This is a genomic window from Nocardioides sp. NPDC006303 (assembly GCF_040613175.1).
Classification (GTDB): domain Bacteria; phylum Actinomycetota; class Actinomycetes; order Propionibacteriales; family Nocardioidaceae; genus Nocardioides.
Genome location: NZ_JBEXRR010000019.1, coordinates 1 through 57,671 on the forward strand (window position 1 = coordinate 1; position 57,671 = coordinate 57,671).

Annotated in this window: 42 protein-coding genes (1 of these 42 running past the window's edge); 29 read left to right on the forward strand and 13 right to left on the reverse strand. The window is 68.8% G+C overall.

Translation table 11 applies throughout. The features are described from left to right. Nucleotides 1–235 precede the first annotated feature (235 nt). The 6 genes from ABZY89_RS15900 (at nucleotide 236) to ABZY89_RS15925 (ending at nucleotide 5,979) form a co-directional block, all read left to right on the forward strand. Nucleotides 236–1,528: an ABC transporter substrate-binding protein gene (locus ABZY89_RS15900; protein WP_355018795.1), complete on the forward strand. Its 1,293-nt coding sequence runs from the start codon at nucleotides 236–238 to the stop codon at nucleotides 1,526–1,528. Continuing rightward, nucleotides 1,525–2,262 carry an ABC transporter ATP-binding protein gene (locus tag ABZY89_RS15905; protein WP_355228662.1) on the forward strand — a complete coding sequence of 246 codons (738 nt, stop codon included), beginning with the start codon at nucleotides 1,525–1,527 and terminating at the stop codon, nucleotides 2,260–2,262. Before ABZY89_RS15900 ends, ABZY89_RS15905 begins: the two co-directional genes overlap by 4 nt. Beyond that, nucleotides 2,259–2,978: an ABC transporter ATP-binding protein gene (locus tag ABZY89_RS15910; RefSeq protein ID WP_355228664.1), complete on the forward strand. Its 720-nt coding sequence runs from the start codon at nucleotides 2,259–2,261 to the stop codon at nucleotides 2,976–2,978. Before ABZY89_RS15905 ends, ABZY89_RS15910 begins: the two co-directional genes overlap by 4 nt. Beyond that, complete coding sequence (locus ABZY89_RS15915; protein WP_350662735.1) at nucleotides 2,978–3,844, forward strand: branched-chain amino acid ABC transporter permease; 867 nt, start codon at nucleotides 2,978–2,980, stop codon at nucleotides 3,842–3,844. The genes ABZY89_RS15910 and ABZY89_RS15915 overlap by 1 nt, the downstream gene beginning before the upstream one ends. After that, nucleotides 3,841–4,869, forward strand: coding sequence for a branched-chain amino acid ABC transporter permease (locus tag ABZY89_RS15920; protein ID WP_355228666.1), 1,029 nt, complete (start codon nucleotides 3,841–3,843; stop codon nucleotides 4,867–4,869). The genes ABZY89_RS15915 and ABZY89_RS15920 overlap by 4 nt, the downstream gene beginning before the upstream one ends. 258 nt (nucleotides 4,870–5,127) lie before the next feature. Beyond that, nucleotides 5,128–5,979 carry an alpha/beta fold hydrolase gene (locus ABZY89_RS15925; protein WP_355228668.1) on the forward strand — a complete coding sequence of 284 codons (852 nt, stop codon included), beginning with the start codon at nucleotides 5,128–5,130 and terminating at the stop codon, nucleotides 5,977–5,979. 38 nt (nucleotides 5,980–6,017) lie between these two features. Here ABZY89_RS15925 and ABZY89_RS15930 read toward each other — a convergent pair whose 3' ends face one another. Continuing rightward, nucleotides 6,018–6,275: a hypothetical protein gene (locus tag ABZY89_RS15930; protein WP_355228670.1), complete on the reverse strand. Its 258-nt coding sequence runs from the start codon at nucleotides 6,273–6,275 to the stop codon at nucleotides 6,018–6,020. Between the two features lie 182 nt (nucleotides 6,276–6,457). On the opposite strand from ABZY89_RS15930, the gene ABZY89_RS15935 reads away from it, so the two are divergent. The 4 genes from ABZY89_RS15935 to ABZY89_RS15950 all read left to right on the forward strand — a co-directional run bounded on the left by ABZY89_RS15935 (nucleotide 6,458) and on the right by ABZY89_RS15950 (nucleotide 13,833). Continuing rightward, complete coding sequence (locus ABZY89_RS15935) at nucleotides 6,458–9,952, forward strand: BTAD domain-containing putative transcriptional regulator (RefSeq protein WP_355228672.1); 3,495 nt, start codon at nucleotides 6,458–6,460, stop codon at nucleotides 9,950–9,952. A gap of 118 nt (nucleotides 9,953–10,070) precedes the next feature. Continuing rightward, nucleotides 10,071–11,861 (forward strand): FAD-dependent monooxygenase, encoded by a 1,791-nt coding sequence (locus ABZY89_RS15940; protein WP_355228674.1) that lies wholly within the window; start codon nucleotides 10,071–10,073, stop codon nucleotides 11,859–11,861. 26 nt (nucleotides 11,862–11,887) lie between these two features. Further along, nucleotides 11,888–12,940: a maleylacetate reductase gene (locus tag ABZY89_RS15945; RefSeq protein ID WP_355228677.1), complete on the forward strand. Its 1,053-nt coding sequence runs from the start codon at nucleotides 11,888–11,890 to the stop codon at nucleotides 12,938–12,940. Next, complete coding sequence (locus ABZY89_RS15950; RefSeq protein ID WP_355228678.1) at nucleotides 12,940–13,833, forward strand: dioxygenase; 894 nt, start codon at nucleotides 12,940–12,942, stop codon at nucleotides 13,831–13,833. The genes ABZY89_RS15945 and ABZY89_RS15950 overlap by 1 nt, the downstream gene beginning before the upstream one ends. A gap of 57 nt (nucleotides 13,834–13,890) precedes the next feature. Here the strand turns inward: ABZY89_RS15950 and ABZY89_RS15955 are convergent, their stop codons facing one another. From ABZY89_RS15955 to ABZY89_RS15970, 4 genes are all read right to left on the reverse strand, one after another. Further along, a complete protein-coding gene (locus ABZY89_RS15955; protein ID WP_355228679.1) occupies nucleotides 13,891–14,877 on the reverse strand; it encodes a hypothetical protein in 987 nt (328 codons plus the stop codon). An 84-nt stretch (nucleotides 14,878–14,961) separates the two neighbouring features. Beyond that, nucleotides 14,962–15,723 (reverse strand): Clp protease N-terminal domain-containing protein, encoded by a 762-nt coding sequence (locus ABZY89_RS15960; protein WP_355228680.1) that lies wholly within the window; start codon nucleotides 15,721–15,723, stop codon nucleotides 14,962–14,964. A gap of 124 nt (nucleotides 15,724–15,847) precedes the next feature. Then, complete coding sequence (locus ABZY89_RS15965) at nucleotides 15,848–17,197, reverse strand: FAD-dependent oxidoreductase (protein ID WP_355228682.1); 1,350 nt, start codon at nucleotides 17,195–17,197, stop codon at nucleotides 15,848–15,850. Nucleotides 17,198–18,043: 846 nt separating this feature from the next. Next, nucleotides 18,044–19,318, reverse strand: coding sequence for a DUF222 domain-containing protein (locus ABZY89_RS15970; protein WP_355228683.1), 1,275 nt, complete (start codon nucleotides 19,316–19,318; stop codon nucleotides 18,044–18,046). 437 nt (nucleotides 19,319–19,755) lie between these two features. On the opposite strand from ABZY89_RS15970, the gene ABZY89_RS15975 reads away from it, so the two are divergent. After that, nucleotides 19,756–21,756, forward strand: a complete 2,001-nt coding sequence (locus ABZY89_RS15975; protein WP_355228685.1) for a glycosyltransferase family 39 protein — start codon at nucleotides 19,756–19,758, stop codon at nucleotides 21,754–21,756. Beyond that, nucleotides 21,753–22,952, forward strand: coding sequence for a glycosyltransferase (locus ABZY89_RS15980; RefSeq protein ID WP_355228687.1), 1,200 nt, complete (start codon nucleotides 21,753–21,755; stop codon nucleotides 22,950–22,952). Before ABZY89_RS15975 ends, ABZY89_RS15980 begins: the two co-directional genes overlap by 4 nt. Here ABZY89_RS15980 and ABZY89_RS15985 read toward each other — a convergent pair. Continuing rightward, complete coding sequence (locus ABZY89_RS15985; protein WP_355228689.1) at nucleotides 22,924–23,778, reverse strand: helix-turn-helix transcriptional regulator; 855 nt, start codon at nucleotides 23,776–23,778, stop codon at nucleotides 22,924–22,926. The two genes, ABZY89_RS15980 and ABZY89_RS15985, sit on opposite strands and share 29 nt — an antisense overlap. A gap of 102 nt (nucleotides 23,779–23,880) precedes the next feature. On the opposite strand from ABZY89_RS15985, the gene ABZY89_RS15990 reads away from it, so the two are divergent. The 5 genes from ABZY89_RS15990 to ABZY89_RS16010 all read left to right on the forward strand — a co-directional run bounded on the left by ABZY89_RS15990 (nucleotide 23,881) and on the right by ABZY89_RS16010 (nucleotide 29,424). After that, nucleotides 23,881–24,882, forward strand: a complete 1,002-nt coding sequence (locus tag ABZY89_RS15990; protein ID WP_355228691.1) for an aldo/keto reductase — start codon at nucleotides 23,881–23,883, stop codon at nucleotides 24,880–24,882. 211 nt (nucleotides 24,883–25,093) lie between these two features. Continuing rightward, on the forward strand, nucleotides 25,094–26,623 hold the full coding sequence (locus ABZY89_RS15995; RefSeq protein ID WP_355228693.1) for a Re/Si-specific NAD(P)(+) transhydrogenase subunit alpha: 1,530 nt from the start codon (nucleotides 25,094–25,096) through the stop codon (nucleotides 26,621–26,623). 2 nt (nucleotides 26,624–26,625) lie between these two features. Continuing rightward, on the forward strand, nucleotides 26,626–28,026 hold the full coding sequence (gene pntB / locus ABZY89_RS16000; protein ID WP_355228695.1) for a Re/Si-specific NAD(P)(+) transhydrogenase subunit beta: 1,401 nt from the start codon (nucleotides 26,626–26,628) through the stop codon (nucleotides 28,024–28,026). 94 nt (nucleotides 28,027–28,120) lie between these two features. Continuing rightward, on the forward strand, nucleotides 28,121–28,756 hold the full coding sequence (locus ABZY89_RS16005) for a YitT family protein (RefSeq protein ID WP_355228696.1): 636 nt from the start codon (nucleotides 28,121–28,123) through the stop codon (nucleotides 28,754–28,756). Between the two features lie 53 nt (nucleotides 28,757–28,809). Continuing rightward, on the forward strand, nucleotides 28,810–29,424 hold the full coding sequence (locus ABZY89_RS16010) for a nitroreductase family protein (RefSeq protein ID WP_355228698.1): 615 nt from the start codon (nucleotides 28,810–28,812) through the stop codon (nucleotides 29,422–29,424). 2,169 nt (nucleotides 29,425–31,593) lie between these two features. Here the strand turns inward: ABZY89_RS16010 and ppgK are convergent. Beyond that, nucleotides 31,594–32,352: a polyphosphate--glucose phosphotransferase gene (gene ppgK / locus ABZY89_RS16015; RefSeq protein WP_355228700.1), complete on the reverse strand. Its 759-nt coding sequence runs from the start codon at nucleotides 32,350–32,352 to the stop codon at nucleotides 31,594–31,596. Between the two features lie 93 nt (nucleotides 32,353–32,445). Here ppgK and ABZY89_RS16020 point away from each other — a divergent pair, with 93 nt between their 5' ends. After that, nucleotides 32,446–33,864 carry a fatty acid desaturase gene (locus ABZY89_RS16020; protein WP_355228702.1) on the forward strand — a complete coding sequence of 473 codons (1,419 nt, stop codon included), beginning with the start codon at nucleotides 32,446–32,448 and terminating at the stop codon, nucleotides 33,862–33,864. Between the two features lie 66 nt (nucleotides 33,865–33,930). On the opposite strand, the gene ABZY89_RS16025 is transcribed toward ABZY89_RS16020, so the two are convergent. Together ABZY89_RS16025 and ABZY89_RS16030 are read right to left on the reverse strand one after the other, a co-directional pair. Further along, nucleotides 33,931–36,273: an MMPL family transporter gene (locus ABZY89_RS16025; RefSeq protein WP_355228703.1), complete on the reverse strand. Its 2,343-nt coding sequence runs from the start codon at nucleotides 36,271–36,273 to the stop codon at nucleotides 33,931–33,933. Between the two features lie 25 nt (nucleotides 36,274–36,298). Next, complete coding sequence (locus ABZY89_RS16030; protein ID WP_355228705.1) at nucleotides 36,299–36,862, reverse strand: TetR family transcriptional regulator; 564 nt, start codon at nucleotides 36,860–36,862, stop codon at nucleotides 36,299–36,301. Between the two features lie 101 nt (nucleotides 36,863–36,963). Here ABZY89_RS16030 and ABZY89_RS16035 point away from each other — a divergent pair, with 101 nt between their 5' ends. Together ABZY89_RS16035 and ABZY89_RS16040 are read left to right on the forward strand one after the other, a co-directional pair. Continuing rightward, entirely contained in the window at nucleotides 36,964–37,557 is a 594-nt protein-coding gene (locus ABZY89_RS16035) for a TetR family transcriptional regulator (RefSeq protein ID WP_355228707.1), read from the forward strand. A 61-nt stretch (nucleotides 37,558–37,618) separates the two neighbouring features. Further along, the gene (locus ABZY89_RS16040; RefSeq protein WP_355228708.1) at nucleotides 37,619–38,833 is read left to right on the forward strand and encodes a M15 family metallopeptidase; all 1,215 of its coding nucleotides are present in this window, start codon (nucleotides 37,619–37,621) and stop codon (nucleotides 38,831–38,833) included. Nucleotides 38,834–38,942: 109 nt separating this feature from the next. On the opposite strand, the gene ABZY89_RS16045 is transcribed toward ABZY89_RS16040, so the two are convergent. Beyond that, nucleotides 38,943–39,875 carry a DUF559 domain-containing protein gene (locus tag ABZY89_RS16045; protein WP_355228710.1) on the reverse strand — a complete coding sequence of 311 codons (933 nt, stop codon included), beginning with the start codon at nucleotides 39,873–39,875 and terminating at the stop codon, nucleotides 38,943–38,945. A 199-nt stretch (nucleotides 39,876–40,074) separates the two neighbouring features. Here ABZY89_RS16045 and ABZY89_RS16050 point away from each other — a divergent pair, with 199 nt between their 5' ends. From ABZY89_RS16050 to ABZY89_RS16070, 5 genes are all read left to right on the forward strand, one after another. Further along, nucleotides 40,075–42,027, forward strand: a complete 1,953-nt coding sequence (locus ABZY89_RS16050) for a M13-type metalloendopeptidase (RefSeq protein WP_355228712.1) — start codon at nucleotides 40,075–40,077, stop codon at nucleotides 42,025–42,027. A 162-nt stretch (nucleotides 42,028–42,189) separates the two neighbouring features. Further along, nucleotides 42,190–43,875 (forward strand): M4 family metallopeptidase, encoded by a 1,686-nt coding sequence (locus tag ABZY89_RS16055; protein WP_355228714.1) that lies wholly within the window; start codon nucleotides 42,190–42,192, stop codon nucleotides 43,873–43,875. A 403-nt stretch (nucleotides 43,876–44,278) separates the two neighbouring features. Continuing rightward, the gene (locus tag ABZY89_RS16060) at nucleotides 44,279–45,907 is read left to right on the forward strand and encodes an ABC-F family ATP-binding cassette domain-containing protein (protein WP_355228716.1); all 1,629 of its coding nucleotides are present in this window, start codon (nucleotides 44,279–44,281) and stop codon (nucleotides 45,905–45,907) included. 27 nt (nucleotides 45,908–45,934) lie between these two features. Further along, a complete protein-coding gene (locus ABZY89_RS16065; protein WP_355228718.1) occupies nucleotides 45,935–48,019 on the forward strand; it encodes a DEAD/DEAH box helicase in 2,085 nt (694 codons plus the stop codon). Between the two features lie 226 nt (nucleotides 48,020–48,245). Further along, nucleotides 48,246–51,605, forward strand: a complete 3,360-nt coding sequence (locus ABZY89_RS16070; RefSeq protein ID WP_355228721.1) for a carboxypeptidase regulatory-like domain-containing protein — start codon at nucleotides 48,246–48,248, stop codon at nucleotides 51,603–51,605. A 56-nt stretch (nucleotides 51,606–51,661) separates the two neighbouring features. Here ABZY89_RS16070 and ABZY89_RS16075 read toward each other — a convergent pair whose 3' ends face one another. Then, entirely contained in the window at nucleotides 51,662–52,339 is a 678-nt protein-coding gene (locus tag ABZY89_RS16075; RefSeq protein ID WP_355228723.1) for a response regulator transcription factor, read from the reverse strand. Next, nucleotides 52,336–53,538 (reverse strand): histidine kinase, encoded by a 1,203-nt coding sequence (locus ABZY89_RS16080; RefSeq protein WP_355228725.1) that lies wholly within the window; start codon nucleotides 53,536–53,538, stop codon nucleotides 52,336–52,338. Before ABZY89_RS16080 ends, ABZY89_RS16075 begins: the two co-directional genes overlap by 4 nt. Before the next feature lie 164 nt (nucleotides 53,539–53,702). Here ABZY89_RS16080 and ABZY89_RS16085 point away from each other — a divergent pair, with 164 nt between their 5' ends. The 3 genes from ABZY89_RS16085 (at nucleotide 53,703) to ABZY89_RS16095 (ending at nucleotide 55,733) form a co-directional block, all read left to right on the forward strand. Next, nucleotides 53,703–54,008 (forward strand): hypothetical protein, encoded by a 306-nt coding sequence (locus ABZY89_RS16085; RefSeq protein WP_355228727.1) that lies wholly within the window; start codon nucleotides 53,703–53,705, stop codon nucleotides 54,006–54,008. Then, on the forward strand, nucleotides 53,995–55,284 hold the full coding sequence (locus ABZY89_RS16090; protein ID WP_355228729.1) for a cytochrome P450: 1,290 nt from the start codon (nucleotides 53,995–53,997) through the stop codon (nucleotides 55,282–55,284). The genes ABZY89_RS16085 and ABZY89_RS16090 overlap by 14 nt, the downstream gene beginning before the upstream one ends. 68 nt (nucleotides 55,285–55,352) lie before the next feature. Next, nucleotides 55,353–55,733, forward strand: coding sequence for a hypothetical protein (locus tag ABZY89_RS16095; protein ID WP_355228730.1), 381 nt, complete (start codon nucleotides 55,353–55,355; stop codon nucleotides 55,731–55,733). A gap of 16 nt (nucleotides 55,734–55,749) precedes the next feature. Here the strand turns inward: ABZY89_RS16095 and ABZY89_RS16100 are convergent, their stop codons facing one another. After that, nucleotides 55,750–56,364, reverse strand: coding sequence for a hypothetical protein (locus ABZY89_RS16100; RefSeq protein WP_355228732.1), 615 nt, complete (start codon nucleotides 56,362–56,364; stop codon nucleotides 55,750–55,752). 632 nt (nucleotides 56,365–56,996) lie between these two features. Here ABZY89_RS16100 and ABZY89_RS16105 point away from each other — a divergent pair. After that, a protein-coding gene (locus ABZY89_RS16105; RefSeq protein ID WP_355228734.1) for a hypothetical protein crosses the window boundary here: on the forward strand, nucleotides 56,997–57,671 show its 5' portion. The gene runs 144 nt beyond the window's last position; only the first 675 of its 819 coding nucleotides appear in the window; its start codon is at nucleotides 56,997–56,999; its stop codon lies off the right edge, out of view.

The window sequence follows — 57,671 nt, forward strand, 5'->3', positions numbered from 1 at the left end:
AACAAGCCCGCCGAGCACGAGTTCGTCTACTCCGACGCAGAGCGCGACGCCCTCATGCGTGACGGCGTGGAGCAGGGCAAGAAGCTGCCCAAGGCTCGGCGCGAAAGGGTGACAAGTCCACCAAAGTCCGATAGGTCTTCCATGCGATTTTCCGCCAACCAGACCCTGCTTCCCACCTGTAGGGGCGGTGGCGGACGACACTCTCGAACACCCCACACTCTCTAAGGAGACGTACGTGCGCAACGGACTCACCACCGGACGCGGCCTGAGCTTGGCCGCCGCCGGTGTCGCAGCGATGGCGCTGACCTTGACGGCCTGCGGGTCGGGCGGCATCGACGACGAAGGCGGTGGCGGGGAGGACACGCTTACCATCGGGTTCGTCTCGACCGAGACGGGCTCCTCGGCGCCGTTCGGCGAGGCGAACAGCTTCGTCGTCGACGAGCTGGAGACCTACTTCAAGGACCACCCGGTCAAGGCAGGTGACAAGGAGCTCGATGTCGAGATCGTGGTGCGCGACGCGCAGAGCGACACGACGAAGGCCGGGGCGGTGGCCGGCGACCTGATCAACAAGGACGGCGCCGACATCATCGTCGCCTCCTCGACGCCCGACATCGTCAACCCGGTCTCGGAGCAGTGCGAGGCCAACTCGATCCCGTGCATCACCACGGTCGCCCCGTGGCAGCCGTTCGCGATCCGCAGCGGCGACAAGCCGGCCGAGCTGAAGTACAGCTACCACTTCTTCTGGGGTCTCGAGGACGTCTCGACGGTCTACGCCGACATCTGGGGCAAGGTTCCGAACAACAAGAAGGCCGGCGGCCTGTTCCCGAAGGACCCCGACGGTGAGGCATGGGGCGCCAACTTCCCGGCGCTGACCGAGGCGTCGGGCGTCAAGATCGACAACCCGGGCAACTACCCCAACGGCACCAAGGACTTCTCCGCCCAGATCAGCGCCTACAAGGGCCACGACGTCCTGGTCGGCGTCCCGATCCCGCCGGACTTCACCACGTTCTGGCAGCAGGCGAAGCAGCAGGGCTACAACCCGAAGGTCGCCACCATCGGCAAGGCGCTCCTCTTCCCGAGCAGCGTCGAGGCGTTGGGCCCGATCGCCCACAACCTCTCGACCGAGGTGTGGTGGACCCCGACCGCTCCCTACGAGTCCTCGCTGACCGGCCAGTCCGCGCAGGAGCTGGCGGACGCGTACGAGGAGAAGACCGGCAAGCAGTGGACCCAGCCGCTGGGCTTCGCGCACGCGCTCTTCGAGGTCGCGACCGCGGCGGTGACCGAGGCCGGCTCGACCGACGCCGACGCGATCACCAAGGCGCTGGCCGGGCTCGAGGTCTCCACGGTCGTCGGTGACGTCGCCTGGGGCAAGGACGCGAACGTCCCGCCGTACGTCGCCAAGACCTCGCTCGCGGGTGGTCAGTGGCGCCAGGTCGAGGGCGGGGAGCACCCGTTCGAGCTGGTCGTCGTGCAGAACTCGCTGGCTCCCGACGTACCTCTCGGGGGCGAGCCCGAGGCGCTCAAGTGACCTTGCTCCACGTTGACGACCTGGCCAAGTCCTTTGGCCAGGTCGTCACGGCCCGCTCGGTCTCCTTCCATGTCGCCGCCGGCGAGGCGCTCGGCATCGTCGGGCCCAACGGCGCCGGCAAGTCCACGCTGCTCAACCTGGTGACCGGCACGCTCCCGGCCGACGCGGGCACCATCCGCTTCGACGACACCGACGTCACCCGGATGCCGGCGGCGCGCCGTACGGCCCTCGGGATCGGGCGTACGTTCCAGGTCCCCCGCCCCTTCGAGGGGCTCACCGTCTTCGAGAACGTGCTGGTCGGATCCACCTTCGGCGCGGGCACGCGCCGGAAGGAGGCCAATGCGCTGGCCTGGCAGGCGCTGGAGACCGCCGACCTGATGCACCTGGCCAACACCCCCGCCGGCTCGCTGCGGCTGCTCGACCGCAAGCGGCTCGAGCTCGCCCGCGCGCTGGCCACCCAGCCGCGGCTGCTGCTGCTCGACGAGATCGCCGGCGGCCTCACCGAGCACGAGCTGCCCGCGCTGATCGAGACCATCTCCGCGATCCGCGATGGCGGCACCGGCGTCGTCTGGATCGAGCACATCGTGCATGCGTTGCTGCAGGTCGTGGACCGGTTGATGTGCCTGGCCCAGGGCGACGTCGTCGCCACCGGCGACCCGCGCGAGGTGATGGCCTCCGACGCCGTCGCCGCCGTCTATCTCGGCTCCCCCGACCTGGAAGGCGACACCCCATGACCAGCCTGCTCGAGGTCGACGCGATCGACGTCGCCTACGGCGACTTCCGCGCCTTGCACGGCATCACGGTCCGGGTCGCCGAGGGCGAGACGCTGGCCGTGATCGGCGCCAACGGCGCCGGCAAGTCGACGCTGCTGAAGACGATCTCCGGCCTGCTCCGCCCGACCGCCGGCCAGATCCGCTTCAACGGCCACAACGTCTCCCACACCCCCGCCCATCGGCGGGTCCGCGAGGGCATCGCGCTCACGCCGGAGGGACGCCGGATCTTCGCCTCCCTCACCGTCGAGGAGAACCTCAAGGTCGGCGCGCACGGACGTCGGCCCGGACCCTGGAACCTCCAGACCGTCTACGACGCGTTCCCGCTGCTCGCGGAGAAGAGAACACGCCGCGGAGCGCACCTGTCCGGTGGTGAGCAGCAGGCCACCGCCATCGGCCGGGCGCTGATGTCCAACCCGAAGCTGCTCCTGCTCGACGAGGTCTCGCTCGGCCTCGCCCCGGTCGTGATCGCCGATATCTACAAGGCGCTCCCCACGATCGCGGCGAAGGGGACGACCGTGCTCGTGGTCGAGCAGGACCTCACCCAGGCACTCACCGTCGCCGACCGGGTGCAGTGCCTCCTCGAAGGCCGCACCGTCCTCGAGGGCGCGGCCGCCGACGTCACCCGAGAGCAGGTCCAGGCGGCGTACTTCGGGATCGACGAGCAGGAGGTCGGCTGATGGACTGGATCAACGCGGTCCTCCAGGGAGTCCTGCTCGGCGGGCAGTACGCACTCCTCGCCTGCGGCCTGAGCCTCATCTTCGGCGTGATGCGCATCGTCAACCTCGCCCACGGCGTCCTCGCCGTCGCCTCGGCCTACCTCGCCTACTGGCTCGTCCAGCAGACCGGGATGCCGGCGTTCCTCACCATCGTCATCGTGATCCCGGTGCTCGCCGCGGTCGGCTACGCGATCCAGCGCGGTCTCTTCAACCCGGCGCTGCGCCACGGCGAGCTGTCACCGCTGCTGGTCTCGTTCGGCTTGGCCGTCATCGGCGCCAACCTGCTCCAGGAGATCTTCACCGCCGATTCCCGCAAGATCTCGATCGGCACCCTGTCGACCGCGTCCGTCGAGCTCGGCGGCCTGCGACTCGGTGTCTTCTCGCTGATCACGCTCGTGGTGGCGGTCGGCGTCATCGTCGGCCTGCAGCTCTACCTCTCCCACACCCGCATCGGCCGCGCGATGCGCGCGACCAAGGACGACCCCGAGGCGGCCACGCTCATGGGGATCGACGAGCGGCACATGTACGCCCTGGCCACCGCGATCGCGATCGGCACCGTCGCTCTGGCCGGTGTCTTCCTCGGCATGTCGACGCAGTTCAGCCCGACGTACGGGGATCTCGTCCTCATCTTCGCCTTCGAGGCGGTCATCATCGGCGGCCTCGGCTCGCTCTGGGGCACCCTCCTCGGCGGTCTCGTGCTCGGCGTCGCGCAGACCGTCGGCGCACAGATCGACCCGGCCTACGGCGTCCTCGCCGGTCACCTGGTCTTCCTGGTCGTACTCCTGTTCCGGCCCCAGGGCCTGCTCCCGAAGGCGGTCGTCGCATGAGCCCAACGACAACGCTCGCCAGCCGAGACCTCGCCAGCAGAGACCTGAAGGTCGTACGCGGCGGCTGGCCCTCGCTCGCCGGCGGCGGCGTCCTCGCCGCGATCGTGGTGTTCCTGGCCGCGGCGCCGTGGTTCGTGTTCAGCCCGGGCGACGTGACCAACCTGGTCACGCTCTTCGCGCTGATCATCCTCGGCACGACCTGGAACCTGATGGCCGGCTACGGCGGGCTCGTCTCGATCGGGCAGCAGGCCTACATCGGTGCCGGCGGCTACGGCGTGATCAAGCTCGCCGACGTCGTCGGGCTGCCGATCCCGGTGGCCGTGGTGGCGGCCGGGGTGGTCTGCGCCGCCCTGGCGATCCCCACCTCGTTCCTGCTGTTCCGGCTGGTCGGAGGCTACTTCGCGATCGGCACCTGGGTCGTGGCCGAGGTCTTCAAGCTGGTCACCCAGGAGCTCCCGGGCTTCGGCGGCGGCTCCGGCCTCTCGCTCACCGCCTTCCAGGGCGTCGACCGGGTGACCCGGATCGCGACGGTCTACTACCTGGCGCTCGTGCTGGCCGTGCTCGTCGTGCTCGCGACGTACGTCCTGATGCGCTCGCGCGTCGGCCTCGGCCTGACCGCGATCCGTGACGACTCGGTGGCGGCGGCGTCGCTCGGGGTCGCGGTGCGGCGCTCGCAGCGTCTCGTCTACGTCGCCGCCTCCGGCGGCGCCGGCCTGGCGGGCGCGCTGATCGCGGTCAACGGGCTGCGGGTCTCGCCGGACTCGATGTTCTCGGTCCAGTACACCGCCTTCATGATCTTCATCGTGGTCATCGGCGGGCTGGGGACGATCGAGGGCCCGATCCTGGGCGCGGTGATCTTCTTCGCGCTCCAGCAGCTGCTGGACTCCTACGGCACCTGGTATCTCGTCGCGCTCGGAGCGGTAGCGATCGCCGTCGTCCTGCTGGCGCCGCGCGGTTTGTGGGGCCTGATGGCGCGTGGTCGCTACGAGATCTTCCCGGTCGGCCACACGGTCCTCAACCGATAGCGGGGATCAAACGGTCGCTCTACTTGCGAGTAACCGACCGATTGATCCCCGACTATCCACCGCTCTCCAGAGTTATCCACAGGGTTGTGCACAGGCGGGGGATTGTTGTGGATCCCTGGATGCGGGATTCGTACGTCTGGCTGATGCTGTCGTCGTGACTGCCCGATCTCCACACTTCCGACCGCCGGAATACTCCGCTGCGCGGCCTTCTGTGGTGCGGCCGACCGAACATTGCTACTCGCAAGTAACATTGGTCGGATGACCGACACTTCCACCCCCACGACCGCCCCCGACGCGTACGGAATCGAGCGTGCCGAGGGCACCAGCTTCACGCTGACCGTGGTTCGTGCGGCGGACCCCGAGGCGCCGACGGTTCTGGTCGTGCCCGCGATGGGCATGCCGGCCGGCTACTACGACAAGCTGATCGTCGCCTTCGCGGAGGCGGGGATCAACGTCGGCCGGATGGAGCAGCGTGGCCACGAGGAGCTCGGCGGGCGGGTCGCCGGCTGGTCCTACGACTTCGGCTACGCCGACCTTGTCGACGACATCGCCGCCGCTGTCGACCGCCTCGGTGAGCTGATCCCGGCCTCGGCCGGTGCGGCGTACGTCCTCGGGCACAGCCTCGGCGGCCAGGCCGCCAGCGCCTATGCCGCGCTGCACCCCGACCGGGTCGCCGGCCTGGTCTACGTCGCCTCGCAGACGCCCTACTGGCGCAACTACGGCCCGGCCTTCCTGGTCGCCAGCCAGGCGATGGGCCTCGTCGGCCGCGTCGTCGGCCACTTTCCCGGCAAGCAGCTCAAGTTCGCTGGGCGCGAGGCCCGCACCCTGATGAAGGAATGGGCGAGGTACGCCCGCACCGGCCGGCTCCGCTTCGGCAGCCCGGCCCGCGACGTCACCGCGGAGATGCGGGCGCTGAAGAAGCCCGCGCTGATCGTCTCCATCGAGGGCGACTGGCTGGCCCCGAGCGCGACGGTCGACGAGATCCAGCGCCGGATGCCCGGGCTCGACGTCGCGCGGGTCCACCTGGCCGAGCCCGGCATCGACCACTTCAAGTGGGCGCGTAGGCCGGGCTCGACGATCACGGCGGTCCTCGACTGGCTCTCGCGCTAGTCGCGCGTCTCGGGGTCGAGTACCACGTGCCCCGCCGCTCAGCGGACGAGGCTCGGGTGGTCGATCAGGTACCTCGCCCTCTGCACCTTCAAGATCGTGACGATCTGGTCGATGTCCATGGACGCGATGCTGGATCCAACGCTTTCGGCGCAACGCGTGGTCGGGTCGGGGATGGGGGCGGCAGGGTGCGCGCCGGCGGTCGTGGGCGCAACTGCGGACATGATGGTAAGCGCGCCCGCGACGGCGGCGGTAGCGGCGAGATTCGTCACGGCGCGGCGGGTGTTGCTGGTGTTCATGGCGTTCCCTTGGTCGTGGGCTGGTGGCCCGGTGTGGATCTCCTTTGTGACATCAGCGGGTACCGCGGCGGTCGGGGCTCGGTATCGCGCCGGTATCGACCGCGTCGACGGCGTCCCCCGGCCACTCGCAGCCGAACCGAACCGGCTTGACGCCCGCTCTGGCGCGGGTCGACAGTGGTGAGGTGGAGATCGCGGTTCTCGGTCCCCTGAGCGTGCACGGCGATCCGCGTCGAGTCGGTGGCCGTGACCGGATGGTTCTGGCCGCGCTGACCACCGCACCCGGTGAGGCCTTCAGCGTGGACCGCCTTGCCGACGTTCTCTGGGGGGATCGGCCGCCTGCTTCGTCTGCCAAGAACATCCAGGGTTGCGTCTCGCGCCTGCGTAGCCTGCTGGGAGCGGATGCGATCGGGACCGTGCCCAACGGGTATCGACTGACGGTGCCGGCAGGGACCCTGGACTCCCAGCGGTTCGAGGAGCTGCTGCAGGAGGCTCGGGAGCTCGTCGATGACGACTGGGCTGCGGCGCGCGACCTGCTCGAGTCAGCGTTGGGCCTGTGGCGGGGGCCTGCCTATCCCGAGCTCGAGGACTGGGATCGGGGCCGGCAGGAGGCAGCGCGCCTCGAGGAGCTGCGACACGACGTCGAAGAGCTGCTGATCGAAGGCGAGCTTCGCGTCGGCCGCCATCGCGAGATCGTCCCCCGCGCACGAGCGATGGTTGATGCTGACCCGATGCGCGAGCACCGATGGGCGCAGCTGGCCCTCGCCCTGTACCGCAGCGATCGGCAGGCGGAGGCCCTGGAGGCGCTGCGTGGCCTGCGCGCTCTCCTGTCCGATCAGCTCGGGCTGGATCCGGGTGAGGAGGTGGTGCGGCTCGAAGCCGCCATCCTCAACCACGACGAGGACCTCGAGGCTGCTGCCGTCAGCGCGACACCGCGGCCACGGGCGCCGCGGACCGCTCCACACATTCCTGGGGCGCCTTCGGGTCGTCGGCTGGCTGGAAGGGTGGAGGAGCTACAGGTACTGGGAGAGCTGCTGGGACGAGGGATCGACGGTTCCCCGGGCGCCGTGATCGTCCATGGCGAGGCCGGTGTCGGGAAGACACGGTTGGTCACGGAGGCAGCCGGCACGGCGCGGGATCTCGGGTACGACGTGCTGTGGGGGCGGTGCACGCGCTTCGGTGCTGCCTCGTCGCCGTACTCCCCGTTCGCGATGGCCCTGGAAGCCTGGCTGGCGAATGCATCGACGACAGCCCGGGCCGACCTCCTGGCCGTCGCACCACGGCTGGACTCGATCCTCCCTTCGCTCGTTGGGGCGGCGGACGCGGAGCCCCAACGCCTCCTTCCGGAGATTGCGCGGGGCCTGGCCTGGCTGGCGACCCACGGCCCCGCTCTGCTCGTGATCGACGATCTGCAGTGGGCCGACGACTCGTCGCTGGACCTGTTGGGGTACCTGATCGCGGGCTTCGATGCCCAGGACCTCGTCGTCATGGCGACGGTCCGCGACGAGGAGCTCGATCCGGGCCACCGACTGCACGGGTGGCTGGCCGACGTTCGCAGATTCCCCGGAGTCCGGGAGCTGCGGCTCCGCCGCCTGGGGGTCGAGGAGACGGAGCAGCAGCTGAAGGCGCTGCTCGGCGCCAGGCCGAGCCTGAAACTGCTGGACGCGGTCTACGGCCGGTCCTTGGGCAATGCGTACTTCACCGAGCTGCTGGCGCGGGACCTCGACATGGGAAGTGAAGCCCTTGCGGCGGCCCTCCCCGACGTCCTGGCGGACGCACTGCTGGTCGCGTGGCGCCGGCTCGGTCTGGACGCCCAGGAGGTCGCGCGACTGCTCTCGGTCGCCGGCCGACCGCTGACGTTCGACGAGTACGCCGTCATGGCCGGCCTGATCGCACTCGACAGCCAGGCCCTGTCCCGGTGCCTGGTGCAGGCGACCGCCGTGGGAGTGGTCACGGTCGGCCGCGATGACCGCTACTGGTTCCGTCATCCGCTGCTGGCCGAAGTCCTCTACGACACCTTCCTCCCCGGGCAGGCCGTTCCGTTGCATGCGGCGATCGCCGACACCTTGACCACGCCCAGCGGCTCGCCGGCCGGGGAGATGCGCCGCTGGGGAGATCTCGCCCTGCACCACGAACGGGCGGGTGCCGTCGATGAGGCGGTCCGTTGCTCGCTGACGGCGGCCGGGCTGGCGGAGGACTTGCGCGTCTTCCCCGAGCAGCTGACCCACCTGAGGCGCGTCATCGAGCTCCTGCCGAGGGCCGGTGAACCGACCCGGCGTGCTGTCGGCGACCACGTCCTCCTGCTCACCCGTGCGGCGGAGGTGGCCGCGCTCACGGGCGACTTCGATGCGGAGTACGACTGGCTCGACCGCGCCCGCATGCTGGTCGATCGAGCCACGCACCCCCGCCTGGCCTCGAAGATCCTGTGCCTGTGGTGTGACGCGGTGTTCAACTCCGGACACACCTCGGAACGGCCCATGGTCGAAGTCCACGAGGCGGTCGACCTGGCGTCGACATTCCCCGACAGCGTGGAATACGTGCGGGCTCTGAGCCTCCTGTCCGAGACCGAATTTTGGGGAGGACTGCCAGCCGCCGCTGAGCATGCCGAGCAGGCACTCGAGGCCGCCAACCGGTGCGGTACGGACCTCGCGCGAGCCGTCGCTCTCCGAGCCCAGGCGTATGCAGTGTTCGGCAGCGGTCGCGCGATCATCCACGAGTCACAGCGGGGTGACGCCGAGCGGGCGCACGAACTGGCGCTGTCCATCGGCGACCCCGACTTGATCGGCCGGACCGGATGGGCGCTGGCGATCTTCACGCAATGGCCGGGGGAGACTCGACGCGTCGCATGGTCGGCCTTTGGTGATGTCGCCGCCCACGGGTCACCAATCCCCGGGGCCTGCCTCGCCATCATCGCTGCAGAGGCCGCCCTGTGCGAAGGGGACCTGGCCGGAGTGCGCGACTCGCTCCGCGAGATTCTGCCCGCTCGGCTCGCCAAGAGCGCCGGTGTGGCCGCCAGGCTGACGATGTGTGAACTCGCCTGCCGGCTGGGGAGACTCGACGAAGCGGACCAGCACCTGCACCGCGCCGAGGAACTGCTCCCGGACTTCCTGTCCATGGTCGGCCTGGCCGGCGCAAGATCCTGCGCGGTGCACTTGATCAGCCACGGCAGACCCGAGCAGGCAGGACAGATGGTCCTCGACTATGTCCAGCTCGACCCCACCGATCCGGACACAGCCGCCGACCTGCTGCGGTTGGGCGCGTGGGCCGCTGCGGACCTGGCGGCGATCGACTCCTCGGGAACCGGGTCGACAGGTCGTGGGCAACCCTTGCTCGACAACCTGCTCGAGGAAGCAGAGCGGCTTCCCTGGGATCCCTTCGCAGCCCAACCCGAACTGCGGTCGCTGTTCGAGGCAGAATCAGCTCGCTGTCGACGAAGCGACGACGAGGTCGATCTCTGGCACACCGCCATCGACCGCTGCATCAGCGCCAGTTGGGGTTGGGAAGAGGCTGTCGCTTCGTGGCGCTGCGCCGAGGCGACCGCGAGAACGGGGCAGTCCAGCCAGACAAACGCCATGCTCGAGCAGGCCCTTCGACTGGCCCGGGAGATGGGCGCCAAGCCCATCGAGCGAGCGGTGGTGGCCCTGACCGCGCCCGACGCGGATCAGCCGGCGATGCCCTAGTCGCGTACGCATTTCCGCCAACCCGCGACCCCACCTTTGATGCGGCCCGAGCGGGCCGCAAGACTCGCCCTGAGGCTGTGATCCCACACCCCGCCGCGGCCTCGGAAAGGTGAGGAACATGCCAGTCTTCGACGACGGCCAGCAAGAGACCGAGGTCCCCGAGACCGAGGATGTCGTGACCACCGACGTCCTCGTCGTGGGATCCGGCCCGGCCGGCGCCTCCGCCGCGCTCTTCCTGAGCGAGCTCGGTGTCGACAACATCATGATCACGAAGTACCGCTGGACCGCGAACACCCCGCGGGCACACATCACCAACCAGCGCGCGATGGAGATCTTCCGCGACCTGGGCATCGAGGAGCAGGTGCTGGCCGACGCGACGCCGCACGAGCTCGTCGGTGACACCGTCTTCTGCACCAGCATCGCCGGCGAGGAGATCGGCCGCATCCGCACCTGGGGCACCCGCCCCGACCGCGAGGCCGACTACCAGCTCGCCTCGCCGTGCCTGACGGTCGACATCCCGCAGACGTACCTCGAGCCGATCCTGGTCCGAAACGCGACCGAGCGCGGCACCCAGACGCGGTTCTCCACCGAGTACCTCAGCCACACCCAGGACGACGAGGGCGTCACCACGATCGCCCGCGACCGGCTGACCGGCCACGAGTACAAGATCCGCTCGAAGTTCCTCATCGGCGCCGACGGCGCCCGCACCCAGGTCGGCGCCGACATCGACCTGCCGCTCGAGGGCGCGATGGACATCGCCGGGTCGATGAACATCACCTTCAAGGCCGACCTCTCCGAGCTCGTCGACCACCGCCCGTCGGTCCTCTACTGGGTCATCCAGCCGGGCTCGAACGTGGGCGGCATCGGCACCGGCCTGGTGCGCATGGTCCGCCCCTGGGACGAGTGGCTGATCGTGTGGGGCTACGACATCAACCAGCCGCCGCCGGAGCTGACCGAGGAGTACGCGGTCAAGGTCATCCGCGACCTGCTCGGGATGCCCGACCTGGAGCCGGATGTGACCGGCTACTCGCTGTGGGGCGTGAACGAGATGTACGCGACCCACGCCCAGAAGGGCCGCGTCTTCTGCGCGGGCGACGCCATCCACCGGCACCCGCCGTCGAACGGCCTCGGCTCCAACACCTCGATCCAGGACTCCTACAACCTGGCCTGGAAGCTCGCCGCGGTGCTGCAGGGCTATGCGGAGACCTCGCTGCTGGACTCCTACTCCGCCGAGCGTGCCCCGGTCGCCAAGCGCATCGTCACCCGCGCCAACCAGTCCGCGCGCGAGTTCGGTGAGCTCTTCGAGGCGCTCGGCGTCGTCGGCCTCGAGGGCGAGGAGATGGCCAAGGCCATCGAGGAGCGCAAGGCCAACACCCCTGAGGGCGCCGCCAAGCGTGCCGCGTTGGTCACCGCGATGGAGCGCAAGAACTACGAGTTCAACGCCCACGGCGTCGAGCTCGGCCAGTTCTACGAGTCCACCGCGATCGTCTCCGACGGCACCCGGCCCGCGCCGACCGACGACGAGGACCTCTACCACCGGATGTCGACCTCGCCGGGTGCGCACCTGCCGCACGCCTGGGTCGGCGACAACGTCGAGAAGCATGCGATGCTCGACCTCGCCCCCTACACGCAGTGGACGCTGATCACCGGCGTCGCCGGCGAGGCGTGGGAGGACGCGGCGGAGGCGGCCCGGACGAAGTTCGGGATCCCGCTCCAGACCGTCGTCATCGGCCCGGGCCGAGCGGTCACCGACCTCTACTTCGACTGGGCCAAGCTCCGCGAGGTCGAGGAGTCGGGCGCGATCCTGGTACGTCCCGACAAGCACATCGCCTGGCGCTCCATGTCGCTTCCCGACGACCCCGGCGCCGCGCTGGGCGAGGCGGTCGCGACGCTGCTGGGCAAGGCCTGATCGTTCCGGTCGAGCGGGGGGATTCGATGAAGTTCACGCATGAGTCGCTGCCGCAGCGGGTCCGCTTCGCCACCGGCGAGGCGCCCGCTGCGGTGGCAGCCGAGATCGACGAGCTCGGCGCGCGGCGGGTGATGGTCATCGCCGGCGCGCGCGAGGCCGAGCTCGCCGCCCGGGTGACGGCCGGCGTACCGGTCGCGCTGCGCCACGACGAGGTCGTGATGCATGTGCCGGTCGAGGTGGCCGAGCGGGCTCGTGAGCGGGCGGCCGAGTCCGCCGTCGACGCGCTGGTGTGCGTCGGCGGTGGCTCGACCACCGGCCTGGCCAAGGCCGTCGCGCTCACCACGGGGCTGCCGATCGTGGCGGTCCCGACGACGTACGCCGGGTCCGAGGCGACCAACGTCTGGGGCCTGACGACGGGCGAGACCAAGACGACCGGTATCGACGCCCGCGTCCTGCCGCGGTCGGTCGTCTACGACGCCTCGTTGCTGACCACGCTGCCCGGCGAGATGACCGTCGCCAGCGGGCTCAACGCGCTGGCGCACTGCGTCGACGCGATGTGGGGTCCGCGGGTGGACCCCATCGACCAGGTCAACGCCGCCGAGGGGATCCGCGGGCTCGCCGCCGGACTCCCCCTCGTCAAGGCCGACTCGGAGAGCATCGAGGGGATCGAGCAGACGCTCTACGGCGCCTACCTGGCTGCGGTCTCGTTCACGTCTGCCGGATCCGGCATGCACCACAAGATCTGCCACGTGCTCGGCGGCATGTTCAACCTGCCGCACGCCCAGACCCACGCCGTCGTGCTCCCGCACGTGCTCGCCTTCAACGCGCCGTCCGCCCCCGAGGCGGAGGCGCGGATCGCGGCGGCCTTCGGGGCGCCGAGCGCCGTGGCGGGGCTGGCGGAGCTGCGTACGACGCTCTCGGCGCCGAAGGCGCTCAAGGACTACGGCATGCCCGAGGACGGCATCGCCAAGGCGGTCGCGCCGATCATGGCCGCCATCCCCGACAACAACCCGACCCCGGTCACCGAGGAGAACCTGACCGCGCTGCTGACCGCGGCGTGGTCGGGAGAGGAGAGCTGATGAGCGACGTAGCTGGCGTATCGCCGGAGCAGCAGGCGGTCGAGCAGACCCTGGTCGACACCGTCGTCGCGTCCTTCGACGCCTGCGAGGACCCGCGCCTGAAGGAGGTCATGGTGTCGCTGACGCGTTACCTGCACGCCTTCATCCGCGACGTACGCCTCACCGAGGACGAGTGGGCCGCCGCCATCGAGTTCCTGACCAAGGCCGGCCACATCACCGATGACGTGCGTCAGGAGTTCATCCTCCTCTCCGACACCCTCGGCGCCTCGATGCAGACGATCAACATCAATAACCAGGCGTACGCCGACGCGACCGAGGCCACGGTCTTCGGACCGTTCTTCGTGGAGGACTCCCCGGCGATCGAGCTGGGCGGAGACATGGCCTTCGGTGCCCCGGGAGAGCCGTGCTGGGTCACCGGCACGGTCACCGGCACGGACGGGAAACCGCTGGTCGGAGCCAAGATCGAGGTCTGGGAGGCGGACGAGGACGGGCTCTACGACGTCCAGCGCGATGCCGGTGCGCGGGCGGCTCGGGCGCACCTGTTCACCGACGCCGAGGGCGGCTACCGGTTCTGGGGGCTGACGCCCACGCCGTACCCGATCCCGGACGACGGCCCCGTCGGAAAGATGCTGGCCGCGGTCGGGCGCTCGCCGCTGCGGGCCTCGCACCTGCACTTCATGGTCACCCACGAGGGCTGCCGCACGCTGGTCACCCACATCTTCCCCGAGGGCGACCCGATCGGCTGGAAGGACACCGTCTTCGGGGTCAAGGAGTCGCTGATCAAGAGGTTCGAGCGGCAGGCCGCCGGGACGCCGACCCCGGACGGTCGGGACGTCGACGGCACTTGGTCGAAGGTGCGGTTCGACATCGTCCTCGCGCCCGCCGGCGCCTGATTCGTCCCTGGCGTGCTTCGGGCACAGGGGTGTTGCCCCGGCACGCCAGGGACCCCCTCACGGTGCCGGATGGACGATGTAGGTGAAGTCCTCGTCGAACAGGACGTTGCCCGCGGAGTCGGTGATCGTGAGGTGGTCGGTCACGCGGGAGTCGGGCGGATACGAGTCGAGATAGATCGGCACGTCGGTCCAGGTCCGGCCCTCGGGAACCACGGAACCCTTGATGTCGAGCCCACCCGGCGGCGCCGGATGGTCCAGCGTGATCCGGAGGGTTCCCCGCACCCAGCCGTCCGACCCCTCGGGCGTCAGGACCGGCTCGTTGACGGTGAACTGATCGCCTTTCCGGAAGGACCGGATCTCCGGCCGGACCTGCATCACCCGGGCGGCGCTCTTCCGGTTCCGGGTCGCCCTGATCGTCACGTTGAACGCGGGCAGGGTCCCTACGTCCGGCGCCTTCGTGACCGCCGTGAACGACGCCGTACGCCGCCCGGCCTGAACGGTGAGGGTGCCCGGGACGGTGACCCAGGACGAGCTCGACGTGAGGCTCACCGCCAGGGACGTCTTGGCGACGCAGTCGAGCGTGACCGTCCCGGTGGCTCTCTGGCCGGCGTGGACGTAGGAGGGCAACGCCACCGCGGTGGGCACCGGCGTCGGGTAGCACGGGGTCACCGTGCGGACGAGTGTCGCGCGGCGTACCACCTGCCGGTAGACCGCCTTGACCCTGCCGCTGCTGCGAACGGTCGTCGGTGAGGTCCGGACGGTGACGACGCGCGTGCTCCGGCCGCCGGCGACATAGACGTACGCCGGGACCCGGATGCCGGTGCTGGCCCACAGCTGCACCTTCGCGCGCCTGGGGGTCCGGCAGGTCAGCCTGACCGTCGCGGTCGTCGACGTGCCTCCGGCCACCGTGCTCCTGGCGAGCGTCAAGGACTTGAGCGCCGGCCGACAGGCCGCCTCCGCCGACGGAGCCGTCACCGCGGCGGGCACGTTGAGGACCGCGACGGCCAGGACGATGCCGAGGACGAGTCGGGCGAAGCGGGACATCCTCGGAACGTATCGGGACCGCCGCTACGTGCAGCTCGCACGGACCGGCGGTCCCTCAGATCAGGTAGCCCCTCCTGGCCCGGGCTATTCCTGGGCGGCGCTGTCGGCCGCGGCGAAGTCGACCTGCAGCGATTCCAGGATCGAGGCGATGGTCTGCTCGGTCGGCGCCTTCTCGATCCCGGCCTCGTGGAGGATCCCGGCGCCGTCCTCGTACTCGAGGAGGGCGAGCAGGATGTGCTCGGTGCCGACGTAGGAGTGCTCGAGCCGCAGGGCCTCGCGGAAGGTCAGCTCGAGCACCTTCTTGGCGTCGGCGGTGAACGGGATCATCTCGCCGACCTCCCCGTAGGGCTCAGGGGTGGCAGCGGTCGCCGCGGCGCGCACGGCGTCGAGGGTGACGTCCTGGGCCCTGATCGCGTGGCCCGCGACGCCCTCCGGCTCGGCGAGAAGACCGAGCACCAGGTGAGGTACGCCGGTCTCCGCGTTCGCGGCCTTCCGTGCCTCCCCTTGGGCGGCGACGACGACGGTGCGAGCACGCGGGGTGAACTTCGCGAACCCGGCGTTCGGGTCGAGCGCCGTCTCGCCGGCCTTGGGGACGTACTTCTTCTGCGCCGCCTGCTTCGTCACCCCCATCCGGGTCCCGATCTCGGTCCAGGAGGCGCCGGAGCGACGGGCCTGGTCCACGAAGTGCCCGATCAGATGGTCGGCCACCTCGCCGAGGTGCTCGCCGACCACCATGGCGTCGGCCAGCTGGTCCAGGGGCTCGGTCCGAGCCTGCTTGATCGAGTCGATCAGGGTGTCGAGGCGTACGGCCTTGAGGGCAGGGTCTGCATCGCGGGGAGTCGTCATGCGTCAACTCTAGGTTGACGATGTGCTGGCGTCAACCTTTGGTTGACGGTGCGGTCGGCTGTGGCGGAAATGCCAGCGGGCCGGTCATCCGTGTGGATGGCCGGCCCGCTTCGTACCTCGTGCGTCAGTGGCAGTGGTTGGAGATCTGGATCATCTCGTCACGGGGAACGACCTTGATCCGCTCGCGGCCCTGGGCCTCGCCGAGGGACCGCTCGTGGTTGTCGAGCTTCTCCCAGCCCTCGATGGTGGTGAACTCGACACCCTTGCCGGACAGGTGCTCGAGAACGGCGGCGGTCGAGCCGAGCTCGGCGGGCTTGAGCTTGTCGAGGTCCTGGAGGAGGTTGTCGATGGTCTCCTTGGCGTCGGACTTGGTGTGGCCGATGAGGCCGACCGGTCCGCGCTTGACCCACCCGGTGACGTACGTCCCGTTGAGGTGCTCGCCGTTGAGGTCGAGCACCCGGCCGCCGGCGTTGGGGATGACGCCGTTCTCGCTGTCGAAGGGCACGTCGGGAAGGGCTTCGGAGAGGTAGCCGACGGCGCGGTAGACGGCCTGGACCGGGGTGTCGGTGAACTCGCCGGTGCCAGTGACGGTGCCGTCGCCGTTGTACTCGGTCTTCTCGCTGCGCAGCGCGACCACCTGACCGTCCTCGCCGAGGATCTCGACGGGGTTCTGCATCATGTGGATGACGATCTTGTGGGGCTTGTCGCCGGCGGGCGCCTCCATGTACTTCAGGAGGATGTCGGCCACCAGCTTGGTCGCCTTGTGGCTCTGGATCGCCTTCTCGCCGGCCTCGTCGATCTCGAAGCCCTCCTCCTCGACGACGACGTCGACCGACGGGGAGTGGGAGAGCTCGCGCAGCTCCATCGGGCTGAACTTGATGTGCGCCGGGCCGCGGCGGGCGTAGACGTGGACCGTCTTGGCAGGGTTCTTCTTCAGGCCCTGGTAGACGTTGTCGGAGATCTCGGTGACCAGCTGCTCTTCGGCGGGCTTGGCCAGCATGCGGGCGACGTCGAGCGCGACGTTACCGGCGCCCAGGACGGCAACCTCCTCGGCGTCGAGGGGCCACTCGCGGGAGACGTCGGGGTGCCCGGCGTACCAGCTGACGAAGTCGGCCGCGCCGTAGGACTGGGGCAGGTCGATCCCCGGGATGTCGAGCTCACGGTCGGCCATCGCGCCGGTGGCGAAGATGACGGCGTCGTAGAACCGGTGCAGGTCGTCGAGCTTGAGGTCGGTGCCGAAGTCGACGTTGCCGATGAAGCGGATGCTGTCCTGGTTCAGGACGCGCTTCAGAGCCTTGATGATCTCCTTGATTCGCGGGTGGTCAGGAGCCACGCCGTAGCGAACCAGGCCGTAGGGAGCAGGCAGGCGCTCGATGACGTCGACGCGCGCACCAGGGTGCTCCTTCGTGAGGATGTCGGCAGCGTAGATGCCGGCCGGGCCGGCACCGACGATCGCAACGCGGATGTCACGCATAAGGGAGTTCAACCTTCCGTGGATGTACTAAGGCAAGCCTAAAGGGGGTCGTGTAACCCTCCGAATCCGTTCCACCAGGTGGTTACGAGGTCCTGCGTGGGTTTCACGCTCAATCCTAGAACGTGTTCTTGTTTTAGGTGTGTCTGGGAACGTGATCTCGGACACGTACGGCGCGTCGGACCTTGCTGTTCCGGGTGTTGGCTTTCGGTGGTCGAGCTCTGTTGAGTCCTGGTTTGGTCTGTGTTCGCCGCGCTGGAGGGGTCGTGGCTTCGTCGCAGTGTTTCGCCGCCGACCCTTGGTTTGATTGTTTCTCGATCGCGCGCCGCGTCAAGGACGGGCTTCGCCCGCCGGCTTCGCCGGTCGCCTGCGGCGATCCTTGACCCGGCGCGCGATCGAGAAAGATTTGGCCTGTATCGGGTCGGCGGCGAGGGTGTGGCGCAGCGGATTCAGTCTGGGTGCGGGCTTGGGGCTGTGGGTTGGTCGTGCGCGGGTGGCTTGGTGCCTCGTGGGTGCCTATGGCAGTGGGCGTGACCTTGTGAATCGTTCACAAGTGGGCCGTCGCTTTGGCCGGGGCGGGTTCGGTGCCGGCAGGGTCATCAGTTCCCCACTGACCCGGAGAGTTCCCCACGGGCGCGGAGGTTCCCCATCCTCCGGAGCGTGGGGAACATTCACTGCCGTGGGGGAATGTCCCCGCCAAGGGGAAAACGGCCAGTGTGGAGTCGAGGGATCGGCCGGAACGCTCGTGGGGCACCGGGACGGACGGCTTCAGCGAGAGCTGAGAACGATCGACGATTGGAATCGTCAGGTCTGGCGGGTCCTGGTGGCGTGGATTCCTCACCCGGCCGGTTAGGGGCGGCGGGTGAACCGGATCGTGCCATCCGGCAACCGCTCATGAACGTACGCCGGGTTGTGCGCGAGGCGGTGATGATGCGGGCACAACAGCGCCCCGTCTTTCAGGTCCGTCTTTCCGCCGGCGGCCCAGGGGTCGAGGTGGTGGGCGTCGCACCATTCGGGTGGCATGTCGCAGCCTTCGGCTTGGCAGCATTTCTGCTGCAGCCGGAGTGCTTTGCGTTGGATGGGCTGGAAGAACCGGCTGCCCCGACCTGCATCGAGGACCTCGCTGTCGCCGCCCAACACCCAGGGGATGATGGTCGCGTTGCACGCCATCCGCCGGGCCTCGGCCGCGGTGATCGTGGTGCCGTTGGTCTCGTCGTAGCCCAGGGTGGCGATGCCGAGGTCTTTGCGGAGCTCGTCGAGGGAGATGACCACGTTGATGGTGGTCGCATCGCCACCGTGCCGGGGCAGCGCCGCCGGGTCTACGGTCTCCAACAACCGGGCGAAGCCCTGGCCCATCAGCCGCTCCCACGGAGGCAGCGGCGCGCCCTTGCCAACGAGCTGTTGCTTGCGGGGTTGGGCGTAGGCCTCGACCAGCCGCTTGAACCGCATCCCGATCGAGGTCGGCAGCACACCCTCGAACCCGACGGTGCCGTCGTGGTTGTCCCACACCCGCAACGCGGTCTTCTGGTGGGCGCGTTCTTCCTCAGCAAGGAGGGCCTTGGCTTCGGCGTCCTCGAACCGGGCCGGGTCGACCTCGGCCAAGATCCGTTTGCCGACGATGCGGAGCTCGTTCGCGGTCAACCCGGTGGCGTAGTCGACCAGCAGCTTCTCCGCCAGGGCCAGGTCTTCAGCACTCGCGATCGGGTTGGTCTCGATCTTGTCGAGCGCCTTGGTGATCACCCTGGCCTTGTCGTGGGACACGACACCTTCTGCGAGGCCGGCGGCGACGAGGTCGTACTTCGCGACGCTGGCGGCGAGTTTGATCTGGGAGCGGGCGGCGGCCTTGTCGACCAAGAGCTCGGCGCGCATCCATCCGGATGCGTCCTTGGCACCGGTCTCTTCGGCGATGTCGCCCGCGGACGCGAGCACTCGGAGTTTCAGCGCGGCTTGCTGGGCCTGGAGTTTCTCCAACCGCTCCAGCAGGTCCTTCTTCTGCCCGGTCCGCCAATAGGCGGGGTCGGTGGCCAGCAGGTCTTGGAGGGCGGTCTCGATGGCCTTCAAAGCAGCGTCGATCGCATCACCGGGGTTGGTGCCCCAGTGGTCGATCGAGCGGCCGAGACTCATCGCCATCCTCCCCTTTCAGAGGTGTGCTGTGATGGGTCTGATTCTACGCCGTCCGCCCTGCTCTGCCCATCTATTTTCCCAGGTCAAAGACAGTTTTCGCGGTGAGCGAACGGCCTAGCGTCTGTGGATGGTAAGTGGCCCGAAGGGCCACCCTCACGCCCCTCGACCCCGACCTCTCGAGCAACGATCCGCTGCGCCACACCCGGGCCGCCGCCCCGATAGCCAGCCAAATCTTTTCTCGACGGGGCCCGGTGTCCAGGACCGCGAAGCGGCCGGCGAAGCCGGCGGCCGCAGGCCGTCCTTGACTCCGGGGTTCGTCGAGAAGACCCTCCAAGAACGGGTCGGCGGCCCACCCCAACCAGAAGTAACAGCAGCCCATAGCCCTCTCACAGCCGCCCAAAACCACGATCACAGCCCCACCCCCAAGCGTGGTCGCCATGACCCAACTCCTCGACCCACCAACGGCAACATCGCCGACGAAGACAAGAAGCTGGCGCCCAACCCCCGACCGCACGGCGCTCATCATTCTGCTGACCCTGACAGCAGCCGCGTACCTCTGGACGCTCTCGGAGTCCGGATACGCCAATCAGTACTACTCCGCCGCCGCACAAGCCGGCGGCGAGAGCTGGAAGGCGTGGTTCTTCGGGGCGCTCGACGCGAGCAGTTCGATCACGGTCGACAAGCCGCCGGCGTCGCTGTGGGTGATGGGCCTGTCCGTACGCCTCTTCGGGCTGTCGTCGTGGAGCATCCTGGTGCCGCAGGCACTGATGGGTGTCGGGACGGTCGGGCTCGTCTTCGCCATGGTGAAGAAGGTCGCGCCGTGGCAGGCGGGGATCGCGGCGGGGGCGTTGACCGCGCTGACCCCGGCGGCGGCGCTGATGTTCCGGTTCAACAACCCGGACGCGCTGCTGCTCCTGCTGCTGGTCGGTGCCGGGTTCTCGACGCTCAAGGCGATCGAGACCGGCAAGGGCAGGTGGATGGTGTTGGCCGGGGCGCTGCTCGGCTTCGGCTTCCTGACCAAGATGCTGCAGGCGTTCCTGATCATCCCGGCGATCGCGGTGGTCTACCTGATCGCGGGCAAGGGATCGTTCGGCAGGAGGATGGCTCACGGCATCGCCTGCTTCGTCGCCATGGTCGTCAGCGCCGGGTGGTACATCGCGATCGTCGAGCTCATCCCCGAGTCCTGGCGCCCCTACATCGACGGCTCGACCAGCAACTCGCTCCTCGAGCTGACGCTCGGCTACAACGGCGTCGGGCGGCTCAACGGCGGCGACTACGGCGGCCTCGGCAATGCGGGCTTCTCCAGCTCGGCCGGGATCCTGCGCCTCTTTCAGGGCGTCTCGGGCGGGATGGTCTCGTGGCTGCTCCCGGCGGCTCTGCTCCTCCTCGTCACCGGGCTCGTCGCGCTGCGCAGGTCGCCGCGTACCGACCTGACTCGTGCCGCGCTGATGCTCAGTGGTGCCACGATGCTCGTCACCGGCCTGGTCTTCTCTTTCATGGAGGGCATCTACCACGACTACTACGTGGTCGCGCTGGCCCCGTGGATCGCGATCACCGCTGTCGTCGGAGCCGTGATCGTGTGGCGTGACCGCGACAACCTCGTCGCCCGGATCACCCTCGCGGTCGCGATGGCCGGCAGCGCCGTGTGGGGCTGGGTGCTCCTCGGGCAGCCGAACGAGCAGCCGTACGACGCACTGCGCTGGACCGTACTGATCATCGGCCTCGGGGCCGCTGCCGCGTTCGTCTTCGCGGACAGGCTCACCCGCCGGGCAGCCGCGGCGGTCCTCGCGACGGCGGCCGTGACCGTGGGCCTCGGGCCCGCGGCGTACGCGATCCAGACGATCGGCACCGCACACACCGGCTCGATCGTGACCGCTGGGCCGTACGAGGGCGGCGGCATGGGCGGGATGGGTGGTGGTCGCCCCGGTGGTGCCGGCGGCGGCCCCAGTCCTCAGACCCAGAACGGCACCCCGCCGACCGGCCAGATGCCGCAGATGCCCGGCGGCGGAATGCCCGACGGTATGCCCGGCGGGATGCGCGGAGGCGGAATGATGGGCGGCGGTGCGGTCGATGAGGAGCTCGCCGAGGCGGTGAGCACCAACGCCGGTAACTACACCTGGGCGGCCGCGACGATCGGCTCCCAGACCGCGGCCGGGCTCCAGCTCGAGACCGGCGAGGCCGTGATGGCGATCGGTGGCTTCAACGGCACCTCGAACAGCATCACGCTCGAACAGTTCCAGGAGTACGTCGCCAACGGCGAGATCCACTACTTCATCGCCGGCGGCGGTATGGGCGGCATGGGCGGGATGGGCGCCAGAGGAGGCAGCAGCGACGAGACCTCCAGCGCCTCCGAGATCAGCGCCTGGGTGGAGGAGAACTTCACCCAGACCACGATCGGCAGCTCCACGGTCTACGACCTGACCGAGGGGGCCGCATGACCGCGGACACGGCACTCTCGCGCGGCCCGCGGGTCGTCGACGAGAAGCGAGTGCTGACGACGATCGACCTGGTGATCCCGGTCCACAACGAGGAGAAGGGACTGGAGGAGTCCGTACGCCACCTCGACGGCTACCTGCGCACCCTGCCCTACTCTACGACGATCACGATCGCCGACAACGCCAGCACCGACGGCACCTGGAAGATCGCGGAGCGGCTCGCGACCGAGATCACCCGGGTCCGCGCGATCCACCTCGACGAGAAGGGCCGGGGCAGAGCGCTCAAGGCGGCCTGGTCCACGTCACGCGCGGAGGTGGTCGGCTACATGGACGTCGACCTCTCCACCGATCTGCGGGCCCTGCCGCCCCTGCTCGCACCGCTCCTCTCGGGCCACTCCGACGTCGCGATCGGGTCGAGGCTGGCCCGCGGCAGCCGGATCGAGCGTGGCCCGAAGCGGGACTTCCTGTCCAAGGGCTACAACCTGCTGCTGCGCGGGGTCCTGTCCGCGGAGTTCACCGACGCCCAGTGCGGCTTCAAGGCGCTCCGCCGCGACGTCGCCGAGAAACTGCTCCCGCTGATCGAGGACGACAGCTGGTTCTTCGACACCGAGCTGCTCGTCCTCGCCTCCGAGGCGGGGCTGCGCGTGCACGAGGTGCCGGTCGACTGGGTCGACGACCCCGACTCGCGCGTCGACATCGTCACGACGATCAAGGAGGACCTCGTTGGCATCCGCCGGCTGCTGTTCGGGCTGGTCAGCGGTCGGATCGACCTGAGTGGCGTACGTCCTCCCGGGCCCGTGCGGAGCCCGAGCCTGGCGGCTCAAGTGATCCGGTTCGGCGCCATCGGGGTGATGAGCACACTGGCGTACCTGCTCCTCTACGTCCTCCTCCGCACAGCCGTCGGAGCGCAGGCGGCGAACCTCATCGCGCTCCTGGTGACCGCGGTCGCCAACACCGCGGCCAACCGCCGGCTGACCTTCGGGATCACCGCGCGGCAGGGGGCGGTGAAGCATCACGTCGCCGGGCTGGCCGCCTTCGGTGTCGGGCTGACCCTGACCTCGGGATCGCTCGCACTCCTCCACCTGGCCGCGCCGACACCCGCGCGAGCCATCGAGATCGTCGTGCTCGTGGCCGCCAACGCTGCGGCCACGCTGATCCGCTTCATCGCCCTCAGGTGGGTGATGAGTCCGCGCTCGTGAGCCGCTGGGTGCCGATGACGCGGAGCAGCTCCAGCTTCTCCGCGGCATCGGTGCCCTCGGCCGGGAAGTAGGCGAGCAGCTTCACGTCGGCCTCCTCGGTGAGCAGGACCTCGCAGCGTACGGCGACCGGGCCGACCTCCGGATGGATGAACGTCTTCAGATCGGCACGCCGCACGCCGACCTGGTGGCGCTCCCACAGCTCGCGGAACTCCTCGCTCGCGGCGAGGAGGTCGTGCACCAGCGAGGTGATGTCGGAGTCACCGGCCCGCCGGGCGTACGTCGCCCGCAGGTCCATCACGTGGCTCGCCGACATCCGGTCCCAGTCCTCCCGCGGCGCCGGCCGGCGGTCGGGCTCGATGAACCAGCGCCACATCATGTTGCGGCCCCGGCCGGGCCCCTCGGGCAGCGGCGGCAGCAGCGTGGTGGCGAGCGGGTTGAGCCAGGCGATCTCGCCGGTGTCGGTGCAGATCACGACGGGGACGTCGGTCAGCCGCCGGGCGAGGGCGATCAGACCGGGACGTACGTAATTGCCCGCCCGCCGCGGAGGCGGCGTCATCCCGGCGAGGTAGAAGAGGTGGTCGCGCTCATCGAGATCGCACTGCAGCGCCCGCGCGATCGCGGAGAGCACCGACTCCGACGGCGCCGACCCACGCGCCTGCTCCAGCCGCGTGTAGTGGTCGGTCGAGACCCCGGCCAGCGAGGCGACCTCCTCCCGCCGAAGTCCAGGCGTACGCCGCCGCAACCCGTCCGGGAGACCCACATCGGAGGGCCGGAGCAGCTCCCGGCGACGGCGAAGGAAGTCGGCGAGCTCGCGGCGGTCGGTCACGCTCCCCATCCTCCGTCGGTGGCGTCCGGTTATCCAGGGACGGCTCGTCCCTGGATGTGCCGTGCCTCCCGAGGGTCCGTCGAGCGCCGCACGCTGGACGTCATGACGACCCACAACATCAAGTTCAGCAGCCGACAGCTCGGCAAGAACGGCCCCACGGTCACCTCCCCTGCGCTGGGCGGGATGAGCCTCTCCGGCGTCTACGGCGCGGTCGACGACGAGGAAGGCGTACGCGTCATCCACGCCTACCTCGACGCCGGCGGCACCCTGATCGACACCGGCGACTTCTACGGCGCCGGCCACAACGAGATGCTGATCGCCCGGGCGCTGCGCGAGCGCGACCGCGACGACGTGGTGCTCTCGGTGAAGTTCGGCGCACTGCTCACCCCGGTCGGGATGCCGGCCGGCTTCGACGCCCGCCCCGAGGCGGTCAGGTCCTCCCTGACCTACTCCCTCCAGCGACTCGGCACCGACCACATCGACATCTACCGCCCCGCCCGGCTCGACCCGCAGGTGCCGATCGAGGAGACCGTGGGCGCGGTCCAGGAGCTGGTGGAGGCCGGATACGTACGCCACATCGGGCTGAGCGAGGTCAGCGCCGATACGATCCGGCGGGCCGCCGCGGTGGCCCCGATCAGCGACCTGCAGATCGAGTACTCCCTGCTCAGCAGGGGGATCGAGACCAACGGCATCCTCGACACCTGTCGCGAGCTGGGCATCGGGATCACCGCGTACAGCGTCCTCGGCCGCGGCCTGATCGGCGGCAGCGGCGCCCTCGGCGGCTCGCTCGCCCACATGCCGCGCTTCCAGGGCGACAACCTCGACCACAACCGCGCGCTGCTCACCACCCTGGAGGAGATCGCCTCGGCCAAGGGCGTCACCCTGGCCCAGCTCGCGATCGCCTGGGTCGCCGCGCGCGGCGAGCACATCGTCCCCGTCATCGGCTCCCGCCGGGTCAGCCAGGTCGAGTCGATGGCAGGTGCGAACGAGGTCACCCTCGACGACGGGGATCTCGCTCGCATCGCCGCCGCCGTGCCCGTCGGCGCCGCCCGCGGCGACCGCTACCCGACCCAGTTCATGGCGCAGCTCGACAGCGAGCTGTGAGGACGTGAGGAAGACCACAGGTATTGGACCGATACAACCGGACAAACCTGGTGTCCACCTGCTGATCTGCCCTACCGTTACCGGCCAGTAACCAGCACGGTGGGGTTCCGGACCCCGCCGGTCATTCATCGGTCACGCGCTGATCGGCTGACCGGGATCCCACCATGCTGGAGACTGAAGACACTGCGCAGCTAGACCCAAGGAGTCGAGGATGCTCATCGGAGTGACCCGAGAGACGAAGCCCGGGGAGACCCGGGTAGCGGCCACCCCCGCGACCGTCAAACAACTGACCGGTCTGGGCTATGACGTCGTCATCGAGGGTGGAGCCGGAGAGGCGTCCAGCTTCAAGGACGAGGCGTACGCCGAGGCCGGCGCCCGCATCGGCACGGCCGCCGACGCGTGGGGTGCCGACCTGGTCTTCCGGGTCAACGCGCCTTCCGTCGGCGAGGTCGAGCTGCTGAAGAGCGGCGCCACCCTGGTCGCCCCGCTGGCGCCGGCGCAGAGCGCCGAGCTGCTCGACGCCCTGGCCGCCCGCAAGGTCGACGCCTTCGCGATGGACGCGGTGCCGCGTATCTCGCGTGCGCAGTCGATGGACATCCTCTCCAGCCAGGCCAACATCGCGGGCTACCGCGCCGTGGTCGAGGCGGCCCACCACTTCGGCCGGTTCTTCACCGGCCAGGTGACCGCGGCGGGCAAGGTGCCGCCGGCGAAGGTGCTCGTGGCCGGAGCCGGTGTGGCCGGTCTGGCCGCGATCGGTGCGGCGAGCTCGCTGGGCGCGATCGTGCGCGCGACCGACCCTCGTCCGGAGGTCGCCGACCAGGTCAAGTCGCTCGGCGGTGAATACCTGAAGGTGGAGGTCGAGGTCGAGAAGTCGACCGACGGCTACGCGAAGGCGACCTCGGAGGCGTACGACCAGCGTGCCGCGGAGATCTACTCCGAGCAGGCCGAGGACGTCGACATCATCGTGACGACCGCGCTGATCCCGGGGCGTCCGGCGCCGAAGCTGATCACGGCGGCCGACGTGGCGAGCATGAAGTCCGGCTCGGTCATCGTCGACATGGCGGCCGCGATGGGCGGCAACGTCGAGGGCACGGTGAAGGACGAGGTCGTCACCACGCCCAACGGCGTCACGATCATCGGCTACACCGACCTGCCCGCGCGTCTTCCCGCGCAGTCCAGCCAGCTCTACGGCACCAACCTCGTGAACCTGATGAAGCTGGTGACACCGGAGAAGGACGGCGTACTCGCCCTCGATCTCGAGGACCAGGTCCAGCGCGGCCTGACCGTCGTGCACGACGGCGGCGTGCTCTGGCCGCCCCCGCCAGTCCAGGTCTCTGCGGCTCCGGCCGTGGCCGCTCCGGCCGAGGTGGCGGTGAAGGAGACTCAGAAGCCGCTCTCCGCCTCCGCCAAGCTCGCCCTGGTCGGCACCGGTGCGCTCGCTCTCTTCCTGCTCAACGCGGTCGCTCCGGCCGAGATCACCCGGCACTTCACGGTGCTGACGCTGTCGGTGGTGATCGGGTTCTACGTGATCGGTCATGTGCACCATGCGCTGCACACTCCGCTGATGTCGGTGACCAACGCGATCTCCGGCATCGTCGTCGTGGGCGCCCTGCTGCAGCTCACCGTCGCTGACAACGTGGTGCTCGTGCTCGCGGGCATCGCCACGCTGCTGGCGAGCATCAACATCTTCGGTGGCTTCGCCGTGACCCGCCGCATGCTCTCGATGTTCCGGAAGGCCTGATCATGGATATCTTCTCGATCGCTGGTGCGGCCTACCTCGTCGCCGCCCTCCTCTTCATCCTGTCGCTGGCAGGGCTGTCCAAGCACGAGACCGCCTCGCAGGGCTGGCTCTACGGCGTCGCCGGCATGACGCTGGCGCTGGTCGCGACCATCATCCAGGTCGTCGACGGCGGCACCACCACCGCGGTGATCGTCCTGGTCGTCGCGGTCGCCATCGGCGCGGTCATCGGCCTGTGGCGTGCCAAGGTCGTCGAGATGACCGGAATGCCCGAGCTGATCGCGCTGCTGCACTCCTTCGTGGGTCTGGCGGCCGTCCTGATCGGCTGGAACGGCCACCTCGAGGCCGCTGCCGGCCACGTCCACGGTGGTGCCATCCACTCGGCAGAGGTCTTCATCGGCGTCTTCATCGGTGCGGTCACCTTCACCGGCTCGATCGTGGCCTTCCTCAAACTCTCCGCGCGGATGAAGTCGGCGCCGCTGATGCTGCCCGGCAAGAACGTCATCAACATCGGCGCCCTGGTCGTCTTCGTGATCCTGACGGTCGTCTACGTCATCAACCCGACGCTCCCGCTGCTGATCGCGGTCACCGTCGTGGCGCTGGCGCTCGGCTGGCACCTGGTCGCCTCCATCGGCGGCGGTGACATGCCGGTCGTGGTCTCGATGCTCAACAGCTACTCCGGCTGGGCCGCGGCCGCCTCCGGCTTCCTCCTCGGCAACGACCTGCTGATCGTCACCGGTGCCCTGGTCGGCTCCTCCGGTGCGTACCTCTCCTACATCATGTGCAAGGCGATGAACCGCTCGTTCATCTCGGTCATCGCCGGTGGCTTCGGCATCGAGGCCGGGCCTGCCGGTGACGTCGACTACGGCGAGCACCGCGAGATCAACGCCGAGGACACCGCCGAGCTCCTCGCCGGCGCCTCCTCCGTCGTGATCACCCCCGGCTACGGCATGGCTGTCGCCCAGGCGCAGTACCCGGTCGCCGAGCTCACCCGCATCCTGCGGGACAAGGGCGTGGACGTACGTTTCGGCATCCACCCGGTCGCCGGCCGTCTCCCCGGCCACATGAACGTGCTGCTGGCCGAGGCCAAGGTGCCCTACGACATCGTCCTGGAGATGGACGAGGTCAACGACGACCTGGCCGAGACCGACGTCGTCCTGGTCATCGGTGCCAACGACACCGTGAACCCGGCCGCCGCCGAGGACCCCACCAGCCCGATCGCGGGCATGCCCGTCCTGCGGGTCTGGGAGGCCAAGAACGTGGTCGTCTTCAAGCGGTCGATGGCTGCGGGCTATGCCGGTGTGCAGAACCCGCTCTTCTTCCGGGAGAACTCGCAGATGCTCTTCGGCGACGCCAAGGCGAAGGTCGACGAGATCGTCAACGCCCTCGCCCGGGTGCCTGCCTGACCGGCATAAGCACGACAAACAACACCTGACCAGCGGAAACGTGACGCAAGTCTCGCCCTGGTGAATTCTGCACGGCTCGGGCACGACACCCAGAATGAGTGTCGTGTCCGAGCTGTTTACAGACTCCCTCGAGTCGATCCGCGTCCCTCATACGTTGCTGGAGGACGCGCTCGGCTACGTGACCAGCATCGTGGTGACCTCGCTGGGGCTCTACCTGATCCAGTCGGTCGGCGCGGTCACCGGCGGCACCGCGGGCCTGAGCCTGCTGGTGAGCTACTGGACCGGGCTGCCGTTCGAGGTGCTGTTCGTCCTGGTCAACCTGCCCTTCTTCGGGCTCGCGCTCTCCAAGAAGGGCATCGGGTTCACCCTCCGGTCGCTGGGCTGCGTCATCGCGGTCTCGGCGATGACCCGGGTCCACGCCGACCTGCTTCCGCTCGACGGCCTCGACACTGTCTACGGGGTTGTCGCCGGCAACCTGCTCGTCGGCCTCGGGCTCCTGGTGATCTTCCGCCACGGTGCCTCGCTGGGCGGGTTCAACGTACTCGCCCTGCTCCTGCAGGAGCGGCTCAACCTCCGGGCCGGGTACGTCCAGATGGGCCTCGACATCAGCGTCATCCTGCTCGCGCTCTTCGTCGTCTCGCCCGCGACCGTCCTCCTCTCCGCTCTCGGCGCGGTCGTCCTCAACATCATCCTGGCCTTCAACCACCGGCCCGGCCGCTACCTCGCCTGACGTCACCTTGAGACGTTTGTCTTCCAAGTCGGTAGACATTGCAGAATAGAGGCATGACTGCCGCGAAGCGGGCGCCCCAGGCCGGCGCCGAGGACCTGACCGAGCACCTGCGTGACCGCTGGTCGGTGAGTGTCTTCGACCCGGCCCACGAGCTCTCCGACGTCGAGATCAGGCTGCTCCTCGAGGCGGCCCGGTGGGCGCCGAGTGCGGGCAACAGCCAGCCGTGGTCGTTCCTGGTGCTGCCCCGCGGATCGGCCGGGCACGCGACGTTCGTGAGCCACCTCTCGCGCGGGAACTCCGGCTGGGTGCCGCGGGCATCGGCCGTGTTCGTCGCTGTGTCCCAGGTCGGGGTGGGCCCGGACGGCAACGGTCCGAAGTGGTCGGACTACTCCCACTACGACCTCGGTCAGGCGGCGGCGCATCTCACCGTGCAGGCCGCGTCTCTCGGCCTCTCCTCCCACCAGTTCGCCGGGTTCGACCACGATGCCGTGGCAGCGGCCTTCGGCGTACCGGACTGGTGGAAGGTGATGACCGGGATCGCGGTCGGCCTCCACGGCGACCCCGCGCAGGTCGACCCACGCGACGCGGAGCGCGAGGAGCGCGAGCGCGTCCGGCGGCCGCTCGAGGAGATCGCCTTCGCCGACAAATGGGGCACGCCCTGGGCCTGATGCCCCGGGCCGGGCGTCCCAGAAGGCTTTAAAAAGGACGTACCCATCGGGGCATCGGTCTAAGGTTCCTGGGTGGAGAACGGTCAGGGAGCAGGTCGACTCCGGCGCGTCGTGGCAGGTGTGTTCGTGCTGGGGGTGCTGGGTGCTGGGCTGGTGACGACCGCGCCAGCAGCCGTCGCGGCGCCCAACGACGGAGTCGGCGAGTCCTCGCGCACCCGCTATGTGCTCGATGAGAAGGCCAAGATCGTCAAGGTGAAGGCCGAGGTCACGGTCACCAACCAGCAGCCGAGCACGGCCACGACCTACTACTTCCTGACCGGCCACGCGATCCCGATCCCGGCTGGGGCGACGAAGGTCAGGGCGACCAGCAACGGCGCGAAGCTGCCGGTGAGCACCGAGAAGATCAAGGGCACCGGTCTCGCGGTGGTGACGGTGTCCTTCCCGAACCTCTACTACGGCAAGTCGCGCACGATCACCTGGACGTACGAGCTGAAGGGCGCCCCGATCCGGGCGAAGAAGAACCACACCCGGATCGGCGAGGGCTACGCCGTCTTCCCCGTCATCGGCCTCGGTGACGACGGGCAGGTGACCGTCGACGTCGTGCTGCCGAAGTCGATGACGTTCACCGCCTCATCGGGCGACTTCAGCAAACGCACCAAGGGCAAGACGACGACCTGGCACTCCGAGGGCGACTTCGTCGACGCCGGCGTCTCCGCCCGCGACCCGAAGGCCTTCGACGAGAAGAAGATCAAGGTCGGCGACACGAAGCTGTCGCTGCAGAGCTTTCCCAAGGACAAGGAGTGGATCGACTTCGCCGAGAAGCGGGTCACCGAGGGCATGCCGGTGCTGGAGGAGCTGACCGGCAACGAGTGGCCCGGTGGGCTGGAGACGATTCGTGAGGACGGCTCGGCGGAGGCGGTCGGCTACGCCTGGTTCGACTCCGACGCCGACGAGATCGTCGTCTCCGAGGACCTGGACACGGCGATCCTCTACCACGAGATGACCCACGCCTGGATCAACCCCGACATCGTCGAGGGCCGCTGGCTGAGCGAGGGCCTTACCGAGCTCGTCGCCCAGCACGCGACGGAGAAGGTCGGCGCCAAGGGGCAGAAGTACGGCAAGGTGAAGCGTCGCGGCAAGGCCGCGTTCCCCCTCCTGACCTGGGATGCCGCCGGCTGGAGCCAGGAGAAGGACGCGTACGGCTACCCGGCCGCCTACACAGCAGTCTCGGCCATGCTCGCGGACCTCTCCGACGAGGAGCTGACCCATGTGGTCGACGACGTCTACGACGGCCGCACCGGTTATGACGCCGCCGATGACGAGATCACCAGCGGCCCGGTCGACTGGCGCCTCTTCCTCGACATCGTGCAGAGGTACGACACCGATGCCTCCCCGGAGAAGCCGCTCAAGAACTGGGTGCTCACCCGCGCCGAGGCCAAGCAGCTCGAGCCGAGGGCCGAGGCCCGCAAGACGTACGCCGAGATCGACCGTGTCAACGGCGAGTGGCTGCCGCCGCTGGGACTCCGCGACGTCATGGCCGCGTGGACCTTCGAGGACGTGGACGGTGTCGTCGGCCTGATCGGTGAGGCGAACGCCGATGCCGCTGCGGTCCAGGAGGCGGCCGAGAAGGCCGATCTGCCGGTGCCGGCCGCGGCGAAGGAGGCCTACGAGGGCGCCAACGAGGAGGACCGGTATCGCGAGCTCGCCACCACGCTGCCCCGCACCGCCGAGGTGATCACCGAGGTCGGTGACGCGACCGCCGACGTCGAGGGCATGCAGAACCCGCTGACCGAGCTCGGTGAGCTCGTGCTGTTCCTCGACGTGGGCGCGGCCAGTGCGCGAGCCGACCTGAACAACGGCTATCTCGAGGACGCCTCGGCCACTGCGGCCGGGGTGCGCGCCCGGGCCGACTGGGCACTGGTCGTCGGACTGGTCGCGCTGCTGGTGCTCGCATGCGCGGCGTACGCGGCGTACCGGGTGTTCTGGAACCCGTCGGCGCGACGCCGGCGGGCCGAGCGCAAGGCCTTCCTCGTGCAGGCGAAGAAGACGAGGAAGGCGGGAGCTCCGTGGGACTCTCGGCCTGCCTGGCCGCCGATGCCGCCCGTGCCGCCGACGCAGCCGCCGGGACCCCCGTGGCCTCCTGGACCGCAAGGGCCGCACGGACCACCGTCAGTCGGTGGCGAGCTCTTCGGCGTACAGCGCGGCCCCGACGGCCCCCGCGGTGTTGAGCAGCTTCGCCGGGATGATCTCGGTGTCCAGGTCGAGCAGCGGCAGGAATTCCGCCGCCTCCTTCGAGACCCCTCCGCCGACAAGGAATAGGTCGGGGGAGAAGAGCATCTCCAGGTGCTGGTAGTACCTCTGCAGCCGCTTGGCCCAGTGCTTCCAGGAGAGATCCTCGCGCTTGCGGGCGATGTTGGAGGCGCGGGTCTCGGCGTCGTGGCCGTCGAGCTCGAGGTGACCGAGCTCGGAGTTGGGCACGAGCACGCCGTCGTAGAGGAGCGCCGAGCCGATGCCGGTGCCGAGCGTGGTCATGATGACCAGCCCGCGGCGACCCTTCGCGGCGCCGTAGCGGACCTCGGCCAAGCCGGCGGCGTCGGCGTCGTTGACCACGTGGACGTCGCGCCCGGTGGCTGCGGTGAAGATCGCGTCCGCATCGGCGCCGATCCAGGACTTGTCGATGTTGGCAGCGGAGTGGACCACCCCGTGACGTACGACGCCGGGAACGGTCACGCCGACCTTCCCGTCGTAGTCCGGGAACTGGGAGAGCAGGTCCACGAAGATCTCGGCGATGGCGTCGGGGGTGGAGCGTTCGGGTGTCGGGATGCGCACGCGTTCCTCGGCGAACTCGCCGGTCGCGAGATCGATCGGGGCACCCTTGATGCCCGTGCCGCCGAAGTCGATGCCGAAGGGCAGGCTCGTCGTCGTCATCCGCCCATCCTATTTACAAGCACCGACGTGACGTACGACACTTGACAGATCATCCTCTTTTGTCAATCGAACTCAGCGTCAAAGGGGCCAACGATGGAGATCGCCAACAGCACGGTGCCCGACGGCTCGACCGAACAGTGGCGCGACAAGAAGCGCCATCTGTGGTTGCTCGGCCTGGTGGTGCCGCTCCTCGGGTTCATCGCGATCGGCGGCTGGCATCTCACCGACATCAGCGCGTTCCTGTGGACCGGACCGATCATCATCCTGATCGTCGTCCCGGCGATCGACCTGTTCGCGGGGCTCGACCCGTCCAACCCGCCCGACGACATGATCGAGGCGCTAGAGAACGACAGGTACTACCGCTGGATCGTCTACTCCTACCTCCCGCTGCAGTACGCCGTCTTCATCGGCGGCATGGCGCTCGCCGCGCACGGCGCCCTGGACGGTCACACCCTGAGCGTGATCGACCGGGTCGGGCTGGCGATCTCGGTCGGCTGCATCGGCGGCATCGGCATCAACACCGCCCACGAGCTCGGCCACAAGCGCGAGGACGTCGAGCGCTGGCTCTCCAAGGTCGCGCTCGCGCAGAGCTTCTACGGCCACTTCTACATCGAGCACAACCGCGGCCACCACGTCCGCGTCGCGACTCCCGAGGACCCGGCCTCGGCCAAGGTCGGCGAGTCCTTCTACACCTTCTGGCCGCGCACGGTCTCGGGGTCGCTGAAGAGCGCCTGGAGGCTGGAGAAGAAGAGGTACGCCCGCCGCGACCAGCACCCGTTCCGGATCGGCAACGACGTACTCAACGCCTGGCTGATGTCAGCGGTGCTCTGGGGTGGGCTGATCGTGTGGCTCGGGCCCGTGGTGATCCCGTTCCTGCTGATCCAGGCCGTCGTCGGGTTCTCGCTGCTCGAGGTGATCAACTACATGGAGCACTACGGCATGCTGCGCCAACGCGTCGGCCGGCGCTACGAGCGCGTCGACCCCAGCCACTCCTGGAACTCCAACAACATCGCCACCAACGTGCTGCTCTACCACCTGCAGCGCCACAGCGACCACCACGCCAACCCCGTACGCCGCTACCAGACCCTGCGCGACTACAAGGAGTCTCCGGCGCTGCCGACCGGCTATGCCGGGATGATCCTGCTCGCGATGGTGCCGCCGGTCTGGCGCCGGGTGATGGACCCCAGGGTGCTGGCGCACTTCGACGGCGACATGTCGCGGGCCAACATCCTGCCGCGCAAACGGGACAGGATCCTGGCGAGGTATCCGGCGCCGGTCGCAGATCGTGCCGAGACCGGCGACGACACCGTCGCGCAGGTCATCGGCCAGGAGGTGCTGGCCGCCCGCTGTCCCGGGTGCGGCTACACCTACCGAGTGGAGGAGGGCAACGAGGCAGAAGGGTTCGCCGCCGGCACATCGTGGGGGGACGTGCCGGACGACTGGTGCTGCCCGGACTGTGGCGTGCGCGAGAAGGTCGACTTCGTGCCTCTCGCCTCGGACTCCGTCTCGTAGCCGTCCTCGGACGGCGACAGCCCCCGACCTCGTACGAGATCGGGGGCTGTCTGCTGCCGGCGACGGTCAGCGCTTCGCGAGCTCGGGTTCCCGCGGCTCCTCGGAGTAGTGGTCGGCGAGGTAGTGACGCTCCAGGCTCTCGCCCTCGACGTCGACGTTCGGGAGGATCCGGTCGAGCCACTTCGGCAGCCACCAGGCCTTCTCCCTCATCAGGTACATCAGCGTCGGGATGAGGAGCATCCGCACGATGAAGGCGTCGAAGACGACCGCCGCGGCGAGCGCGAAGCCCATGGACTTGATGATCGGGTCGTCCATCAGGATGAAGCCCGAGAAGACGGCGGTCATGATCAGCGCGGCGGCGGTGACCACCCGGGCCGAGTTGCGGAACCCGTCGACCACGGCCTCCTTGTAGGAGGCACCGTGGACGTGGGCCTCACGGATCCGGGTGACCAGGAAGACCTGGTAGTCCATCGCCAGGCCGAAGACCAGCCCGATCAGGAAGATCGGCATGAAGCTGACGATCGGCTGGCCATCGAAGATCCCGAAGGCACCCTCCTGGAAGACCGCGACGGTGACGCCGAGGGTGGCCAGGACCGACAGCAGGAAGCCGAGCGTCGCGGTCAGCGGCACCAGGATCGAGCGGAAGACGAGCATCAGCAGGAGGAACGCCAAGCCGATCACGATCGCGAGGTACGGCAACAGTGCGTCGTTCAGCTTCTCGGAGATGTCGGACATGATCGCGGACGTGCCGGTGACCGCGAGGTCCGCGCCGGTCTCCTCCTCGAGAGCGCCTTCGCCCTCGCGCAGCTCCGCCAGCAGGTCCTCGGTCGCCTCGTCCTCGGGGGCGGTCTCCGGCTCGATCAGGATCACCGCGCCGTTCTCGTTGCCCGACGGGGGCACCACCTTGGCGACCCCGTCCAGGGAGCCGGCCCACTCCGCCACCCGGGCGTACGTGGTCTGCTTGGCCGCCGCATCGCCCGGCGTCTCGCGGGCATCGACGACCAGCATCATCGGGTCGAGGCGGCCCGGCCCGAAGCCCTCCTCGACCAGCTCGACCGCCTGACGGCGCGAGCTGTCCGCGGGGGCCGTGCTGTCGCCCGGCATGCCGAGGTGCAGGTCCTTGAACGGGATGGCCAGGGCGCCCAGGCCGATGACCACGATCAGCACCCAGGCGATCGGCGCCTTGCCGATGAACCGGGCCCAGCGGACACCGTTGTTGAGTACGCGGCCGTTGGCCTCGCGCTTGGGGTTGTAGTGGCGTACGGACAGGCCGAAGGCCTTCGACTTGAACACACCCAGCAGTGCCGGGAGCAGGGTCAGCGCGACCAGGACGGCGACCACGACGGTGGCTGCGGCACCCAGGCCCATGTAGGTCAGGAACGGGATGCCGACGACGCTGAGCGCGGAGAGAGCGATCACGACGGTGAGGCCGGCGAAGACGACCGCGGAGCCGGCCGTGCCGACCGCGACGCCGATCGCCTCCTCACGGTCGTCGGTGTGGTCGAGCTCGCTGCGGTAGCGCGCCAGGATGAACAGCGCGTAGTCGATCCCGACCGCGAGGCCGATCATCGTGGCGAGCATCGGGGTGGTGGAGGAGACCTCGGTGAAGGCGGTGAGAGCCGTGATCCCCATGGTGCCGATGCCGACGCCGATGCCGGCGGTGAGGATCGGGAGCCCGGCGGCCACGAACGAGCCGAAGGTCAGCAGCAGGATGAGCAGGGCGAGCACGATGCCGACCAGCTCGGCGCTGGCGCCGCCGATCTCCTGGACCTGCATGCCCTGGCCGCGTACTTCGACCTGGAGGTCGGATGCTGCGTCAGCCTCGTCGACGACGTCGGTGACCTCCTGCTGCATCTCCGGGGTCACCTCGGAGACGTCGACATCCTCGAACTGGGTCGAGATCAGGCCGATCCGGCCGTCGTCGGACAGCGTCGGCTGGGCCTCGAGCTGGCCGAGCAGCATCTGCAGCGCCTGCTTCTCGCTCACCTGCTGACCGCTCTGCGCGGACATCGCCTGGGCCGTCGCCGGAGCGGCTGCCTCGGCCATCTTCGGGGTCCAGATGTAGGAGATCTGGTCGGGTACGTCGTCGAGCGCCGCGAGGTTCGTGACGAGCTCGGCCACGGCGGCCTGGTTGTCGGAGCTCGTGAGGGTCTCGCCCTCGGGTGCGGCGACGACCACCTCGATGGAGGCGGCGTCGAGCACCGAGCCCTCCTCGCTGCCCATGATCTCGGGCAGCTCCTCGGCGGCCTCGACCGACTCGAGGCCGGGCATGGTGAAGGTCGTGGACATCGGCTTGGACATCGTGGTCGCCACGGCGCCGATCCCGATGATCACGATCATCCAGACGGCGACGAAGATCGGCCACCGCCGGTAGGCGGTCTTTCCGAGTCGATAGAGCAGCTTGGCCATTTCGGGGTTCCCCCTGGTCAGTGGTTCAGAACAGATCGACGAGGTCGTCGAAGATCCGGGTGAAGTGGTCGGCGACGGTGCCGGCCGAAGGATTGGCGAGGTAGGCGTCGAGCGCGGCGTCGAAGACGACGATCACCAGACGGAGGGCGACGCCGGCGAGCTCCGGGGTCATCTGGTCGCCTTCGCGTTGAGAGATCACCTCGGCGAAGTGAGCCGTCGCCTTCTCGAAGCGCGCGTGCGCGGCGTCCAGCACCTGCTTGTCGGTCTTCAGGACGCGACGGATGAGGACGAGGTCGTCGTGGTCCATCTTCTCGGCCTCGAGCACCGTGCGCACGAGGACGCCGAGGTCGCGGCCGACGTGTCCGGTGGGGCCGCCTCCGACGAAGGTCGCGCCCAGCTCCGGATCGGGCTCGTGGTCGGGGCCGAGGACGGCATCCATCTTGCTCGGAACGTGGTTGAACAACGTACGTCGCGAGACGCCGACCCGCTCGGCGAGATGGTCCATGGTCCAGCCGTCGAAGCCGAACTCGTCGGTCATCTGGAGTGCGGCGCGATGGATGGCGGCCGCGGTGCGATCCCCTCGCCTCATGCGATTGCACTTTCACTCATAGAGTGCATTGTTGCACCCTGGGGGTATTGAGTGCAAAACGATGTGGGACAGTTCACCCGGCCCGTCATCCGCAGGGAGGCATGGCCGTAGACTTTGCCTTCATGGCGGCCGGCGCACCTGTAACCACCCGACAGCGGATCCTCGATGCCGCCGTCGAGATGACCACCGAGACCGGGTGGGCGAGTGTGACGATGTCCCGCATCGCCCAACGGTGCGGGGTGAGTCGGCAGACGGTCTACAACGACATCGGCGCCAAGCCGGCCCTGGCGAAGTCGCTGATCCTGCGTGAGCTGGAGCAGTTCCTCGCGGTCGTGAGCACGGCCTTCGACCAGGAGGACGACTTCATCCGGGCGATCCGCCAGGCGACGTACGGCGTCCTCGACCGTGCCCAGGACAACAAGCTGCTGCATGCGGTCGTCTCGGCGACGCACGGTGCCGACACCGAGCTGCTGCCCTACCTCACCAGCCACAGCGAGGGACTGCTGGGCTATGCGACCGAGCTCATCCACGAGCACGTCGAGAAGTTCGAGCACGGGCTGACCGACGACCAGGCAGACACCGCCATCGAGATGACCGTCCGCGTGGTTCTCAGCCACGTCATGCAGCCCACCAAGTCACCTGACGAGACCGCCGACGACATCGCGTGGCTGATTTCGCGGGTCCTGAACGGCTGAGTTACCAGCAAGTTGGGTGCTTACCAGGCCTCGCCTAACCTTCCTGCGGGGAGGTAGATGGATGCGACAGGTCTCGTGGAGAGCGGCTGCGGCAATCGGCGCGGTGCTCGTGGTGACACTGGCCGCCTGCGCGGGTGAGCCGTCGAAGCCGGCCTCACCGAGCGGCAGCCCGAGTCCGAGCGCCAGCGGGGCAGCGAAGGACGAGAGCCCCATCGCCGACCCCTCGCACGCCGTCGACATTCCCGGCAAGCGCGAGGGCACGCTGCACTCCACCGACCTGCTGATCCTCTCCGAGGACACCCTCTCGTCCGCCGACGTCAAGAAGATCCGAGGGCTCGACGGTGTCTCCGGCGTCGAGCAGATCTCGATGGCCCAGGTCAGCGTCGAGGGACGGCTGGTGAAGGTGGTCGCCGTCGACCCCGCGACCTACCGCAACTTCGCCCCCTTCCAGAGCGCCGACTCCGACGAGGTCTGGCAGCGGGTCGCCGGTGGCGAGGTGGCGATCGACCCCGAGCGCCAGGACGAGCTCCCGGCCGACAAGGACGGGTTCGTGCGGCTCGGCTCCAAGAAGGACGCGGCCTCCGTCCACGTCGGTGCCTACGCTCCCCAGCCGCCGGGTCTCGCCGCGGCCGTCGTCAACCACAAGTGGGGCGAGGAGATGGGGATGGAGAAGGGCAACGCGCTCATCGTCTCCACCGCCGCCATCGCCCCCAACCGAGTCGTCAAGCCGATCCAGAAGGTCGTCGGCTCGGACGCCTCCGTCCAGCGCCTCGACGTCGTCGCCCGCGCGGGTCTCGACCCCAACGCTCCCCAGAAGGCGTACGTCGTCGGCACCGTCGCCGAGGCCGTCGGCAACTACACCTACCGGGCCAACGGCGACGGCACCATCACCCCCGCCGCGAGCTGGGTGAGCTCCCACATCGTGACCGCCCAGGTGCCGATCCTCGGCTCGGTGACCTGCAACAAGGTGATGATCCCGCAGCTGCGCGCCGCGCTCCAGGAGGTCGTCGACCGCGGCCTGGCCAGGACGATCGACCCGAAGCAGTACGCCGGCTGCTACTACCCCCGCTTCATCGCCAACACCACCCAGCTCTCCAACCACGCCTTCGGCACCGCCGTCGACCTCAACACCGCCGGCAACCAGCGCGGCACCGTCGGCGAGATGGACCGCACCGTCGTCTCCATCTTCGAGCGCTGGGGCTTCACCTGGGGCGGCAACTGGAAGTGGACCGACCCCATGCACTTCGAGATGAACCGCATCGTCAAACCGGGCTGATCCGTCTCGCGCCCAATGCAACTTCCGCGCACATGCGGGATTGTTGTGCCGTCCTGCCGCCTGTCGTCGGTAAGAACCCCACACATGCGCGGATCTTGCTCTCGCGGTGTCACTTCCAACCGGGGAAATGGGCCTGCCAGGCGTCGGAGAGCGACTTCGGCACACCGGGTTCGCCGCGGAGGAGCAGGGCGCGGTGAATCCGCTCCAGAGTCCGGCCCGGCGACCTGTAGATGTCCTTCGCGACGAAGACCAGGATGCGCCATTGGTCGTCGTCGATGGCCTCTCGTCGTTCAAGGTCAGCTTCCCACTGTTCGATCCGTTCCACGTGCTGACGACCGTCATACTCGATGATCGTCTTCGAACGTGGATAGGAGAGGTCGTACTTGCGGCGCTCGAGCTCGTTTCCCACGAGCAGGTTGACATCTGGCTCCGGAAGCCCGGCCAGGACGATCAGCAGACGCAACCGAGTCTCCATCGGGGAGTCGACCCCGTTGCGTACGTAGCCGGCGGCCATCCGTGCGAGCGAAGCACCAGGGCCGGAAGCGCCGGCGCAGAAGGTCCTCAGGTCATCCAGTTCGAGCAACCCCTTGCGGACCATGTGATCGCCGACAACAACGAGCTCGACCAGGGTCAAGGTGGTGGCGAGCTCGACGAAGACCTGCTTCGGAGCAGACACTCGTACGCCGCGGACCGGTTTGACCCAGCCCTTCTTCGTCAGATGACAGGTGACGTCCTTGCGACCGCGGCGGCGCTGGCGCTCGACGACGGTCACATGCTCGCCGGGGAGCGCCGGGATCGGCAGGCCGAGTACCCGCGCGGCCGTGGCGTGGCTGGCCCACGCCTTCTCCCCGAAAGGCAGCAGGGCAGCCTCGGCGATGAGCGTCGGTGTCACCTCGACCGAGGCGGAAACGTAGATGCCGTGCAGGAGTCGCCTGTAGGCCGGCGTACGTAGATCCTTCGCGACCCCCTTCGCCACCGCCAACGCGCGGAGGAAGGGCCGGGTGGGGTCGAACGCCACCGCTGAGTCCTGATCAACAGTCATGGCGCAACGATGCGACACCTGAACCGAACCCGCGACGCGTTATCCACAGGCCTGTGGATAACGCGTCGTATGCGTGGGAGACAAGAACCCCGCACGTGCGGGGTTCTTGCGTCCAACCCGTGCCCAAGACCGTGCAACTTCCCCGCATGTGCGGGGTTGTTGCTGACCTGCTTGGGACCTCGCATCTACGCTGGGGGGCGTGACGATCCTCGATGACGCCCGCCCGGGCATGGACGACAGTATTCGGCCGCAGGACGACCTGTTCGGGTTCGTCAACGGCACCTGGCTCCGGGAGGTCGAGATTCCGTCCGACCGGTCGAGCTGGGGGCCGTTCGTGATGCTGGCCGACCAGGCCGAGAAGGACGTGCGCGCGATCATCGAGGAGCTCGCGGCCTCGGGTGGCGAGCCGGGCAGCGACGCCCAAAAGATCGGCGACCTCTTCGCGAGCTTCATGGACGTGGAAGGTGTGGCCGCGCGCGGCGTACGTCCTCTTGATGGCCTGAGGGCTGCCGTGGACGGGCTCCGCGACGCGGACGACCTGGCGGCGTTCCTGGGCGAGGTCGAGCGGATCGGCGGTCACGGGCTGTTCGGGTCCTACGTCGACAACGACGACAAGCAGTCCGACCGCTACATCTTCAACCTGCTCCAGGGCGGCCTCGGGCTGCCCGACAAGGACTACTACTTCGACGAGAAGTTCGCCGAGGTGCTGGGGAAGTACGCCGACTACCTGACCCGCCTCTACGAGCTCGCCGAGCACCCCGACCCGCGTGCGGCCGCCGAGACGATCATCCGGATCGACACCCGCCTGGCCGAGGGCCACTGGGCGCGCGAGGAGACCCGCGACAAGCAGAAGACCTACAACCTGCTGACCCTCGCCGAGCTGCGCGAGCTCGCCCCCAACTTCAACTGGGATGCGTACGTCCGCAACCTCTCCGGCTCGAAGCTGACCACCGAGGCGGTGCTCGGTGAGGTGGTCGTTCGGCAGCCGTCGTTCTTCTCGCACCTCTCGACCGTGCTCGGCGAGGTCGACATCGACGACTGGAAGCTGTGGCTCTACTTCCACGTGCTCCGCTGGGCGGCGCCCTACCTGACCGACGACTTCGTCGAGACCAACTTCGACTTCTACGGGCGCACCCTCAACGGCACGCCTGAGCTGCGCGAACGCTGGAAGCGCGGGGTTGCGATCGTGGAGGGTGCGATCGGTGAGGCGGTCGGCAAGGAGTACGCCGCGCGTCACTTCCCGCCCGAGGCGAAGGCGCAGATGGACGAGCTCGTCCACAACCTCCTCGAGGCCTATCGCAAGTCGATCTCCGAGCTCGACTGGATGGGCGAGGAGACCAAGGAGAAGGCGTACGAGAAGCTCGACAAGTTCACGCCGAAGATCGGCTACCCGTCGAAGTGGCGCGACTACTCGGCGCTGACCATCTCCAAGGACGACCTGATCGGCAACGTCTCGGCCGCCTCGGTCTTCGAGACCGACCGGCAGCTCGGCAAGCTCGGCAGCCCGGTGGACCGTGAAGAGTGGTTCATGCTGCCGCAGACGGTCAATGCCTACTACAACCCCGGCACCAACGAGATCTGCTTCCCGGCCGGGATCCTGCAGCGCCCGTTCTTCGACAAGGACGCGCACCCGGCAGAGAACTACGGGGGCATCGGCGCGGTGATCGGCCACGAGGTCGGGCACGGCTTCGACGACCAGGGTGCCCAGTTCGACGGCGACGGCAACATGCAGGACTGGTGGTCGCCAGAGGACAAGGCGGCCTTCGAGGTGAAGACCAAGGCGCTCATCGAGCAGTATTCGGCGCTCTCGCCGCGGGACCTGCCGGGTGAGTTCGTCAACGGTGCGCTGACCGTCGGCGAGAACATCGGCGACCTGGGCGGCCTGACGATCGCGCACACCGCCTACATGCTCGCGACCGACGGTTCCGCGGGCGTCGGCGACCGGCAGCGGCTCTTCCTCAACTGGGCCTACGTGTGGCGTACGGTGCGACGCAAGGAGCAGGCGCAGCAGTACCTCACGATCGACCCGCACAGCCCGCCGGAGTTCCGTGCCAACATCGCCCGGAACCTGGACGAGTTCCACGAGGTTTTCGGCACTGCTCCGGGCGACGGACTGTGGCTCGATCCGGAGGACCGAGTGCGCATCTGGTGACATGCCCCCGGGTGCGTTCGGTTAATATTTGATAACGACGTAAACGAGTTACGCGGGGCGACCGCTTCATAAAGCTGCATTGCAGGAATTTGTTCGGTCGCACACCCGATTCGGGTGGAAGGATCCGGTCCGATCCTGGTCCTGATCTCGAGGAGAACCCCCATGCGTAGATTCGTTCGAGCGGCTGGTGCCACCACCGCAGCCGCCGTTGCAGGAACCGCCTTCATCGCCTCCTTCGGAAGCCCAGCCGGCGCCACCCCTGCCGACTCCGCCTCCACCATCACGCCGACGAGCATCACGCAGACGGGCCTGGCCGCCCAGAAGGTCATCGACGACGAGTCGATCGCGGACAAGGCGATCCGCGCGCTGACGAGCAAGCCGTCGACCTGGAAGGTCGGCGCGGGCCAGGAGCTCGAGCCCGTGGTGACCCTGAAGGACACCAACGGCGCCACCCACGTTCGGATGAACCGGACGTACGAGGGTCTCGAGGTCGTCGGCGGCGACCTGGTCGCCCACCAGAGCAAGGCCGGCACCCTGACCTCGGTCTCCCAGGGGCTGACCAAGGTGCTCGACCTCTCGGTGAAGCCGGCCGTCACCGGGGCCGCGGCCACCAAGGCCGCGTTGACACTGGACGCCGTCACCAAGACGATCACCAAGCTCCAGGCCGACAAGAAGTACGCGCCCGAGCTCGTCGTCGACGCGGTCGACGGCACCCCGACACTGGCGTGGCGGGTCACCACCAAGGGCAAGCAGGCCGACGGCACCCCCTCGCGCCTGGCGTCCTACGTCGACGCGGAGACCGGCAAGGTGCTGCGTCGGGTCGAGGGCATCCACACCGTCGACGGCGAGGGCAACACCCTCTACTCCGGGACCGTCCCGCTGCAGGTGAAGCAGAACGGCTCGACGTACGAGCTGCGTGACGAGACCCGTGGCGGCACCTACACGACCGACATGAACAACGCCGAGGACAGCCTGCTGTGCCAGCTCCTCGGGTTCGGCTGCGCGGCCGGGACGGTGGTCACCAGCCCGACCACGACCTTCGGCAACGGCTCCAACGACGACCGGGCGACCGCGGCGGCCGACGCGCAGTACGGCACCAACGTCACCTGGGACTACTTCAAGAACGTCCACGCCCGCGACGGCATCTTCGGCGACGGCTCGGGCTCCTACAACCGGGTCCACTACGGCACCGACTACGTCAACGCCTTCTGGGACGGCGAGAAGATGACGTACGGCGACGGCGACGGTGTCGGCTACGGACCGCTGGTCTCGCTGGACGTCGCGGGCCACGAGATGACCCACGGTGTCACCGAGAACACCTCGGGCCTGGAGTACTCCGGTGAGTCCGGTGGCCTCAACGAGTCGACCTCGGACATCTTCGGCACGGCGGTCGAGTTCTACGCCGGCAACGCCGAGGACCAGGGCGACTACCTGATCGGTGAGTCCTTCATCCTCGACGGCGGCGACCCGCTGCGCCGGATGGACAACCCGTCCTTCGACGGCAACTCGGTCAACTGCTGGTCGTCCTCGACCGGTGACCTCGACGTCCACTACTCCAGCGGCGTCGGCAACCACTTCTTCTACCTGCTCTCCGAGGGCTCGGGCACGAAGGCGATCGGTGGGGTCGAGCACTCGAGCACGACCTGTGACGGCTCGACGATCGCCGGGATCGGTCGCGACAAGGCGGAGCAGATCTGGTTCCGGGCCAACTCGACCTACTTCACCTCGACCACCGACTACGCCGGCGCGCGCGACGCGACGGTGAAGGCGGCCTCGGACCTCTACGGTGCCTCCAGCCCCGAGGTCACGGCCGTCGAGGCGGCGTGGACCGCGGTCTCCGTGAGCTGACCTGATCACACCGCCACCAGAAGCCGGTCCGACGGCGTCGTACCTTCAAAGAGGGCGTCGTCGACCGCTTTGGGTAACTAAAGTACGAATTCGGGCGTGTGGTTATGCCAGTGCGGTGATTGCACGCATACTGGAGATGCCGGGCCGGTTCTGCGGGTCCCCGTGGGGGAGGACCAACAGCGCCGGCTCGGCGTTGTTTTGCTCTCTCCGGTGAATAACGGTTCGCGTGGACGGGTCCTCGCTGTCTACCCTGGAGGCATGTACTCCGGTATCGCCTACATGCGCCTGCGCCCCGCCGCCTGACGGCGGCGCTGCGAGGCATACTCACGCCGCTGTCCGGCCGTCTGCCGGGTAGCTGCTCTCGCTTTCCCGGCTCCCGTATGCGAGCTGGAAGTTCACTTTCGTGTCTGTACAGACCCACCACACCTCTGCCCATCTGCGCGCCGAGGACATCTCCGTCACCCGCGGCGGTCGCCCTGTTCTGCGCGGCGTCTCCCTCACCGTCTCTGCTGCCAACCGGTCCCGGTTGGCCATCGTCGGTGAGAACGGCCGGGGCAAGACAACGCTGCTCCACGTCCTCGCCGGGCTGCTCGAACCCGACTCCGGCCGGGTTCAGCGGCACGGCAGCCTCGGTCTTGCGCAGCAAGCCCTCGATGTACGTCCTGGGGACACCGTCGGCACGCTCACCTCCGCCGCTCTGGCCGAGTCGCACTCCGCGCTCCTCGCGCTCGATGAGGCTGCCGCGGCCTTGTCGGACGACCCGACGGACTCCGGCGGGACGTACGCCGCCGCGCTGGAGCATGCGACCACGCTGGACGCCTGGGACGCCGACCGCCGGGTCCAGATCGCCCTGGAGGCGCTCGGTGCGTGCACCGATCACGGGCGAGAGTTGGCGACGCTGTCGGTCGGCCAGCGCTACCGGGTGCGGCTGGCCTGTCTGCTCGGGGCGCACCACGATCTCCTCGTGCTGGACGAGCCGACCAACCATCTCGACGCGTCGGGGCTGGCGTTCCTGACCGAGCAGGTCCGGACTCATGCCGGCGGCGTCGTGCTCGTCTCGCACGACCGCGCGTTGCTGCGAGAGGTCGGCGAGGAGTTCCTCGACCTGGACCCGAGCGAGGACGGCCGGCCCCGGACGTACGCCGGTGGCTACCAGGGCTGGCAGGAGGGCCGTCGCCGCGACCGGGAGCGCTGGGAGCAGGACTACGCGGCTCAGCAGGAGGAACACCGTAGGCTGCAGGACTCGGTCTCGGCGGCGCGGGACAGGCTGAGCACCGGCTGGCGCCCGCCGAAGGGCACTGGGAAGCACCAGCGCCAGACCCGGGCGCCCGGTCTCGTGCGTTCGTTCAACCGGGACCTCGCGGCGCTCGAGGCGCACCGCATCTCCGTGCCGGAGCCGCCGATGTCGTTGCGGTTCCCCGAGCTCTCCTCGGATGCCGGGAGCACGCTGCTGCGCTGTGAAGGCGTACGTGTGCCCGGCCGGTTGTCCGGACCCGTCTCGTTCGCCCTCGACGGTGGCGAGCGGCTCGTCGTCACCGGTCCGAACGGGGCGGGCAAGTCGACGTTGCTGCAGGTTCTGGGCGGCGTACTCCCTCCGTCCGAGGGGTCGGTGTGGACAGCGTCGGGGGCGCGGGTCGCGCTCGTCGGTCAGGAGGAGCCCGAGTGGACGCCGGGTCTGACGGCGGCGGACGTGTACTCCCAGCACTGTGGCCACCTGGTCGCCGCCGGGGTGGTGGCGGAGCGGGAGATCCCGTCGCTCCGGTCGACCGGGCTGGTGGACGCCGAGGCGCGGCGTACGCCTGCCGCGCGGCTCTCCCAAGGGCAGCAGCGGCGGCTCGAGTTGGCGCTGCGGCTGGCCTCGCTCCCGCAACTGCTGATCCTGGACGAGCCGACCAACCATCTCTCGGCCGGGCTGGTCGACGAGCTGACGGCCGCGTTGCGCGCGACGCCCGCCGCGGTCGTGGTGGCCACGCACGACCGCCAGATGCTGGCTGACCTCGCCGACTGGCCGACGTTGGCGCTGGGAAAGTAGTCGGTGGTCCCTGGTAGACCTGTGGTCATGACTGATCCGGCCACCGACGTACGTGCCCGTGCCGAGGCGCATCTGCGCGCCCTGGTGGGGCGTCCGGATGCGGCTCTGCGCGAGGACCAGTGGTCGGCGATCTCGGCGCTTGCCGTCGAGCGTCGCCGGGCGCTGGTCGTGCAGAAGACCGGTTGGGGGAAGTCGGCGGTCTACTTCGTGGCGACGCTGCTGCTGCGTGAGGCCGGTCTCGGGCCGACCGTGATCGTCTCGCCGCTGCTCGCGCTGATGCGCAACCAGATCGCGGCGGCGCGGCGGGCCGGGATCCGGGCGGTGACGATCAACTCGACCAACCCCGAGGACTGGGTCGCGATCGAGGAGGCCATCCACGCCGGTGAGGTGGATGTCCTGCTGGTCTCCCCCGAGCGGCTCAACAACCCGAAGTTCCGCGATGCGGTGCTACCTCGGCTGGCTGCCGAGTGCGGCCTGCTGGTGGTCGACGAGGCCCACTGCATCTCCGACTGGGGGCACGACTTCCGGCCCGACTACCGCCGGATCCGTACGCTGCTGGCCGATCTTCCCACCGGGATCCCGGTGCTCGCGACGACGGCGACGGCCAACGAGCGGGTGACCTCGGACGTCGCCGAGCAGATGGGTGAGAACGTCCTGGTCCTGCGCGGCTCGCTGGATCGGGAGTCGCTGCGGCTCGGGGTGGTCACGTTGAAGACCCCCGAGCAGCGGCTGGCCTGGCTCTCCGACCACCTCTCCGAGCAGCCCGGCTCGGGCATCGTCTACTGCCTGACAGTGGCCGCGACCGAGGAGATCGCCGACTATCTGCGCTCACGCGGCCACGACGTCGCCGCCTACTCCGGGCGCACGGAGGCGGCCGAGCGGGCCGACCTGGAGGAGTCGCTGGCCGCAGGGAAGATCAAGGCGCTGGTGGCCACCTCGGCGCTCGGGATGGGCTTCGACGCGACCCTCGGGTTCGTGGTCAACATGGGCGCGCCCTCCTCGCCCGTCTCCTACTACCAGCAGGTCGGCCGTGCTGGGCGTGGCACCTCCGACGCCTCCGTCGTGCTCCTCCCGGGCGTCGAGGACCGCGACATCTGGGCCTACTTCGCCTCGTTGGCGTTCCCACGCGAGGAGCAGGTGCGCCAGACCCTCGGGGTCCTGTCGGAGGCGGGCCGGGCTCTGTCGACACAGGCGTTGGAGACGTACGTCGACCTGTCGCGATCACGCCTGGAGCAGATGCTCAAGGTGCTCGACGTCGACGGCGCCGCCCGCCGGGTCGGCGGTGGCTGGGAGGCGACCGGTGTCCCGTGGGACTACGACGCGGAGCGGTACGCGCGGGTCGCCGAGGCCCGGCGCCGCGAGCAGGACGCGATGCTCGCCTACATCTCGACCGACAAGTGCCGGATGCGGTACCTGCGTGAGCAGCTCGACGACCCCGGTGCCGTCGACTGCGGTCGGTGCGACAACTGCGGTGGCTTCGCGGTGACGTCGTCGGTCTCCGAGGGTGCGGTCGAGGAGGCTTCGGCCCGGCTGTCTCGTCCCGGAGTGGTCGTGGAACCGAAGAAGATGTGGCCCACCGGCCTCGACCGGCTCGGCATCTCGCTCAAGGGCAAGATCAAGGACGGACCCCTCGAGGGGCGCGCGGTCGCGCGACTGACCGACCTCGGCTACGGCCAGGCGCTGCGCGACCTCTTCCGCGAACCCGCGCAGGACGGCCCGGTCCCGGTGCCGCTGGTGAAGGCAGTCGTCGAGGTCCTCGGCGACTGGCGTCCACGGGTCGGCGGCATCGTCTACGTCGAGTCGTCGGCCCGTCCCACCCTGACCCGCGACTTCGCCGAAGGCCTCTCGCGCTATCTCCGCGTCCCCGTCCTCGGCTCGTGGGCCATCGTCGACCCCGACGTCGGCCCTGGCCAGGGCGCCTCCAACTCCGCCCAGCGCGTCGCCGCCATCGGCCGCCGCTTCTCGCTCCGCGCCGATGTCCCGCCCGGCACCGACGTACTCCTCATCGACGACCGTATCGCCACCGGCTGGACCGTTACCCTCGCCGCTCGAGCCCTCCTCGACGCCGGCGCCGCCACCGTCCACCCCCTCGTCCTCGCGACCACCACCTGACCCAGCCGAGGCGTCACTCGCGCTGGCCGAGAGGTCACGGCGCTGCCCAGTCATTCGGCGGGATTGTTGCTTCGTTGAGTGGCTGCCTTTACTTTCTTGTGGTTTTACTTATCCCACACTGATCCCGCCCTGTCGGCGCGGCCGGCCTCTGCGGGAGGGCAGGTCCGTAGTGTCTCGGCGCATGGCTTGCTGTCCGCGCACGCGACGTGGGTAGTGAGAGACATACATGAGAACGATTCTTCGAGCACTGGCCGGTTCGCTGGCCGTGCTGCTGGCCGCTGGCGCGCTGGCCCTGCTGGGCGGAGCCTCACCGGCTGCTGCTCTCGACGGGCCAGGGATCACTGGCCGTGTCGTGGATGCTGACACCGGCGCCGGCATCGCCGACGCGACCGTGATGGCCTTCTGCCTGGAAGAGGGCTACTGGGCGCCGTGCTACGACGACCGCTGGAACGACATCGCTGCCAAGACTGCAACGGACGGCTCGTACGACCTGCCGTTGGCTGCCGGCACCTATCGCCTCTGGGTCCGACCGGCGAGCAGCGACTACCCCGACGCGGTCTTCGGGTCCGACGCTGAGCGGCCGAACGATGGCGGCACCGACCTCGTCGTCGTCGGCGGGCCCTTGACGGCGGACTTCGAGCTCGTGGCCAACAGCGTCATCACCGGGACAGTGACCGGTGCTGGCGTGGGCCCGCTCGCCGGGATCAGGCTCGAGGCCAGGACCTATTCCGAGCAGGGCGGGTGGCTGGACAACGTCATCGGCGCCGGCAAGACAAAGAGCGATGGCACCTACGAGCTCCGCGTGCCCGCTGACACCTACCGCATCGTGTTCAACACTTCTGACCGTAGCGGTGGCGAGGGCAGCCCCGGCCTTCGCAACGAGTCTGTTCGGTGGGAGACGGAGACGTACGCCGAGCAGGTCATCGTGCGCGGCACGACCGTGACCGGGGTCGATCGTGAGTTGGCCGAGGCGCCGCACGGCACCGTGACAGGGCACGTTGAGCGCACTTCTGGTGAGCCGCTGGACGGCATCACCGTGACCGCCTACACCCTGCAGGACGGCGAATACTGGGAGGATCGCCCCTCCCACCGAGTCGTCACCGACCAGAGCGGCGACTACGTTCTCTATGTTCCTACTGGCGACTACCGCTTCGGCTTCTCGCAGGTCAATTACGACGATCTCACCGAACCTGCCACAGTCAGACCCGTCTATTACGACGCTGCGGCCACGGTCGACGCCGGCCGGACGATCAGCGTCGGGCTGAGCGAGACGTCTGGCATCAACGCGGTGATGTCGGCCTACGGTCAGATCACCGGTCGGGTCACGGCGGCTGATGGAACCCCGATCGAGAATGCGTACGCCAGCGCCTGGTCCTTCAACGACGAGTCGCAGGAGTGGGAGCGAGCCCGGGGCGCCAGCACGGCAGCTGATGGGACCTATCGGCTGAACCTCGCCGAGGGCACCTACAAGGTCGGGTTCGAGGCGGCAGAGCAGGGCTTCCTCGGTGAGTACTACGACGACGTCGCCACCCGCGAGCAAGCCGCCGATGTCGTGGTCGGCCCCGAGACGACGAGCGGCATCGATGCCGCTCTGTCCATGGGCGAGACCATCTCCGGAACGGTGACAAATGAGGCTGGCGATCCGCTCGATGACATCCGCGTCATCCTGTACCAGCCCTCAGGCGATTGGAGCGCGGTCACAGACGTCTCCACCGACGACAGCGGGCGCTTCGCCTTCCGTGGCTTGAAACCCGGCGGAACCTACCGCGTCGCGTTCTCGGGCACGGGCTGGACCAAGGAGTTCTACTCAGACGCTGCCTCTATCGACGAAGCCACCGACGTGATCGCCGGCGAGGCAGGACCGGTCACCGCCGCCCTGGCGCCGAGTACGGGCGGCGGGTCGATCATCGGCACAGTGACCGACGAGGCGGGGCAACCGGTCGCCGGCGTCTCCATCGACGTCTACCGCGCGGACCAATGGAGCTGGATCGGCTCCGCCACCTCGGGCGAGGACGGCACCTACTCCTTCCCAGGCCTGAAGGCTGGACAGTACGAGGTCAACTTCAACGTCGATGGCGACTATCTGTATGCCGAAGAGCGCTACAAGTACGTCGACGTGGTGGACGGTGCTCCCGCCACCGCCGACCTACGGGTGTCCACAGGAGGTCTGATCAGCGGCGTCCTGACCGGTGCCGACGGCGAACCGATCGGCGATGGATATGTCGAGGTCTACACCGCTGACACCGAGGACTACGTGCGCAGCGGCTACACCGACTACTCCGACGGCAGCTACAAGATCCGCGGCGTTCCCGCGGGCACCTACCGCCTCCGCTTCGCCAGCAACGACGGCCATCGTAGCGAGTGGTTCTCCGACAAGTCCTCCTTCGAGGGGGCCGATGATGTCGTGGTCGACGTCCGTGAGACCAGCACGGCCGACGCAGAGCTGAGCGCGGGCGCCACCGTGGCAGGCCGGGTGACGCTCGCCGACGGCAGCCCGGTCGAGTGGGGCGAGGTCCAGGTCCAGCAGTTCTTCGACGACGCCGCCGGCGGAGAGTGGGGCATGGTGACGTACGCCTTCACCGACAGCGACGGCCACTACAGCAGCCCGGCGTTGGAGCCGGGGACCTACCGGGTGGCCATCGACCTGTGGGACGACGTGCACCTTCCCGCGCACTCCGACGAGTTCACGATCGCGGCGGACGACTCCGGAGCGGTGACTCGCAATCTCGTCATCGAAGAGAAGCAGCCACCTGCGATCACCTCCCTCGCGCCTCCGGTGGTGTCGGGTGCGGCCCTCGTCGGGGAGACGCTGACGGCCACCGGCGGCGATTGGGATGTCGACGGCGTCTCGGTGAGCTACCAGTGGCAGCGTGACGGTGAGCCGATCGAAGGTGCGGTCGAGACGACGTACGCCATCGGTGAAGCGGACGCCGGACACGTTCTCAGCGTGCTGGTGACGGCGGAGAAGACGGGCTACGTCTCCGGGTCGGCGGCCTCCGAAGCGACAGACGTGGTTTCGCACGGTCCGCTGGTGAATGCCCAGGCGCCGATCGTGAGCGGTACGCCGCAGGTCGGGGAGACGCTCACTGCGTATCCGGGGGTATGGAACGCCGACGGTGCAACGTTCACCTTCCAATGGCTGCGCGACGGCGCCCGCATCGCCGGAGCCACGGAGGAGACCTACGCGCTTGGTGCCGACGACCTCAACGCCAAGATCTCCGTGGAGGTGACCGCGATCAAATCGACCTGGGAGCATGGCGAGGCCGTCTCGGCGCCGTCCGGTGTGGTCGTCGAGGGTGTGTTCCCAGCGGTCGACGCCCCTGTGATCAGCGGAAACGTTTGGATCACCGAGACCGTCCGTGCCGAGTTCACCGCGCCGGACGGTGCGGACGTCGCGTACTCGTGGCAGATCCGCCAGAAGGAGACCGGTCAGAGCACGCCGGTCTACGAGGAAGTCGGCACCGATCGGTCGCTCGAACTGCTCGGAGCTTGGAAGAACAGCTCGCTTCGGTTGGTGGTGACGCTCACCAAGCCGGGCTACACCACCGCTACCTACGTAGTGCTGGTCGAGGACCCGCTCCACTGAAGTCCGTCAGGTGATGCCAGGGGTGCGCTCGGGCGCCCCTGGCATCACGCGTTTTGTCAGCTCGCCGGCCGGACGATGCCGTGGTCGTACGCGAAGACGATCGCGGCGGCGCGGTCGCGGAGGTCGAGCTTGGCGAAGATGCGGCCGATGTGGGACTTGACGGTGAGCTCGGAGATGACGAGCCGTTCGGCGATCTCGGAGTTGGTCCAGCCGGAGGCGAGGCCGCGGAGGACCTCGAGCTCACGGTCGGTGAGCTCGGAGACCTCGACGGCGCTCGACGCCGGTGCGACGGCGGAGCGGTAGGTGGCCAGGACGCGGCCGGTGATGGCGGGGTCGAGCCAGGCGTCGCCGAGAGCGACGGAGCGTACGGCCATGACCAGCTCCTCGGCGGGCGAGTCCTTGAGGATGAAGCCGGCGGCGCCAGCACGGAGGGCTCCGGAGACGAGCTCGTCCTCGTCGAACGTGGTCAGCACCAGCACCGGCGGCGCCGACGGCAGCGCCCGCACGAGGCCGGTGGCGGTGATCCCGTCGACCTGCCGCATCCGAAGATCCATGACCACGACATCGGCCGGGCTGGCCTCGAGCGCCGCGACCACCTCGGAGCCGTCGCCGCACTCGGCGACGATCTCCAGCCCGTCGCGCCGCCGCAGGATGCGGCGCAGGCCGCTGCGTACGAGCTCCTGGTCGTCGACCACGATCACCCGGATCGGCGAGGAGCCATTGACCGGCGTCATGCGAGGGCCTTGCGTACGAGACAGTGCGATGGGATCACCAGGTCAACCTTCCACATCGACTCCTCGGCGCCCGCCGACAACCGGCCGCGGAGCTGCTCGGCGCGGGCCGCCATGCCGGCCAGCCCGGACCCCTCGCCGACCCCGCGCCTCGTGCCGACGAGCGGGTTCTGCACGGAAAGACGTACGCCGTCGGCGACCGCCAACGAGACCGAGACCGGTGCGCCGGGAGCGTGCCGGATGGCGTTGGCGAGCGACTCCTGCAGGATCCGGTAGATGCCCAGCCCGACCCCGGCGTCGATGCGGGAGAGGTCGCCGGAGGACGAGAACGTGATCGCCTGGCCCGCGCTGCGGCCCTCCTCCACCAGCCGGACCACGTCCGCGGCGCCGGGAAGCGGCGCGGTGCCGGTGCCGGCGGTGGACAGCGCCCCGATCGTACGCCGGATCTCGGCCATCGCCCGGCGCCCGACCGCCTCCGCCTCAGTGAGCGCGGACACCGCCTCGTCCGGTTCGTCGCCCTCGGCGACGGAGCGTCGCGCCGCGGTCAGGTGCAGCAGGGTGATCGAGAGCGAATGCCCCACCAGGTCGTGGATCTCGCGGGCGATCCGGATGCGCTCGGCCTCGGTCGCGCGGGCGTGCTCCTGCGAACGCGCCTGCCGTTCGGCCCGCAGCGCCCGCATCTGGGCGAGGATCAGCAGCCCGAGGATCCAGCCGACGAAGAGCAGCAGGAAGTGGACGCCGACGCCGCTGGGTGTGTCGGAGGCGAAGATCCCCATCACCACGGCCGAGGCGATCGCGTAGAGGGTCCCGGTCCGGAAGCCTTCGCGGACGACCATCTCGAGAGTGAGCGGGACCAGCACCGCCGGCGCGAAGTCGTGCTGTGGCCAGAACGCGGAGGCGGGCTGCGACATCAGCCAGGCCGACCCGGCCAGGGTCGGCACGAGGTCGACCGCCCACATGTGGTTCTTGAGCCACTCACCGGTGTTCGGGATGAAGAAGATGCTCAGCGACGGGACGACGATGACCAGGCCGGCGACGACCATGTCGCCGGCGGCCTCGCGCTGGAGCACCGCCACGGTGACCATCGCGAGGAGCCCGAAGGCCGACAGCAGCGGCGCCCACCAGGGGATGTCGAGACCCTTGCTGCGGCAGCGCCGTTCCAGGAAGTCACGCACATCGCGAGCCGAGTCCTGGACACTCATGCCGTTCAGTCTAGAAACGCGTGACTCGTGTCGCATCCGACCACGGCAGGCGGCGGCTCTCCTACCACGGTAGGAACGCAGGTACCTGCCAGCGGCCGATGCGCCGAGGCGTGGCCGATCCGTAGCGTCGAACCATCGCGACGACAACGGAGACGGTGAGGACGATGACGTGGACCCAGACCCATGAGCGCTACCGGCTGCTGAACGAGGCCGAGGCGGAGCTGCGATCCGGCTTCGCGCGCCGGCTTCCGTGGTCACCGGCCCACGCCGAGGCCTTCGGCACCCCGGAGCGTCTGGCTCAGGCCCTCCGGCACCGGTGGCGGATCCGGTTCCAGGCGCAGCTCGACCCGACGCTGTCGCAGGAGGAGTACGAGGCGACCTTCGCCGATCTGCTGGCCGACCTGGCGCCGCTGATGGGCCGGATCGGCACCCACGAGTTCCGCGAGGAGTTGGCCGATGCCTCGGCTTGAACAGTCACTGATCGAAAGGCCGAGGTCGTACGCCCGCTGGGCTCTCTCCCAGGGCATCAACCGAGCGGTGCTGAGCCTCGCGTCGAGGCGCGGCGACCCACTTGCCGAACTGATGTGGTCGCGGGACATGCCGGACTACGGCCGCCTGCGAGCCCGCGGCCCGATCCACATCAACCCGTTCATGGCCGGCACGGTGTCGTACGCCGCCGCGAACGAGATCCTGCGCAGCAGCGACTTCGGCGTCGGTGACGGCCAAGGCGAGCTGCCCGTGCCGCTTCGGTGGCTGCTCGGCAAGGTGAGCGCGCCCGACGCCTTGGGTCCGGTCGACCCACCGTCGATGCTCGCCGTCGACCCACCGCTGCACACCCGCTACCGCAAGCACGTCTCGAAGGCGTTCACCGCCCGCCGGATCAGCTCGATGGCCGAGATGGTCACCGCGGTCGCCGGTGACCTGCTCGACGAGATCGACCCGCGCGAGGGGCGCGTCGACATCATCGAGGAGTACGCCGCGAAGCTCCCGATCGCTGTCATCGCCGAGCTGTTGGGGGTGCCCGCCGCGGATCGCGCCGACATCCTGCGCTGGGGCGACCAGGCCGCCGCCATCCTCGATCCGGGGTTGTCGTGGCGCGACTACGCCGAGGTCGAGACCGCGATGAGGTCCCTGCACCACTGGTTCGAGGACCACGTACGCCGCCTCCGCTCCGACCCCGGCGACGACCTCCTCAGCGCCCTAGTGATCGCCGGCGACCTCGACGACATCGAGCTCCACGCCCTCGGTCTCCTGCTCCTGGCGGCCGGCTTCGAGACCACTGTCAACCTGCTCGGTAACGCGGTCGCCGCCTTGGACGCCCACCCGGACCAGCGCTCCCTTGTGTTGGCGGACCCGTCGCTCATCGACGGCGTCATCGAGGAGACCCTGCGCTGGGACCCGCCGGTCATGGCCACCGTCCGCGAGGCCTATGCCGCGACGAGCGTCGCGGGCGTGGACGTCGCCAAAGGCACCGCTGTCGCCGTCGTCCTCGGCGGCGCCAACCGCGACCCGTCGGTGTTCGAGGACCCCGACACGTACGACATCACCCGACCCAACGCCGACCAGCACCTCTCCTTCTCCGCCGGCGCCCACTTCTGCCTCGGCGCCAGCCTCGCGCGCCTCGAGACCCGCGTAGGCCTCCGCATGCTGTTCGAGCGCTTCCCCACCCTGCGCGTCACAGGCCAAGCCGTACGCCGCCCCACCCGCATCCTCCGCGGCTACGCATCCCTGCCCGTCGCCCTGTGAGCCGTGATGTACTACTCCTACTGAGGCACCCGCCGGGGGTGCGTACGGAAGCCTCGGGAGGGCGAATCATGGGCGATGGCAACGAGCTCAGCGTCAAGTACGACACTCTGAACCGAGTTCGCCGCGACCTCGAGGAACAGAAGTCGAAAGTCGAGAGTCTCGAACTCGGCGCAGCGCCGGCCATCGCGGCCTTTGGTGGTTCTGCAAAGGGCGAATGGCTCGCAAATGCCGTGGTCAAAGGGCATCAGAACATCAAAGAGGCCAAGCGGGACACGGTGCAGGGCTTGGAGAAGTACGCCAGTGCGGTCGACGACGCCATGCACGACATCGCTGCAACCGACGAGGGCGCCGCGATCGTTGCGAAGAAGATGGCCGACGCGCTTGCCCTGATGAGCAACCCGCTCGTGATCTTCAACAAAGAGTTTGGCGGCAAGATCCCGTTTATCTGATGGGTCTCAAATCAATTTATAGGACTTTGTACGTCGGCATGATCTGGGTGATCAACGCCTCTGAGCCCTTGCGGTCTATGTCGGCCTTGTTGAAGTCCCAGGTCACGGTGACCTGGTCGCCGGCCTCGGGCGCGAGGGTTCCGTAGACGTCCTGCCACTTGTTCTCCGTCTCACCCAGGAAGTGGAAGAAAAGGGAGCCATTGATCGTCTCGTTGGGCAGACGCTTAAGTTTTGCCAGGTCCTTGCTCAGGTCCTTCTCATGGAGATCTGCGAGTTCCTCAAGCTCGCCCTCCGTGCCGTCGTTGCGGTACACATTGGCCTGGAGGTTGCCGAATCCGGGCGAGATCCCGATCGCGTCCTTCGGTGCTCGAATCGTTTGCGAGTCGTCGCCATCTGAGGTCACCCTCCAGTCTGAGGGAACCTGCAGTTGTGCCGCGCCCACGGACGCCGTTTGCCAGTCCGAGGGCACCTCAGGTTCATTTGACGCTGAAGGCGTCGCAGTGCCGGTCTCTGTGCTCGTTGCACCCGGAGTGGATGGATCCTTCGTCGGGGTGTTGTCCGAGGAACAACCGGTGACGGCCAGAGCGACGGTAAGTGTCAGGGTGGCGGTAATCGCCCGAGACGTCTTCATGGGATCGCACTCTAGAGCAACTACCGTAGGTGCGTGGCGCCCGCAACCGTCATGCTGTTCAATGGGGCTGGCGGGGCATCAGCGCCCGGAAATTCAGTCGCTCGGGAGGGATCGACATGTCGGTACGCGGACCTTGGATGCAAAGACTGGGCGACTACGTCAAGGGTGCAGACATCGCAGCCATCGACAGGTTGATCGAACAGTGGGGTAACGCCGATACGAGGTTCCGTGCGTCTGGTCACACCCTTGATCAGAGTGGTAAGGCGGCGGAGGAGGGATTCTCGGCTGCGTCGATGTCGGGTCAGGCCGCCCGCCAGAGCATGGTGGCGTCGGGGGACAAGACGACTGAGAAGGCTGACACTCTCAAGAAGGCTGTGGCCGCGCTGGAGGATGTGCGCGGCAAGATGTCTACGGCAATCCGCGAACACGCTCGTCTCGAGGCAACCCTGCCCGCTTCCCATGGCGCTCCGCCAGACGCCTCCGACCCGAAATACGCTCAGTCTGGAACAGGTGTCGACGCAACGAAGGCAGCAGCAAACCAGAAGGCCCTCCAGGATGCTCGCTCCGCCCACGCGGCCCGAGAGGCTGCGATCGCCGAGGCAGAGCGGATCGCTGCACAACACGTACAGGACGTGGACACTTCGATCGACGAGGCGGAGCCGAAGGTCAGGGCCCTCTATGACGACGGCAGCGGTTCTGATCCCGTTCCTCCCGGCACCTCGGGCGCGCCCGGGTCAGCGAGTCAGGTCGCGGCCGCCCAGGCGCGCGCGGCGAAGTACAACTCCGGCACTCTCTACGCTGACGGTTGGGGCCACGAGTTGATCGCTCAGGAGAAGGCCGACATCGAGGCGCACAAGGCCGAGAACAAGCCCGAGTGGAACGGCACCGAGTGGATCAACGCCGACGGCACTCCCGCTCCCGCGACCTCGTACGCGATGGTCGAGACGGCTGACGGCCTAGCGCCGCTCGCTGGCGGCACGGGCGGGATGTCCGCCCTCGCGATCGCCGGCGGCGGAGCCCTGCTCGGTGCCGGAGTGGCCAAGGCGATCGCCAGCAAGCTCTCCGCTGGTGCGTCTGCGAAGGCAGCAACTGCCGGCGCTACGTCCCGGTCGGCCGCTGCCAGGGCTGGAGCGGCTGGTGCCCGCGCAGGCACTGGAGGCGGCGCAGGTCGCGGTGCGAGTGCTGGGGCGCGAGGCACTGGGGGAGGCGCCCGCGGTGCAGGTGCTGGCGGACGTGGCGGAAGAGGTGGTCCTGCAAGTGCCGGCAGCCGCGCAGGACGCGCTGGAGCTGCCGGCGGCCGTGGCGGC

Bases quoted from the DNA above. Each gene is read 5' to 3' on its own strand.
- ABZY89_RS15910 (WP_355228664.1), top strand. From the start codon at position 2,259: ATGACCAGCCTGCTCGAGGTCGACGCGATCGACGTCGCCTACGGCGAC.
- ABZY89_RS15915 (WP_350662735.1), top strand. From the start codon at position 2,978: ATGGACTGGATCAACGCGGTCCTCCAGGGAGTCCTGCTCGGCGGGCAG.
- ABZY89_RS15920 (WP_355228666.1), top strand. From the start codon at position 3,841: ATGAGCCCAACGACAACGCTCGCCAGCCGAGACCTCGCCAGCAGAGAC.
- ABZY89_RS15925 (WP_355228668.1), top strand. From the start codon at position 5,128: ATGACCGACACTTCCACCCCCACGACCGCCCCCGACGCGTACGGAATC.
- ABZY89_RS15930 (WP_355228670.1), bottom strand. From the start codon at position 6,275: ATGAACACCAGCAACACCCGCCGCGCCGTGACGAATCTCGCCGCTACC.
- ABZY89_RS15940 (WP_355228674.1), top strand. From the start codon at position 10,071: ATGCCAGTCTTCGACGACGGCCAGCAAGAGACCGAGGTCCCCGAGACC.
- ABZY89_RS15945 (WP_355228677.1), top strand. From the start codon at position 11,888: ATGAAGTTCACGCATGAGTCGCTGCCGCAGCGGGTCCGCTTCGCCACC.
- ABZY89_RS15950 (WP_355228678.1), top strand. From the start codon at position 12,940: ATGAGCGACGTAGCTGGCGTATCGCCGGAGCAGCAGGCGGTCGAGCAG.
- ABZY89_RS15955 (WP_355228679.1), bottom strand. From the start codon at position 14,877: ATGTCCCGCTTCGCCCGACTCGTCCTCGGCATCGTCCTGGCCGTCGCG.
- ABZY89_RS15960 (WP_355228680.1), bottom strand. From the start codon at position 15,723: ATGACGACTCCCCGCGATGCAGACCCTGCCCTCAAGGCCGTACGCCTC.
- ABZY89_RS15965 (WP_355228682.1), bottom strand. From the start codon at position 17,197: ATGCGTGACATCCGCGTTGCGATCGTCGGTGCCGGCCCGGCCGGCATC.
- ABZY89_RS15970 (WP_355228683.1), bottom strand. From the start codon at position 19,318: ATGAGTCTCGGCCGCTCGATCGACCACTGGGGCACCAACCCCGGTGAT.
- ABZY89_RS15975 (WP_355228685.1), top strand. From the start codon at position 19,756: ATGACCCAACTCCTCGACCCACCAACGGCAACATCGCCGACGAAGACA.
- ABZY89_RS15980 (WP_355228687.1), top strand. From the start codon at position 21,753: ATGACCGCGGACACGGCACTCTCGCGCGGCCCGCGGGTCGTCGACGAG.
- ABZY89_RS15990 (WP_355228691.1), top strand. From the start codon at position 23,881: ATGACGACCCACAACATCAAGTTCAGCAGCCGACAGCTCGGCAAGAAC.
- ABZY89_RS15995 (WP_355228693.1), top strand. From the start codon at position 25,094: ATGCTCATCGGAGTGACCCGAGAGACGAAGCCCGGGGAGACCCGGGTA.
- pntB (WP_355228695.1), top strand. From the start codon at position 26,626: ATGGATATCTTCTCGATCGCTGGTGCGGCCTACCTCGTCGCCGCCCTC.
- ABZY89_RS16005 (WP_355228696.1), top strand. From the start codon at position 28,121: ATGAGTGTCGTGTCCGAGCTGTTTACAGACTCCCTCGAGTCGATCCGC.
- ABZY89_RS16010 (WP_355228698.1), top strand. From the start codon at position 28,810: ATGACTGCCGCGAAGCGGGCGCCCCAGGCCGGCGCCGAGGACCTGACC.
- ppgK (WP_355228700.1), bottom strand. From the start codon at position 32,352: ATGACGACGACGAGCCTGCCCTTCGGCATCGACTTCGGCGGCACGGGC.
- ABZY89_RS16020 (WP_355228702.1), top strand. From the start codon at position 32,446: ATGGAGATCGCCAACAGCACGGTGCCCGACGGCTCGACCGAACAGTGG.
- ABZY89_RS16025 (WP_355228703.1), bottom strand. From the start codon at position 36,273: ATGGCCAAGCTGCTCTATCGACTCGGAAAGACCGCCTACCGGCGGTGG.
- ABZY89_RS16030 (WP_355228705.1), bottom strand. From the start codon at position 36,862: ATGAGGCGAGGGGATCGCACCGCGGCCGCCATCCATCGCGCCGCACTC.
- ABZY89_RS16035 (WP_355228707.1), top strand. From the start codon at position 36,964: ATGGCCGTAGACTTTGCCTTCATGGCGGCCGGCGCACCTGTAACCACC.
- ABZY89_RS16040 (WP_355228708.1), top strand. From the start codon at position 37,619: ATGCGACAGGTCTCGTGGAGAGCGGCTGCGGCAATCGGCGCGGTGCTC.
- ABZY89_RS16045 (WP_355228710.1), bottom strand. From the start codon at position 39,875: ATGACTGTTGATCAGGACTCAGCGGTGGCGTTCGACCCCACCCGGCCC.
- ABZY89_RS16055 (WP_355228714.1), top strand. From the start codon at position 42,190: ATGCGTAGATTCGTTCGAGCGGCTGGTGCCACCACCGCAGCCGCCGTT.
- ABZY89_RS16065 (WP_355228718.1), top strand. From the start codon at position 45,935: ATGACTGATCCGGCCACCGACGTACGTGCCCGTGCCGAGGCGCATCTG.
- ABZY89_RS16070 (WP_355228721.1), top strand. From the start codon at position 48,246: ATGAGAACGATTCTTCGAGCACTGGCCGGTTCGCTGGCCGTGCTGCTG.
- ABZY89_RS16075 (WP_355228723.1), bottom strand. From the start codon at position 52,339: ATGACGCCGGTCAATGGCTCCTCGCCGATCCGGGTGATCGTGGTCGAC.
- ABZY89_RS16080 (WP_355228725.1), bottom strand. From the start codon at position 53,538: ATGAGTGTCCAGGACTCGGCTCGCGATGTGCGTGACTTCCTGGAACGG.
- ABZY89_RS16085 (WP_355228727.1), top strand. From the start codon at position 53,703: ATGACGTGGACCCAGACCCATGAGCGCTACCGGCTGCTGAACGAGGCC.
- ABZY89_RS16090 (WP_355228729.1), top strand. From the start codon at position 53,995: ATGCCTCGGCTTGAACAGTCACTGATCGAAAGGCCGAGGTCGTACGCC.
- ABZY89_RS16095 (WP_355228730.1), top strand. From the start codon at position 55,353: ATGGGCGATGGCAACGAGCTCAGCGTCAAGTACGACACTCTGAACCGA.
- ABZY89_RS16100 (WP_355228732.1), bottom strand. From the start codon at position 56,364: ATGAAGACGTCTCGGGCGATTACCGCCACCCTGACACTTACCGTCGCT.